This window comes from Halogeometricum sp. CBA1124 (assembly GCF_009741955.1).
In the GTDB taxonomy this organism is placed as follows: Archaea; Halobacteriota; Halobacteria; order Halobacteriales; family Haloferacaceae; genus Halogeometricum; species Halogeometricum rufum.
This window is the reverse complement of sequence record NZ_WPCD01000003.1, coordinates 1-57,671: the sequence shown is the minus strand read 5'-3', so window position 1 is coordinate 57,671 and position 57,671 is coordinate 1. Positions and strand designations below refer to the sequence as shown.

The following is a 57,671-nucleotide window of genomic DNA, read 5'->3' as shown; positions in this document are numbered from 1 at the left end:
GCGAATGATATCTCCTATTGGGGGCCTATTTCAGTAAGCATCTTAGCGATTTTGATCGGCGGGCCCTTTGTTCCGTGACCTGTGCAGAGACGCAATGAAAAAAGTGCGGACTCACTGAGAATATTCATCGAACTAACCGAAGAAACCCAGCAGAGATGGAGCCACATCAGTTTAATACCCTATGTGATTCATAAACCAGACAGTACGTGATGCGGTAATGTCGAACGAAAGTGAGAATACGACTTCCCAAGATTCGGATATTACGGAGATAGCGGCTAGTACGAAGCGGACAGCGGCAGCTGCCCGTGGTTACACATTTCAGGATTTTGTAGCGGGAGCTTGTATTCTATCCGTCTTTTTTGAGGAGTCGGAAGCGGTAACTATTGAATGGCAACTTGAGGATGGAGACAAGTTCGACGATGTAATTCTTGAACGAGATGACGAGGTTGTCTGTATCCAAGTCAAAAATGGGATTGACTATACTTTGTCTTCGAGCGATCTCACGGGTTCAAGTTCCCGAGGATTGGGGATAGAGAACCTGGTTGAGTCAGCAGAGTCTCGGCTTGATTCAGGAGATGGCTCACGTTTTGTAGTATTGACCTCATTCAACCGGGAACCAGGATCAGGGGTCGAGTTTACAGAAGAATCCAGGTCTCTATCTTTGCTGGACGAGGTCAAGTTCCCTGCTAAAAAATTAGCAGATGGACAAGGCGTAGTTACGGATGATACCGAGGTCGAATTCATACTGGGAGCGCCAGGAATTGATGTTGAAGGAGATGGAGTAATAGAATCGATCCAGCGGACTGACTTCTTTGAGCAAATTTTAGGGAGTGTTGCACCTCGTTTAGAGCTTCGAGAGAACCCTGAAATCGATGATCCGCGTACCCTGACTGAGAGAGCGGTTAACTTGGCGAGGTGGGCCAGAAATCAACCGGTTCTACGGTTAGATCGAGAAGAGATTATCCACCGTTTAGAGCTGAGTCCGTCGCCTATTTTTTCTCAAAAATTCCCTGTTGAAGACGGGTTTATTCGGCCTCAGTGGATTACTGAGGTGGAACAAGCCTTTGACAATCCTGTTGACCGAGTTTTAGTGGAGGGCAAGCCTGGGAGTGGGAAGTCTACCGGTATTGAGTTGCTTCATCAGAGTTGGGGAGAACCGAATAATCAGCGAACATTACGTTTCTATCTTTACGTGCCGGAGGATGCGGACTCGTTGGAGAAGAAGAGAAGTGACCCTGCTTGGTTCCGTCATCAACTTGCAGCCCAAATTCATGCCACGTTTCCAGAAGCATTCAACGACGATGTCTCAGTACCTGTATGGACAGGGATTGACGATTTACAGAGATACATCGACATTGTCGCTGAGTGGGCGGAGGAGGATGATGAGCGTGTTCTGATTATCGTTGATGGCTTGGATCATGCTCTTCGGCAGTTTGGTGGGACAACGGCTACAGAACCTGCTGAAGGAACTGTATTAGAGGAGATTGGGAAGCTGGAATTCCCGGACCCATTAGGTCTTTTAATGGTGAGTCGTCCTCTGTCCCCGGAAACGCGTGCGACTTTGAACGTAGATACTCAAATTGATGTACCTCCGTGGACTCCTGAGGAGATCCAGGAGTATCTGAAGAGAAATGAAGTGTCGCCTGGTGGTGGACTTATTGGCGAGATGGAGGATGTTTCAGGCGGCCTTCCGGTGATTCTCGCTCATCTCGTCCGTAAGGCAGAATTGCATGAAGAGGATGTTCAGGCTGGTATAGAATCTGCTTTGGAGGAGGCGTCTCATGTGGATGGAGAGCTTGAGCAGTATTATAAAACAATCTGGGAGCCTTTGGAGCCATATGAGCGTGATGCGACGACCCTGGTTGCGTTAAATCCGACAGGCTTGCATGAGGGTATAGTTGATGCAGTGGTTGACTTGCCGTATGTTCAGGAGAGCATCTCGCTTGATGAGGCTCCCCTTGCCCATATTTTAGATCCCTTGCCGGATGGCCGGTTCCGTATTTTCCATGACAGCTTCCGGGCGTTTACAGAGGGTCAACTTGATGAAGAGGAAATTGAGAATGGACATGAGCGATTATACTACTACCTGTTCAACCAGTCTACGTTCTTCCCTACGAATTTAGAGAGCCTTCGATACCACGCGGAGAAGGGACCAGGTCGTAGTGCTCTCAAAGAGTTAGCCGACCTGGATTATGTCCTTGGCTGGTGGCAAGACGGCGTCCACCTTGATTTGATGTCTGAGACTTTGGAGCTGGCATTTGATGCCGCGTTACAGGATGGAGACTATACGACGGCAGTTGACTGCATCGTTCTCGGAGGCGTATCCCGGAACATGCTTGAAACTTATATAGATGATCGCTTGCGGCTTACTTATTATATTTCTCGCGGTGATCGTGAGAAGGCTCTTCGTTTGGTTAACCAGGTCCGGGATTTTGATGGTGGTAGTGAGGAGGCGCTTCAAGCTATGCAGGTCATATCACAGGCCTGGGAAGATGAGTTGGATAAGGACTGGCTTGCGTCCTGGGAGGAAGATTACCGAAGTGTTGATCAGCCCAGTTGGGACCCGAATGCGTACTTCGAGGTTGCAGCGAAGGTTTTAGAACAGGATCAATTTTGGGAGTTGTCGGCAGATATTGTACGCAAGGACACAGAAGAACACTTCCCCCGAGAGGTGCTTGCTGCTGTTGAAAAGAACCTTGGTCTCCTTGATGTTCAGCCTGACCCACCGGATTGGCTGTTTGAAAATCCGGGATTAGCACTGGAAGCGTGTGAGAGCTTAGTCGATGATCTGCCGGAGTCTTGGCACGAAGGTCTTCGAGAGAATGCACCAGACTGTTCTTCTCTATCTTTAGCAGCTCTACACACGCTACTCAAATGTGGAAGACCTGAGGACGAAATTTCCCAGAGGATAGATGGTCTGGAGTTGAGTGAACCTATTGATGAGCCGGGTGATGGAGGGGCCGAGTTCTATGATGTCTACTATACGGGTTCAATACTTGCCGGCTTAGGAAAGTCCCCAGATGAGCTGATTGATACTGTTGAGGATATGTCCACAGAGCAGGTGCGGATTCAGAAGTTGATGGCTTTGATGGGCGCTACATCGACACGAGCTTCACCAACCGAAACTGAACGCTGGGTTGATGCGACCCTGGAGTATTTACAGGAGATTCTTGAGGATGGTTCTATCGAGGATGTGAGAACCCAGTATATGGATAGCTGGAGGTATAGCCAGGCGGTCTCATCAGTGTTCGATACATTCAACGAGGTGGTTGATCAAGGATCGGAGGGTCTGAGCAGGCAAGTTCTACAGATAGCAGATAATCTTGATTCTGAAGACCGGTTGGTGAAGCAGATTTCCCGAACCTTGGATGAAACTCGGGGAGACCTGTTTCCTGATGAAGCACTGCCTGAGGGTTTTGAACAGCGTTACGAGGAAATTCTGAAACGTCCTCCGGAGGAAATGCCGCCATCTGAAGAGATTATGGATTTGGCTGTCAGAGCAGCCAGAGCTGGCTATGATGAGCACGCTGAGAAATACGCTAAAAAAGCGGTAGACCACTGCTTCAGATACGGATACCGGAAGGATATGTTTCTCAGTGATCTTTGGAACGGGCTTGAAGATATTGCTGATGGCGACTGGGATCGTCACCTCGGTACCGCTATACAGTTAGTCAACTGGGCGAATCTGCTTCATGAGCTGACGGACGGAAAGGAGACACACCACTTCGAGGGGAAGTTCTTGAAGTCTCTTCTCAATGACGGAGCTATTGATTATCACACTGCGGAGGAGCGTGCCAGGCATAATACGACGATACGTAAGTTGTGGGACTGGCGTTTACGGAATACAGAGGGTTTGACAGCCGATGAATTAGAGAGTATGGTTTACGTCAAGGAAACCAAGATTCGCAGCAGTCAGCATTCGAATAGGTCGCTTCCATTCTTCTCTAAGGCTGCTGAGGTTGCAGATGAATTTGGCTGGGATCATGTGGTTGTGAAGGCACTTTATGCATTGAATCGAGGAGACTATGTTCGAGATGGAATTAGTGATGAAGAGGAACAGCATCTTCGGGACTTAGCCTCTAAGCATGGCGTAGAGATTCCAGAAGATCTTGATGAGAGTGATGGCTCTGGAGATTACGAGGAACAGGATGAGGAAGAGATTGATGAAGATGACACGGTTCGTCTACTATTGTCTGAGCATTCGGAAGAAGACCCCCTCGAACCCGGCGATTTTGATGAGTTAACAACGGATGAACTACTGACGGCAGGCGATCTGCTTGAAGAACGGGGGATTGGTTCAATGAGGTATGATCCAACTGCGACTGCACCGATTGCTCGTGTGCTTACGGAGCGGGATGAAACCGAGAGGGCAGTTCGTCTGTTGGAGAACGTGATTGCGGAACGTGATTTAATGCATTGGTGGCTTGGTGGAGGTCGTACTCGTTTCGTGGTATTGGCGGATGTCCTGGTCGATTTATGTGGTGAGGATGCCTTGGAACATGTCCTGACTGCTTGGCGCAGAGGACGTCTTGATACGATGGATTATCAAGGTGTTTTCCCGCAGTTAGTCTGGATTGTAAAAAGAACAGAAGGCCAAATAGCCGCTGAGGAACTGTTCTCCCATACAATAGACTGGATGAGACGGCTTTCATGGCCATATGAAGACAGAGTTCAGAAATGGGGTACTCTTGAACCGGCCTCATATCGAGATGTATGAGACCGTTTGGATCGGGTGAGAAAACGAGAATCTTCCGGTTACTGGTTCCGGATGGCTTTGAAGTAGTTCACGACTGGGCCACCGAGTCCGAAGACTGCAAGCCCGGTCAGCAGGTTTCTCAATCCGGCTAAGCCGAAAATATCCCCGATCAGGAGGTCAAGGAGGATGGAGAAGTCTAGTATCAGAGCAAGATCGACTGCTCCGATCAAGGCAGTAATGCCGAGTACGCGGAGAACATCAGCTGCTGGGACGACTCCGTAGTAGTGGCCGACGGTTAGAGCTGCTACGAGAAGGAACAGGAGCGGTGATACTTCGTCGATACCTCGTGAAATAAGGGTGCCTTTGTCTCCCCGGTAGTATCCGACGGCGAACTTCCCTGTTTGCCAGAGATCGCCAAGTAGACTCCCCGACATCTCTTCTTGTCTTACCAGCAGGATTTCACGTAATCTTGTATAAGCTTTGGGCTGTAAGTGGTCGGAGTCCTTCGGTTCTAACGCTGTTTGCTGGGCGTTTATGACACTGGATGAGCGAGTACGATTCACCAATGCCGTACATCGAGGATCTCGACGATCTACAGTGGTACCGGGAACACTTCGGTGATATCTGGCAGTCAGCCACTCTCACGTTCTCAAGTGTCGAAGTCGACGGAGTGCAAATCCCGAATGGAGAACTCGAGTTTTCCCGAGAACCTGGCGAGGAGAGTACGGAAGTCCTGTACTGTGAGGGAGCTCTTTCGATCTACAAGGTTACCTCCACCTCTCCCTTCGATCTGCTGGAGCAGATAATCAACGGGGAGATTCCCACGGACGAGGGAACAGCTGAGATCGAAAGCGAGCTCCGCCGACATAACCCCAGCAATTATTTCCAAGATGGTGTGCGGGAGGGCCGTGTCCGAGAAACCCGTCCCCGGATGGAGGTCAACGCAGCTGTCAGTATCGACATCCCAGAGGACATTGAGGACGGGTATTCCGAGGTAATCGACGAGTTAGATGATCAGTTGATGCAAGCAGAAGAACCGTACTATGATCTTGGACGCTGCGAAGGCTACTACTTCGACTACATCTTCCGGTCGGACCGTGAAAGTCCGGCTATCCTGTTGTTCGCTGATTCAGGGATGGAGTTCAGCATCGATGACTCAGATACGCTTGAGGTTGTTTCCCCTACAAGCCTGTTCGAGGACTTATTCGTCAGTGTGCTTCCTCAGAAGCCGCACGACGAACACAAGGGTTGGCAAATTGAGTTCGATGAGGAACAGTTGGAGTCGATGGAAGATGGCCGGTCACGGTACACCGAGGAGCTGGACTTAGAGGATATCGATGAGCTCTACGCGGTCCTGTATCTTGAGGATGAGATGGTCAATATGGTCGAACACAACACGGGCGATGTAGTCCCAGAGAACCCTCGCTACGAGATTATGCAGGCGTTCGACCAAGACAACAACTTAGAGGGATATCTGGAGGGACACAACGCCGATTACTTCGAGGTAGCGGTGGTGAACGCCTTGAGTACGGCAGGCTGGCTTGTCCAGTGGTACGGGGATGATTCGTTCGTTATCCCCAGTTTCTCCGAAGACGTCCCTGGGGCACCCTACCAAGAGATCGACGTAATCGCTTACCATCCTGAGAACACACAGATCCTCTTCATCGAGTGTACTAACCAAGATATCTCTTCGAAAGAGCAAATCCTGGATCGGACTGAAGCAATCAGCTCCGTGCTCGACGACTATCTCATCCCCACGGACATCGGATTGATCGAGCCTTTGCAAACGGTTCCCTGTGTCGCAACACCTCAGACACCAGAGGAACTCAATGACGAGGTAGTAGAGGAGTTCAAGGAGAAAGGCATCAAGATTCTGGACAGCAAACGACTGAAAGCGATCTATGCAGCGAGTCAGGATACGACGGATACGGTGGACGCAGACACCCAGTTCATAGAGGTCATCTAATTATCTCTCCAGTGTTCTGCGAGGCGTAGGTCTGGTTATTTCACTTTCACTTTGGTGACCGAGCGCTAATAGGTCTCGATATGGAACTGATAAGTATAGATGACAACCCGAAGATCTGTCTTGAAAGGTCTCGGCTGCGCGGCTACTCTATCTCTCACCGGTGCTGGGTCTGCGGTTGCCTCAACACAGTCCGGTAGTTTCAGGCAGTCCGTCAGGCATTTCGAGGAGGAGTTGAAGGACCGGGGGTTCACGAAGTTTGAGTCGTTGCAAGATTCGGGGAGTTCCCCTGACGAGGAAGGTGAGTACACTACCCGGGTTTACCACAAAGAGGAGGTTACAGAGGAGATAAGGGAGGAATCTGAAGGGGAGGTGGAACGACCGGGGGCTGTTTTCTTTGAACAGGAATTGACCGGTGACTGGGAAGGTTCCTGGACGATCGATGCATCACTGGGGAAGGTATCGAGTGAAACGGATTACGAGCTGAGCAACACGAACAACATCGATATGAGTTTATTCAAAATCAACGTCCCTATTCTCAGTCCTAGAGTGGACGCAGACTATACTAAGAAGAACACTACAGTAGAGAACCAGACGGTGAAAGGAGGTAGTAGTGAGTCAGAGAATTTGGTCCCGGCTCACGCAATCGGCCATATCGTAAGTTCGTATGAAAGTTTGCTGCTAGAGTTGGGGTGTAACGATCTTCGATACTCAGGTGGACTATGGCAGGATATGAGAGCGGGAAAGAAGTGGGGAAAGACGTTCGTTGCTCACGATGATGAAATTGACTACTCAAAAAGTGGAGTAGCTATGGCTCACCGCACCTATAACGCGGAATGGGATGGTGCAGAGAAGTCTTTAACAGAGGGAGTTGACGACGACGTGTTCAACAGTCATACTGATATCCGTGGATACCTCTCGATAGAGAGTCAGGGCGGAAATCAGCACTTAGCTGTCGGTGGGTTCTACATTAATGAGGACCAAGTCGATTTCAGCACTGGTCCCCTTTCGTCACCTGAGGTTGAAGTTGACGGGGAATCGCTTCACGAAGATATGATCAATTTAATGCGTTCCCGAGAGCTCAGTGATTGAGTTATTGATTCTTGAGCGGGTCAGCTATGTCGGTCTGAACTATCGTCTTGAAAGAATGCTTTCTGTCCATTCCCATCGTAAACCTCTGTCGTGTCTCTTGTCAGTGACCGGGTTTCCAGTGAACGGTTAAGGTGGATTTTGCCCTTCCAGTATCGGACTTCGGTCCTGTATTGAGTTTATAAACCCTCAATGGGTGAGGGGCTCGCTGTACTGGCGAGTTCCCGAATCACGGTGAGAATGATGGCAACTAGAGACATCTACGAAACTGGCTTCGACGAAGACGTCCGAACGGAATCGAGTGCGAACCAGTGTCCCGAGTGCGACGGACGGGTCACCACGAACGCGGTCGAAACAGTCTGCGAGGACTGTGGGCTGGTCATCGACGAACAGCGTATCGATCACGGGCCGGAGTGGCGTACGTACGACGACGAGGAGCACGAGCGAACGGGTGCTCCACTCACTGCGGCCCGCCACGATCGCGGCCTGTCGACAGAGATCGGTCGCGGTACCGACGCGAAGGGGAACGAGATCTCTGGGCAGAAGCGACGGCGACTCGCACGGATGCGCCGTGAGCAGACCCGGGGGCGCTGGCGGTCGAAAGCGGAACGGAATCTCGCACACGGGTTGGGCGAAGTGCGTCGGTTGGCGAGTGCGCTCGAGCTCTCCGATTCGGTCCGCGACCAGGCGTGTCAGCTCTTCCGAAGCGCCCAGAACGAGGATCTGCTTCGTGGCAGATCCATCGAGGCCATTGCCGCGGCCAGCGTCTACGGAGCCTGCCGGTGCAACGGCCTCTCGCGGTTAGTGGACGACGTCAGCGAGATGGCCCGCGTGGCGGAGTCACGGGTCACGAACGCGTACAAAACGCTGAACGAAGAGCTGGGCCTCCCCGCTGAGCCCGTCTCCCCCAGTATGTTCGTGCCGCGCCTCGCCTCGGACCTCGAGTGTCCGGACGAAATCCGACAGCGGGCCCGGACCCTCGCGGAACAGGCCGAGGAGCACGGCCTCACGACGGGCGTCCATCCGGCCGGGTTCGCCGCGGCCTGCCTCTACAAGGCCGGTCGCGAGGAGGGCCGATGGTTGACGCAATCCGAGGCCGCGGACGTGGCGAACGCCTCGAAGGCGACTGTTCGGGCACACCGGGATACGTTGGAGGAACAGGTCGCCTGAGACAGATCACTGTCTCTCCGTCTGTACTGCACATCGGTCTATCCACGCTACGATTTAAACACGAAGACGAGCCATGTTCTCTGTAGACTACTCTATGAACGGTCGTTACTCCGACTTTGAGGAACTGCGGCCAACCGGCGAGGCGTCCCACATTCCGGACACGAGGCTGGACGAGGGGTGTGAGGGTGCCCCCCAGCGGCAACGCGTCGCGACGAGCGCTGGTGGCTATCCTGATGCGCCGACGGCCGCCGATGGCGAGTGCAAGTCGTGTGGGGCGTCAGTCCCAGACGACCAGACGAAATGCCGGTTCTGTCTCACTAACCATCTCGGGAGTGACGCCACTAGCACGAACGAGACAGCGTCGATGACGTGCCTCGGCATCGTCCACCTGGTCGTCGAGTCGACCACGTTCTACGGCGCCGTCGCGAAGGGCGGCGCCGCGGCGAACCTTCTCTCCGCTAACGAGGCGGAGCCGGCCGTCGACGACTACACACTCATCTACGATCTCGACGAGGCGCCGGCGCGCCAGCTGGCCGAGCAATGGCCCTCACTCCCCGACGCGTTACAGGTGTCGTCAGAGGAGGGAGAGCGGCTTCTCAGTGTCGCCCGTGACCGGACTGGGTGGCACGGGCAGGAAGCGTCGGAGGATCCGGAGCAGGGCCCGACACGGCTCTACGACCAGCGTGGGGACGGCATCCGCGACGCGTCGCGTCTCGACGCGGTCCTCGACGACGCCGACGACGCGGTGTGGCTGGTTCCAGCGATAGCGCTGACCGAATCTACTGGCGAAGCTGGGGCTGATCGGCAAGAGTCGTCGGTACCGACGACGCAGGAACTCGACTGTCAAACCTGTGAACGGGCGACCGACCATCGGTTCAAGACCCACGAGTCGGTCCCGGATGAGGCGTGGACCGGACAACCGATCTGGGAGTGTCGGGTGTGTGGCTCGGCTCGCTACGGACCCAGTCTCGAGTAGCGCCAGTGCTGGGCGTCGATTAACCAACACCCTGCGAGTAGCGTCGAGGTTCGTTGGTTAAGGCAGCGAGCTCCTGCAACCCCGACGCCAGTCTCGATAGGGAGTCTTTCCGCGCCGGCGAGCGGTGAGGCGCTTCCGATGGAGCAAGAGTTCAAACAGGGCTACCGGATGCATCGTATACTCAGCAATCTCAACCGACTCGACGTCGACCGATTGGACGACGCGGATCGAGAGCGAGTCGAGACCGCGAGAGATCTCCTGGAGGAGGTGAGCCTTCTCACGCGGCCGGGCGACGGAGCCGGGGCGGACGCCCATGCAGATTCCTAACTGGAGTCGCCGGCCACGCCCAGGGAGGCACCTCTCGCGTCGGTTTATCGCCCCCGACAGGGGTGCGGGGGCGACCCCGTGAAGTCCAGACATGGCGACACTCCAAGCTGCGACAACGTCGACCGGCGCGATCGTATCGGATCCGCAGGCAGTCCGCGAACTCTGTGAGAGCTACTGCTTCGGGACGCTCGACTGGGAGGTGACCGAAGACGGAGAGCTCACCATCTGGGGGTACGACGACTTCGAGGTGTACGAGGCGCGGGAAAACGGCCTCCCGGACTACGAGGGCGGGATCGTGACCCACGAGTTCCTGCGAGAACTCGCCGACCACCTCGAAGCCAACGAAGAGTTCGATATCCAGACGGCGGGGTTCACCAAGTGCCGCTTCCCAGTCCTGGCCAAGCGGTACGTCGTTCGCGACGGCGAAGTCCTCCACGCGGACCTCAGTTCCCCCGACCCGATCGACGAGTAGCGTTGTTCGTCCCCCGGGAGGGGTGCGGGGCGATCCAGTCGCAGTCGCCCCGTGAGGTGATTGCTCGATGGGACACCGCGCACTCGTTGCGTACGAACGCACAGACGGACAGTACACGCTCCACTACAGCCATTGGGGCGCAGCGAACCTGAAGCTCAAGCACCGAATCTCGGCTGAGTCGCCGTTCGGTGGCGACGACACCGACTCCAAGTGGGCGAAACAGCTCCTCGCAGAGCTTGCCGATGGCCTCGAGGCAGAAGCCGTCGACGGCTACCTCGCTGGCGAGGATCGACCGTCGACGGTCGTCGAACCGAAGCCTCGTGCCACCGGGCTCACCCTCGACGAGATCGTCGCTGACCATCTCGACTACCTCCACCACGAGGCGTTCTTCGTGGTGTCGACGACGTTCGAGGTGACCGCCTATCGGACGCTGTGGTTCGGGCTCCAGTACGACTCGGAGACGGTCGAACAGGGAGAGACAGTCGGGAACGGCGCGCTCGCGACGGTGCGCTGGTACGACGGCGAGCCGGTCGGCGACGGCCACCTGCAGGGCCAGTTCGCGGCCCTCAAAGACGTCGTCGGCGATATGCTCGACAAGGGCGTCTTCACGCGTCGACGGCGAGACAGTACCTGAAACGGAAGCTGGCCGAGCGAGTTGGAGACCGGCAGGAGCTGCTCATTCCGACCGGAGAGTCACCCTTCGAGAAGGCGAGTCTGAACCACTCCTAGGTCGATCTGCTTCGTGGCAACTGCTGTTTTTCAGGGTCGGAATGGGTGAGCCCCGCCGTAGGCTCGTGATTCGATGACTTCAGAGGACGACCCGTTTCACGACTGCGAGTTGGATCCCGAAGCGATCCTCGGAACACACACCTTCGAAGACGTCCTGTTCACCGACGAGACAGAAACCCCGGTGAACGTTCTCACCGGCGAGACACCGGCACATTCGCAAGCAACCATCGAGGAAGCGAAGGAGTTCGCTGCGAGTATCGACACGGAGACGCCCCAAATCGCGCTCCCCGCATCCGTCGAGTCGCAGGTCGAAACCCAGAGCAAGCCCTACACGGCGGCCGCATTCTTCCACTTCAAGGCAACTGGCTCGCTCGCACGCCACCGTGCTTACCACGCCGCCTACGAGTCAAACGCGTTCGCGGTCGACTTCGAGGCAGACTACGAATCGGGCGACCTGACTATCACTGTCGAACGAGCGGACGAGGCCTGAGAATCCGCGGTCACGAGCAGGTTTTTCGAGCGCCGGCGATGGGTGCCGGCGCAGCTGGAGCGAGCAACGACCCCCGGTGCGTCGGCGTTTCGAGGTGTTCGAGATGCATATGGTGATTTACGCACTGGTAGAGGCATCGACGCACGACGACGCGCTGTCCACCGGAAAGTCGGTGTTCGACCGCCTGGTCGGCGCGGACCCACACGCCGGCGCCGTCTTCGATTACTACGTGACCTTCGACGAGGAGGACACGTCCGTTGCGGGGAAGTCGCGATGGGGAGAGTTGCCGACTGTAGCCCCCATCGACTCCGATGACGGCGAAGACCTGCTCGAGCGTGGCTGGGAGGCGACGAAGGAGGAATTCGAGCGTAATCTCGATCGGGTGAAAGAGGCCATCGAGGAGCTCTCCGACGAGGAGATCATGCGCGACGAGGACCTCGCCCGGCACGCCTTCCACCAGGTCGGTGCGTACGACGGCCCGACGATCTTCCTGTACACCGAACACGGAACCGGCATTCGCCACCGTGGACAACTGGACCGACTCCTCGAGGAGAGTGAAGAGCTCTGGATCGTACCCGCTGACGTCCACTTCTGATAATGCCTCCCATCACCAATTGGCGACGCGAGAGCCGCTCGCCGACACTCGCGTATCGGAACACCGAGACCGGTGCGCGAGCCGTGCTGCATCGTGCGCCGGACTCCTACCGGTACAAGTGGCGCGGGGTGATTCTCGTCGACGGCTACCCGGTCTGGTCGCGGGGATACGAGACGAAGGATGCGACATCGTTCCGTGACGAGCTCCGGGAGCGGCCCGCACCGGACCTCAACTGCCCGGAGTGTCCGAACGACAACGTTCGCGTCGGCGAGAAGGCGGCAGACGGGGCGAAAGTCCAGCGGTGGTATGACTGCCCCGATTGTGGGTACGAAGCCCCCTCACGCATCGTCTACGGCGCCGAACGGTGAGTGAGTTAGCGGTGGGCGCTGTTTTTCGGCCGGGCACGATGTGGTGGCCCGGTACGACCGGGTGAGTCAACCAATGAGTCTCGAAGTACTTGACCGACACAGTGAGGCACTGTTCGAGTTCCTCTGGTGTCCCGTCTGCGGGCAGGAGGTCTTCACTCACATCCCCTTCGAAGGGGTGTTCTGCAAGAACTGCAACACCCAGGTCGAACTCCAAGAATCCCGAGAGACGCGCGGCTACGAGGAGGCCGTGCTCGCCTGCTTCGATTCTACCACGACCTGGAACCTCCACGTCGACGAGAAACTGCGCCGCGACCTGCCTGATGGGTCGGCGCGCGTGAAGATCCTCGGCGCACCGGGCGCCTACGAGGTCGACTGGTGGAGTCCAGAACCGGATGAGGACTGGGAGCCTGTCGAGCGCGGCGAGTTCGACGACGTCGAAGAACCATCAGAGGTGTCGCACCTAGCGTAGAGCACGCGTTAGGGTGGTGAATTTACGCCCGACACACGTCGCAGTCTCCACATCCACGAGGGGTTCGCTCGCTGAAGTAGAGGCGGCGCCATCGAGCAAACTGATCCGCATACGTGTCCTTGCTGTACGGGAATTGGTACAGATTGACCCCGTCCGGCAGGTCTGTGATTTCGGGCGCGTCTACGCCGGGGAATCCGTTACGAAACACGAGATCTTCTGTTTTGGACACCAGCTCAGGAGCAACTGTGGATGGGTCCGAGGCCTTCAAGAAATAGAGTGATGGGATGAACTCTTTCGGGTCGAAGAATCCGTTTGCGTGAAGAATCCACCCACAGAGCCACAGATACGCCTTCTCACTCGAGAAGAAGACTCCGTAGTGGTTGTCCGATTGCCGGCGTTTGTACACGAACACAGGGAGACCATAGCTGAAGCCGACCCGCGTTGGCTCTGCGTGGATATAGCAGTCCTCACGGTCGATGTAGTGGACCAGCGGAGCTTGACACAGCTTGCCCGGGTGCTCACCAGTACCGATCTGCTCCCACAGCTCCGAGACGGAAGCCACGTCGGCGCTCTCATCCTCGAGAGTTGTATCATCGATTGCACGATGGACGGGCGCAGCAGACTGAATCTCCTCGGGGAGATCGTCGCTGGACAGCTCCGCCGTCTCTCGGTCAGGGAGTGTCCGATAGAAGTGTTTATAGAAGCCCTCACGACGCCGCTTGTCGGCGAGCGTTTCGCACCGGGCGCAGTCCTCAATGAACATCGCTGGCACCACCCGGTCTGGATTCTCGGCGGCTTCCTCGTACAGACTACGCTGCCGTTCGGCCCGCCTGGCAATCTCATCCGGATCGGGGAGCGGTGAGCTCCTCTCGGACTCCGATGACATACGCATACCTTTGGGCTGGAACAGTATCAGTTTCCGAGCAAGGACCCCGCCCGACTGCCATCTTGCGAATTTCGGAATCCATTTTTAACCGGGTTTAAGTTGTCCAGTGACAGCCATTCGGCGAGATTCCAGCGACTCCACTCGATTCAGGAGAAGTTGTTTCTGCGCCGGCGATGGGTGCCGGCGCACACGCGCCGGCGGTGATCGATGTCGACACGAAGTTAACTCCGATTCATCCAACGGAGCGAGCCCGCAGACGAACAGTCCGATACCGACCGCATCGCACAAATCTACCGCCACTCGGATGGCTATCCCGACAGCGTCCTCCGTGACCTTGTCCAGCTGAAGGAGTTGCTCGACGAGACAGGAACAGAGCGCGGGCCTGCATACGCCGCTGCCCAGTTCCTGTTCCTCGACACGCTCTCGACGATGACCCTCTACGTGGACGAAGGGCGTGATCGGAGCATCCACGCTGACCAACCCTCGGATCTCCTCGACCCGGACAATATAGAGCACCTCGACCAGCCGATGTTCCTGCTCGGACACGGCGTCGAGAACCCAGCCGACGGCATCCACGGCGACGAAGAGTACCTCTACGTCGTTGAACTCCCGACCCGGAATCCGTTCGAGGAGCCGTCCGAGTGGACCGTCAAAGTGAGTGGTCATTCCGCGTTCCCCCGGTGGGATGGTCCGACCGAGGACGCCTTCGAGCGGGCCAGCTGGCAGTTCCACGGCCCGCTTGAGCCCGCGCTCGAAGAGCTGGTCGCTGAGCCGGCGTGAACGCTTAGCCCGCTCAGATGATGCCGCCGATGACGAGTAGGCCGACGACGACCAGCAGCGCCGCGACAACGCTTCCCCCGGCCAGCCACTTGTTCTCCATCGCCTTCTCGTGAAGCGGCATCTCGGCGTACTCCTCGCGGAACGCTTCGAGGTTCTCCTCGTCGTAGAAGTACTTCGTCTTCAACGCGAACCGTTCCGTCCTCGCACAGCCCGTACAGATCGGCTCGCCTTCCAGCCGCTCCGTTTTGATGTGGCTGGAGCAGGCGATGGCCCCGCAGTTCGGACAGTAGGTGTACGTCTCGTCGCCGCCGCTCGTGTCACAATGGACGCAGCGGTGGATGCCGTCCTCGGCGGTCACTCGTGACGGGCCTGCCGCGTAGTACTCGTAGGGATAGGTGTACGCTTGGATGTCGGTCGTGTGCCGAACCTCGGGGAGGTATATGGGCTCAATCGACTGCACGGAGATGTCCGAGCGGTTCGGCTCGCAGGTCTTGTTGTACGTGACGTTGTTGTCGCCCGTGTAGGTCACCGTCGTCGTGTGGTGCTGCTGGAGCCGCTCGACGGCCCATTGCTTGTACTCCGTTTGGGTCTGCCCGAACCGTCGCTCCTCGACGTCATCGAACACCTCCGCGAACTGCTCGGTATCGAGGTCGACCGTCGCGTGAAGGTTCTCGGTGACCAGTGTCCCGACGTCCTCATCGACGACCTGCGGCTGCCCGCGTTCAGCGTGTGCGACGAATCGGGTCCGGTCGTTGATCCGGTGGATGACGCCCACCGACGTCTCGAAGACCGCGTTCGTGTCCGCGGTGACCGCGACCACCGGGCGGAACGTCACCGATGAGTGTGGTTCTGGGAGATCGGCGGCTTCGATGTTCTCGATCTCGCGGAACGCCTCCACGACGGCCGCGTCGACGTCGGCGGTCGGGTCGTACGGGCGTAGGGTCTCGTCGCAGAGAATCTCGATGCGGCCGTTGTAGAGGTCGAGGCCGATCTCGTCGGCGACCTCCCGGAGATCCTCGCCGTCGAGCAGTTCGATTGGGTGTGGGTCGTCGTTCTGCTGGAGGCGGTCGGCGTACTCCTGAGCAGGGTTCGTGAACCGGCCGGTCGTGACGACCATTCCGCGTTTGGGACCGTCGAAGTCGAACGTCGCGATCGCCGAGTGGAGCTTCTGGACGACCGGCCGCCCGACCGTCCCCGTGTGTTTGCACTCGACGATGATCGCACGCCGCCTGCCGTCGACGACCTCCTCCATGATGACGTCGCGACCCTCGTCAGCCGTGCGGTCGGCCTGGCGGACGTTCTCATAGCCGAGGTTCCGGAACACGTCCTCCATCACGTCCTCGAACTCGAACCCCGAGAGATCGTCCAGTACAGCCATCCTCAATTATGTGGATAGTACGTTGCAACTGCCAAATACGTTGCCGAACGCTACGCCGTCCTGTTTGTTGAACCCCTGAGAGGGGTGCGGGGGTCACCGAACCGCCCGCGAGCAACGAATGAACGGGAATGTACCTGTAGCAAGTTCGGACTCGGTTCCAGAAGCATCGCCCGGTCAGTCTCACCGAGACACAGTCGAATACGTCGGCTTCCGCGTCGACGCCCAAGCCGTCGTTCTGAACCTCTCGGAGCATCGGCGACTCTCCCTCGAGCGCAGTCTGGACCTCGTCAACCACAGTCCAAGCGGGTTCGAGTGGGGGTACAGTGGTAGCGGGCCCGCCCAGCTCGCGTGCGCGCTCCTCCTCGACTACTACGACGATGAGCAGTTCGCCCGTGAGCACTACATCGCGTTCCGGAATCAGGTGGTCTCACAGCTGGAGTGCGACGGTGCCGCGGCGTGCTGGCACCTCACCGGCGAGGAGATCGACATCGCGATGGCGACCCTTACCGACGACGTCGTCGCCCTCGCCGACGGTGGACTGCCGTCACCGACGCTCCCCAAGAACTGGCGAGCCGTCTCCCGCCCTGATCGAAGAGTGTTCCAGCGCGCTGATCGCGACCACTACATCGTACTCGGGGATGGAAGCGACGAGTGGCTGGTCGTGCTCTGCAGCAAGGTGACCGAGCATATCCAGCCCCGCTCGCACATCGGGTGGTTACCGAGGAGGCTGACGTAGAACGGGTGATCCAGGAACTCGCAGAGGAGAGCAACAACCTCATCGAGCCCCAGAGGGGGAGCACTGATGGAGACGCTTCGACTGGCGCGAGCCACCCACCAGCTCGTCGAACGTGGTGTCGAGGCGCTCGAGAAAATCGGGCGTGAAATAGAGCGGTACAACGACCGACAGGAGCGCACCGACGGAGACAGCTGAGGATGTGAGGACACTCTCCAGGTCGAATGGGAGTTCGTGAGTGTTGTTTTTGCGCCCGGGAGAGGGGCGCAGGGCGCGAGACGATGCAGTCGCACGTCGACGAGGATTCCTGAAGTGAGGTGACTGAGATGAAAGATCCAGAGTCCAGAACCATCTTCGCTGGCGTCGATGGACGTACCGACACCGAACTACCCGAGTGGTACCGAGAGCGGCATGGAGATGCAGAACCCGTGACCTTCGCCGAGGCGGTTCGTGATCTTCCGCAGGCCGTCGAGACGACCGTGGCGTACCAGAATCCGTACACCGACGAGTGGGTCGAAACGGAGCGGTTCAACGCGCTTGTCGAGCCGAGTCGAGCTCGGGAGCAGGCCCGAAATGAGGATGCGGAGACGGACCCCTTGTTCCACGTTCCCACTGACAGCTACTCGATCATCAACCCTGTCGACGTGTACGGGCCACTGGAGGAGGTCCTCCGCGAGGAGACCATCGACGGGACGCCGCTGGGCGAGGTGATGTTCGGCCAGATTCGACGCTACCGGGGCGGTGGCGAGGTCCACATGGACATCATGTTCGATGGCCTCGAGGTGCGCCTCCCCGGTCGGTCGGACCCGATTACGATGGGCGTCACGTCGGGCTACGACTTCTTCGGCGAGCACGCCGTCTACGTGGAGGGGTTCGCCCAGGATGGCTACTGCTCGAACACGATGCGCTCGCTCACCGACAAGGAGGTCATCAAACACGTCGGCGACGTACGGAACTTCCGCACCTGGTGGGAGGAACTCCTCGCACAGGTCGAACTCGTCGCCGACGACCTCTTCGAGTTCATCCGAGACGCTCAGGATATCGACCTCGACTTCTCGGAGCTCCCGTTCACCGTCACGGAGTTCTACACCCTGCTGGGCTTCCCGGACTACCTGGCCGAGCGTGCCGCCGGCGATGCAGAAGCCAATGCGGCGTCCCCCTTCGAGATCGATATGTGGACGCTGCATTCCGGCGCGACGTACGCTCTCACCCACTTCTTCCAGGGGAAAGAGGGGGCATCCCTCGATCAATACGTTCGGATCGCCAACGACATTCTGTTCAACCCGGAAGGTACAATCGAGCGCGTCGAGCAGGCGTACGAGCAGCAGCTAGAGGCGGACGGTGACGACGGGTCACAGTCCTCGCTGGCCGGCGAACGAGCGCTGGCGAGCATCGAGCGCGTCAGCGACGACCTGCAGGAGAAAGTCGAGCAGTTCGAAGAACGCGAGGACGCGCTGCGTGAGCGGTTCCAAGAGGCGATGGGCTAAGAGCAGTCGGAGAGAAAATTCGCCAGGCGTGCTCCCGTTCTAGCGGCTGGAATCCACTGCTGACAGTATTAAGTGAGTAGGGGCGTACCCAGAGACCATGTCTATTGAGCATAATCCGACTCTCGACGCGCGAGAGCCACAGCAGGGGGATATAGAGACTTTTGAAGAGTTGGAGCGTGGTGACTCGGTCAAATTCTTTGAATGGCCCGTCGAGCCGTTGACCGTGATCGGCTGGGAAGAAGACGATAATGTCGGGAAGCGAGTACGAGTTGAAGCAGAAGGCGGCGAGTCGTTTCTCTACCAGGTAGACGGCCATCTCTGGCATTACGTCCCTGAGGACGAGTTCGCCGGCGAGAATAACCCATACCCTGTTCAGAACCTCGTTTTGCTCGAATCCTCGGAAGCCTGATTGGGCTTCGAGACAGCTCGAATCCTGTCGTGAAGGCCTCTATTTTGATGGTCTCATTCTCAGTGGGTGCACCTTCCCAAGATCTACTGCTTCAATTCTCTGCTGTTGCTCGTGCCCTCAATAGGTGGAGGCATCCGTTATGGGTACTTCTACAGACGACTCAGAGGCGTCAGACGAATTTCCGCCTGAAAAGCGGCTTGAGGCACCGAACACGCGCCTGATCAAGGCAGGGATCGCGACGATTCCGGATATGGAAACCCTCCAGGAGTGTGTTGCCTACGAGAACGCCCACCAGAATCGAACGCAGATTCTGCGCCGGCTCAAGTGGAAGGCTGAAGAGCTGCGTGGGGGCGAAGAGTAAGCTCTGTTCTTAACCAACATATTCGGTGTGAGTTCTCCATTTGTTGGTTAACAGACTGTGCCTCGGTTTTTCGGGCCCCTGAATGGGTGCGGGGCAGCCAGCAGCGGCCTCGCGAACCCAATCATGTCCCTCGAGCTGAGCTCCAGCGCCAGCACTGACATTCAAATACCAAGCGGGGACCAAACTGAGTGATTCACTCACATTCAAATTATGGGCAAGAAACTGTACCCAGACGAAGACCTTCTCAACCGCCTCCAAGAGTTCGCTGCGGAACTCGGGCGTCCCCCGTCGCAGGATGAAATGAACGACTCGGGGCCTCATGCTGCACGGACCTACGCAACCCGGTTCGGATCGTGGAATGAGGCACTCAAGACTGCTGGCCTGAAGACAGGTACAAACGAACCCGACGGGCGACCACCAACCCCAGAAGAGAATCTCCTTGCGGACCTCAAAACGGTTGCCGAAGGTGTCGGTGAGGCCCCATCAGAGCGAATCTACAGACAGCACGGCGAGTATTCGGTGAAAACATACTGCAAGCGATTCGGCGGGTGGAATTCGGCGCTACAGGCGGCTGGTCTTGAACCGAGCGTTGAAATCAATCTCTCTGAAGAGACGCTTATTACTGCCCTACAGGAGTTTGCTGAGGATCTGGGTAGAGCACCGACATCGGATGAGATGGACCAAGATGGCCCATACACAGCGGCTCCATACAAGCGAGTATTCGGAACGTGGAATCAAGCTCTTGAGCAAGCCGGTCTGGGAATCCACTCTACGTGGGGTGTGAGCGAGGAAGATCTGATAGCTGAACTCAAGAGACTCAACGAAGAGTTGGGACACGTTCCCCGTAAGGGTGAGATGCGAGATCAGGGAAAATGGAGCGGATCGATCTACCAGAAGCGGTTCAGTTCCTGGAACGAAGCCCTGACAGCCGCTGGCTTCGAGCCGAACGATCGGTGGCGAATTCCGCGGGAGGATTTGTTGACCGAATTGCGAGACCTCGCAGAAGAGTTGGGGCACCCGCCGACAACGAGTGAGATGCTTGAACACGGGGAGTTCACCACCCAGCCGTATCAGCGCGTATTCGGTACGTGGCGAACAGCATTGCAGGCGGCTGATCCGGACTATCTAGAGAACTATCGCCAATCAGATACCGACACGATTCCGTTTGGTTCGGACTGGCCACAGATTCGCGAAAAGATCGTCGCCCGTGACAACGACTCTTGTCTCCGGTGTGGGATGGACCGCGAAACACACCGAGACCAATTCGGGCGTGATCTCCATGTGCATCATCGGATTCCACGACGACGGTTCTACAACGATCCAAATCGGTCAGTCGACGATGCAGATATTCCGAGTAATCTACTGACACTCTGTATTCCGTGTCATCGGCGTCTCGAACGAATGCCAGTTCAGCCAGTAGTTGAGTGATTTGACGAACACAGATTCGGGCCAGTCGCTCGTGAGATTATTAGTAACTGACAGCAGTCGCGTGCTGAATACAACGCGCGAGTCGGTCAGTCGAATCTGCTGTTTCAGACAGGGCAAAGGGTTATGCATCCACCAATAGTAGTATTATTAACATGAGCACTGACAGACGGCAAATCGTCACCGAGGAACTGTGGAGGAGTGTTGTCTGGTTCGCCATCGGTCTGTTTGGATGGTCACTTATCATCACGTCCTCAGAGATGATCGAAGCATCGGCACTCACCGCGATCGGACTGCCGATACTCACGGCGGCACTACTGTTCGGGATAATGGTGGGGATTCGGCTTCTGACCGGGCTAGAGCTCAAAGCGAACACTGAGGGGAGTCAACTTCTATGGCTGATTACGGGCAGCGTCCTCGGTGGATTCCTCGTTCTCTACGATGTGCTGGTAAACGGGCGCGACCCCGCAATTTTCCTCGGATATGGTGTTGCAGTCGTTCTCGGTTTGGTACTCTGGCGCGTCGCTCGGAAACGGCAATCTACAGCGTAATAATCGCACGGCTGGTGGATTGATGATTCAGATCGAAATGGCTGAAGCAAATGGGTCACCTATGCTGAACTCAGCCTCTGTATACAGCAGGGTTGTTAAAATATGTCAAATATAGATTATATAACTATGACCTGCTTCAGATTTATCGCCGGCGAGCAGAGCGTCTACATCCCGCCGGTGTGACTTCGAGACCTGTTTTTCGTGCCCCCAGAAAGGGCGAGGGCTCCTTCGAGAGCCCTCAGAGGTGACTTCCAGTGAGTCAACAACAGCGTCCTGACAACGTCTCGATCGACGAGATCCCGGTCGATATCGACAACACGCAATCAGCGGAGGTCGATTCCGCCGACGTCCCCGACGAAATCGAATCGATCACCCGTGGGCTCGCCGGTGAGCAGCCGCCGACGAATCCCATAGTGGTTCTCAAGGCGGCCCGGTGGTGGTACATTCACGGCAAGGGCGGGACGGATCCCGCCTTCCAGTGGGCCATCGAGTGGGCGCGTCATCTTGCGACGGACACGCCCAGCGATGTGGAACGGTTCGACGAGTTCCTCGAGTACCTCGTCACGGTCGGCTTTGCAGACGAACGCCACGAGCTCCGCTGACCGACAGAGCGGTTTTTGTTCGCCCCAGAGGGGTGCGGCGCGGTCTGAACAGACGCAGTCGCCGTGAACTCGATTCGGTGAACACGATGTCCACGACCAGAGACTCGTCGGTCTCCTTCGATCAGACCGACACGCGATCCGACGAGATGAACAGCACTATGGAACAGTGGATCGACGAACTCGTCGCTGGCGTCGACGACGCGCAGGCCAGCGAAGAGTTCCAGGAGTGGCTCGACGTCCAGAGTCGCTTCCACGACTACTCCTACCGGAATACGCTCCTCATCAAGCGCCAGTATCCAGAAGCGAGCCGGGTGGCGGGCTACCGGACGTGGCAGGAGGAGTTCGACCGCCACGTCACGGAGGGGGAGTCGGCCATCTGGATCTGGGCGCCGATCATCACCAAGCAGTGTCCAGAGTGCGAGAACTCGCCAAGCTACCACGAGGACAGTGACTGTGAGTACGACGAGACGCCACCCGAGGAGTGGTCCGAGGGCCTGGTGGGGTTCAAGCCTGCGCCGGTGTTCGACGTCTCTCAAACCGAGGGCGAACCGCTTCCCGACCTGGACACGGAAGCAACCGGGGACGCCGGCGACCTCGTCGACCAGTTGACTGCCGCCGCTGACGACCTCGGCGTGACGGTGCGAATCGTTCCAGCCGAGGAGTGGACCCACGGCGAGGCGAAGGGCATCTGCGAGCAGCTGAGTCTCATCGATATGCAGCCGCGTGTCGAGGTTCGTGATCGGGAGAACGATGCCGACCTTGCGCGGACGCTGATTCACGAGTACGCACACGCCCAGCTCCACTTCGACGTCGACGACGACACCGAGCGGGCGAAACGTGAAGTCGAGGCCGAAGCCGTCGCGTACGTCGTCGGACGCTACTGCGGACTCGACACTAGCGGGTCAGCTTTCTACCTCGCTGCGTGGGAGTCAGACGATCCCGAAGTCGTTCGCGAGCGCCTCGGACGGATTAGTCGAACGGCAGAGGAGCTCATCGACGTGCTCGAAGAGCCGCCTGCTCCCTAAATCGGTTAACCAACAAATTGCCCGAATCTCCCTCTTTCGTTGGTTAAGTTTTTCTGCGCCCGCAGAGGGGTGGAGGCGCATTCTGACCTCCGCGAACCATGACTGACGACTATCTCACAACGGTCCTCGATGAAGCCGAGCACGTCGCCGAGCAGCACGATCAGGTCGCCCGAACGACAGACAACCAAGCCCACGAATACCTCCGATACGCCGTCCTCCGAGTGCTCGAAGGCGAGTCGGCACACCTCCCAGCAGACTGGACGCCAATCGACGGCGTGACCGTCGGCTACGGGAGCGACGACGCGATGTACGACAGCTGGGGCTCCAGCGAAGACTGGTGGGAGACCGTCCCGCCGCAAGAAGCGTGTACCCGCTTTCGGGTGTTCTTCCCGGACGACCACCAGACGGTTCCCCGTGACATCGTCGACGTGATGACCGCGATCGGTGCCTGGCGCGTCTGGACTGGGAGCGCAGCCGCCTGTGGCTCCTACGACCATCGCGAGCGCCGCGAGGTCCACTACCTCTGGCCGGAAGGCCATCCGGTTGAGGAAGTGCTCCACGAGCGGCTCAGTGGCCCTGCGGTAGCCGTCGCTCCCGACGGTGGCCGAACGGGCGACGTTCGCGACCGACTGGTCGTCGACGAGAACACACAGTCGCAGAATGAACTCGAGCCCCGCACGAGGCGTGCCGTCGCCGAAGCGATGGACGTCTCACTCCTCTCGAAAGGTGGCCGCTACGAGGTGCAGTCCGCGTCCGGCAACAGGTACGAAGTCGACGTCATCGACGAATCGTGTACCTGTCCCGACTGGCAGCAGCGCTCACCCGAAGGCGGCTGCAAGCACCTGCGGCGCGTCGATCACGAGATCAAACGGGGCCGTGTACCCCGACCAGACGGCCGCCTTCCCTCTCCGTAGGGTAACGATTGAGCTACTCCACGGGACGGACTGAGTCGCCATCCCGACTGACCCGGTCGAACGTTGAGAGATACGCGAGCCGGTCGTGAACGTCGTCGATATCAAGCTCCAGTTCCGCGGCCAGTTCGTCGACGGTCATCGGCTCGTCGAGTGCTTGGAGGACTTCGAGCCCTCGGTAGTACCTGTTCGTGAGTTCCTGAACGCGGGCCTCGATCGGCGTGGTCACCCCGTACCGCTCCTCGAGTTCGACCAAGGCCTCATTCGCGAACGTGGCGAACTGATCGTCCCCCAGGCGTTCGATCTGGGCTTCGAGCTCATCCCGGACGACGTCGTAATCGAGGCCGGCCTGTACGAGCATATTCATGTCCTCGATGTCGTCGTCGCGGCCTGCGATCGCCTTGAACAGGAAGATATCCTCGTTGCTGACCAGCCGGACCGTCAGTCGATCCGTGTCGAGGAACGGCTCGCTGCGCTCTTGCATCCCGTCGGTGAGCACGAGCTTGTTCGCGACCTGCTGGTTGAAGATGTCGAGGCGACACCCATCGTCGTTCTCGACGCAGCTCGTCGCCCCCAGCGCCCGGTAATCTGGATCCAGCGATTGAACCTCCGCATACCCGAGGTCCATCAGGACGGCCCACAGCTGGCCGTATGCGTCGCCGTCCGGGACGACCAGGTCGATATCTTTCGTCGCCCCCTTGAGGTCGCGCAGCGACATCGCGCCACCACCGATCAGGTAGACCGTGAGTGGTGCTGAGAGGCCATCCGCGATTCGCTGGAATTCGTTCTCGATGTACTCACGTCCGAATGTTGGTCTCATGATGATAGTGGCACCTCGTAGTCAGCAGCCAGCTCCTGGAACTCGTCCCATTCCGGGAGCCGGGCATCGTCGACCTCGCCGTGCGTCTCGAGGTAGCGCAGCAAGGCGTCGATTTCGTCTTCGAGGCCATACTTCGCCGCCTGCTCTCGGAGGTCCGCCTCGTCGACGTCGACGTGGCTGAGGAGAAGGAGACAGTACGATCGGTGGCGGCTGCCGTCGTCGATCAACAGCGTGTGACAACACAGCTCCGCCGGCGAGACGGCGTCGATCTCCTCGGAGTAGACGTAGTATCGATGGCCGGTGAGCAGGAACTGGAGGTCGAAGGCCGCGAATCGAGCGAGGCCGGTTTCGTGGAACGCCTCCGCGTCGATCTCCGTCTCGGTCTGGGCGAGGAATTCGTCGTAGTCCTCCCAGAGAATCGTGCCTTCGGGGCGACGGCTTCGAGGCGGTGGCGATGCAGATGGTGTGCGAGTTCCCGGGCGAACTCGTGGAGGCGGTCGAAGTCAGCGTTGAAGTCATATCGGCCGTCGGCCGTCCCGACGAGCCCGCGGTCGCGAAATCGCTTGAGGACGCGGTTGACCGTGTTGCGGTAGTTGTCGCTCCGGTCGGCGATCTCGGAGACGGTTCGCGGCTGGTCGATGTAGTACAGCACCTCGAGTGTCTTCCCGGTCAGCAGCTCGGGGAACTCGATGTGGGAGTGCTGGCGGACGAGGTCCCGATAGAGTTCGACGGCGCGAGCATCCGACGGGACGACTCGCTTTCGACGGCCGTCGCGTTCCGTGTAGACGAGCCCCTTCTCGACGAGGTCGCCGACGGCACGGGAGAGATAACTCTCGCTGTGGTCGAGCTTCGTCGCGAGGTCGGAGATCGTGTCGCCGCGGTCGACCGTAGCGAGGACCTCGAGTTCGATGCGCCGGAGCACGGTGTAACATAGTACGAAACTTGTATATAAAGGAGTTTCGAGTAGTGTTACAGACCGAGAGGGACAAGAGCTTGCCCCCCATCATCTTAACCAACAAAACTATGGGTGGAGAGTCCGTGTTGGTTAACACGGAGAGAGTCGATGTCCTACGAACCACCGTCTCCACCGGCGAACCTCCCAACGGAGATCGTCAACACGCTCAACGAATCCACATCGGAGCATCTTCGGGACGTTGCCAGCTACGCCGAAGCGTTGGCCGAATACAAGGAGCGTGAGGCTCGTCTCGAGGAGGAAGCGGACAACGCCGACGTCGAGGAGCGCCCGGATGACCTCCCAGACGACGTGCCGGCGAAGGCGACGATCACGATCAAGGAGATCAACGACAACCGCTACTACTACTGGCAGTGGCGGGAAGGCGATTCGGTGACGTCGAAGTACAAAGGGCCGGTGAATCCCGACGAGTAGACGAGATGGAACTGTAGCCTGATGTTCGTTTCAACGTGATTCGGAGCGTAGCAGATGACACCCCCCAGAGTGTGAATGGGATCGGTTTACCCGACACCCCTCGGTGTGAATGGGCTACCAACCGCCACTCTCTAACGAGTCTTCACGCCGAGAGAAGACAGAGCAACACGCGGATAGATTACGCCTCGTTTACCCCCACACCCCTCAGTGTGAATGGTCCACCACCCAGGGTACCGCGATTAAGAAGCCCTTAACAGCAGAAGTCCTCACGCCGTAGGGAGGGTTCTCGCCTCAGTGGCGAACCTTCGGCTTCGGCACAAGACCTCGCCTTCCAAGATACATCTACTCGGAGAGCTGTTTCGACTGAGGTGTAATAAAGATAACTACAGCTGCGGTGCGGTGCAGTAGCGGGTCGGGTCAGCTACCGTGGCAGAACGTGTAAGCCGCTCTCTGTGGCGTACTAGGTTCTTCAGACGGACGAGCCTGCTTCTTCAACTCCTCCTCTCTCTACAACCGTCGTATCCTATGGGGGACCATTCACACCGAGGGGTGGGGGTGTCACCATCCCATCAACGTCTGGAGTTCCGGCGTCGAGTTGATCAGTCCAGTTCGTGTACTCTCAACGTCTCCTTGGAGCGAATACGACCTGAACTTCCCCTGATCTCCGCCTTCCTTCTTTTTCGATTCGAGAACTCCTGTCGTCACGTGCTTATTCAGAAGCTCAAGCGCACGATTGTACCCCTTGGGCTCTACTTCGACGTCCCGTGCTACTGTTTGGTAAACCTCGTGAATCTCTGACGTCCGGAACCATTCTTTCTCCGGGTTATTCCGGTCAAGACGCGTGAGTGCAAACAGGAGTAATTTCCCGGACAGCGGAGTCCCTTTCACCATCTCCATAAAGAGTTCAACTTCGACGAGTTCGTCAGCTTCGAGAACGTGATTCGCGGTCACGATCTCCTCGCCTTCTTCGTCGGCGATCTCGCCCGCATTCCGGAACAATCGGACTGCGCGTCGAGCGTCACCGTGTTCTTCAGCTGCGAGTTCAGCGGTGGTTGGAATCACCTCGTCATCGAGGACACCGTCATAAAATGCATCCCGTCGATTTTCCAGGATTGCAATGAGCTGGTCTTCTTCGTACGGTGTGAACGTTCGGTGTTCTGGCTGGAGAGTCGATTGGACCCGTGACTCGATTTCTCCTTTGAATTCGATGTCGTTCGAAATCCCGATTGTAAGGACTGGGAAGTCAACGTCGTCTTTTGATTGTGTCCGTGATAGCGTGTAGAGGACTTCGTTGACCTCTCCGTGCTTGTCGATCTCATCGATGATGACGACGAGACCGCCAGAGAACTCCCTCTGAACAACGGGCCACAATTTCTGGTCGCGATAATGTTCGGCTGAGAGGCCCTGATAGGGGACATCAAGCGGGTTCTCTGCTTTCGCGTTCACCTGCTCTGCGATCTTTCGGAAGGTAGAGGTATACGTGGAGATGGGGTCCGGATTAATGTACGCAGTAACGATCGGGGAGTCCGTTCCTTCAGTTGCTGCTTCAAGTCGCTCGCAGACGTGTCTAGCAACTAGTGTCTTCCCCGTCCCGGTTTCGCCCCATTCGAGGACGTTATCCGGGACGCTATTTGTCCGCATCTTCCGGAGATTCTTGGCCAAGAACGTGATATGGTCGTCTCGTCCGACGATTCGATTGGCGTCAGGAACGTTATCGATCTCAAGCAACCATGGTTTCTCAAATATATCCGATTCGTCTTCGCTATCCCCTTCGTCGACATTTAGTATCTCGTCGACGGTTGTTTGCGTGGAATCATTGTTTGGCATAAGCGGACCAATTCGCCCCATTCACATATAGGTTGTCCACCCTCGGTGTGATTGATTTGCCTCCATTCACACTCCGGGGGGTCTTGCTCAATGGAACACCCCCCGGAGTGTGAATGGGTTCGACCTCGTCGCCCACTTGTGATTTTGCTCACCTCAAGTGACATCTGACTCCACTCAGCCGTTCCGGACCGCTGTGAACTCCGTCAACTCCACCTCCCGTGTCTCCGCCATCCTCCGTCGAATGTCCGTACGATTCCACCCAAGCGGCAACAGCACGCTCTCGACAGCTCGGACCAGCTGCGTCTCGTAGTACGAGGCGTCGTAGGTCTCGATCACTTCGTGAGCGAGGGCGACCCGGTCTCGCGACGATTTCTCGTCGTCGACGACCACGTACTCGATATCCTGGCCCGGGTGGACTACCAGATCCTGCGCGCGAGCCCGTTTCAACGCCGCCACGTTCTGGGTATTCTGTGAGTAGCCTTCCAGCGGCTTGGAGACACGATTCCGCTCGACGAGCCGCTCCACTGCTACGTTGCCCGCCTGCAGTTCGTCGATCGCTCGCTCGAGACATCCGAGCACCGCGTCCGGTGACCGCGTGGCATCGAGCCGTTCGAGACAGTCCCGCTGAACATCCTCGATGAACGGCGGGGTCGAGCGCTGCCGGGCTTCGATGCCTCTGATCTTGAAATCGTCGTCGCCGGCGACCTTCCCGAAGTACTTCGTCAGCGCGCCGGCGTCGCTCTCGCGCTGCGGCACGAACGCCACCCAGTCGTAGTGAGCTTCGTGTTCCAGCCGAATTTCGACGCGCTCCGTGATCTCCGTCGCGAGCGTCTCGAGGTTCTCGCGGTCATCGTCGTCGACGTCGGGGTCCGGGGTCACCCAGATGGAGTCGACGATCCCGTGGACGACGCGCCAGCCCCCGGCTTCCAGCCGCTGTTTCGCCGTCAGCAGAATCTCCCGAGCGAACGCGTTGATCGCCTCGTGGCACTCGATGCGGCCGAACTTCGCGTTGCTGAACCCCTGGTAGCCGAAGCAAGCGACGAGGATCCACTTCAGGGCTCCCGACCGCCCCTCGAGTTCTGCCAGGCGATCCTCGTCGGGGTCGTCCCGTTCCTTCTCGCGACGGATGGCCGCCTTGATCTCATCGCGAGCATCGATGATCGGCTGGAGGACGTCGACGAGATAGCCTCGATCATCGCAGATCGAGTATCCGAGCCCAGGAACGTCGCCACGGTCGCTGTGGCAGTCACACCGGATGACGTCCGGCGAGACGTTCCGGGTACAGATGATGTTCGGATACAGACTTGAAAAGTCGAGTTCGTGGACGTTCTCGTGGAGTCCGACCTCGGGCGCGAAGATGAAGCCGCCGCGGTCGGCATCGTGGAGCGTCCCCATCGGCTTGTAAAACTCGTGGCGCCAGGAGTTCCACGGGACGAGGACGCCGCGGTCGTGAGCCTCGCAGATTTGGATCGCTGTGAGCACATTCCCGATCGACGCCCACGCGAGTTCCTGGACGGGCTTTTTCGAGCGCGACACGAGGTCGAGGACGCCGTCAAGGTTCGTCTCCCCGTAAAAGAACGTGTTCGACTCATCGATGATCGCCCGGCCGGGCACGTTGTACCGCGCCGGCGAGTGACCGACGCGACCGTAGCTCGAATACGTCGACCGACTCGCGAGCTGTTGGTAGTCGATGTCCGGCCACCGACTCAGCGAGAAGTCGTCACGCCGGCGGCCGTCTCCATCTCGTACAGCGTCGGGACAATCTCGCTCGTCGAGCAGACCAAGACATCTGGATCGTGTGTTTCGAGCGCCCCCTGGACGGCGGTCAGGATATCCGTCGACGAGCCGGTGACGGTGTCGCCGGCAACGGACAGCTCCCCATAGACATCGTTGCTCGTTTCGGTCACCGGGACGCTGAGCCGGAGTGTTGACAGCTCGCTCGCCGGCGTCGGATCGACGCCGGTCTCCAGACAGTACCGGAACTCTCGCGAGAAGTCGACGTTGAAACAGGCGAGATCCCCGACTGGATAGGCCGACAGCTGGCGTGCCTGCCGGGCGAGTGAGGTGACGCGGTCGATGTGGGCGACGTCGACGGCGAGAACGGCCTCCTCGTCTCGTCGAAAGCCGGGGCGTCGCGCAACCATCTCGGTCGCGACGACATCCGGGTGCTGGTCGTACACCGATTGGAGTGTCGTGAGGTCGATGTCGGACGCTGGGTCGCGAGCGGCGACGTAGAAGCGTGGGGTGTAGTCATCGCGCTCGGTCGCGACGGCGCCGTCGGCGGTTGCCTCCCACTCCAGGACGCGGCCGTCGTCCAGAAAGTCGATACTGAACGGCATCGTCACGGGTCCGCGTCCGGTGGGGCACTCTCCTGGTCATCGCTTGTTGCGACCGCGGCTTCGAGTTCCTCGAGGCGCTCTTCGTGATCGTCGAGGCGCCCCTCCTGTTCAAGATCGATGCTGAGCAGCGCCGGCAGCAGCGGGTTTTGGTGGTTCAACAGCCCGCTCGCGTCGGCGTGCTCGCGGGCGTACTCGAACAGCCGGTCGAAGCGCGGCTGGTCGCGATGCCGCAGTGCCCGGCGGAACTCCGCCCACCGCTCTTCGATGGCCCGGAGCGCATCCCGGTACGTCGGGTTTGTGCGCCCCATCGCTATCGGCCTCCTGTCCCGGTCGCGGTCCACGCATCGAGCAAGGGGTCCGCAGTGGCCGCCACCGTCTCACCGTCAGCGGTGACGCCTGTCCCGACACCCTCCGGAGTCGGCGTCGACGGCGTCGACGTTGTCGGTTCCACGCCGACCTGCGTGGCGCGTGCCGCGAGCAGCTGCCGCCAGTACGCGAACGTCGTCTGGTAGTACGCGCCGTCGTCGACGGGATAGACGAGCGTCTCGAAGTCTTTGCCGACGACCCGTGGCCCCATCCGAGTCTGCTCGCACTCCAGGTGGTGGTCGGCGACCGTCGCGACTGACTCGGTGAATTCGTTTCGTTCGTTTCGCGTAACGAGCACCGGGATGTCGTACCCCTCGGCGTAGGTTGCCAACCGAGCGAGAGTTCGAGCCTGGAGGGTTTTCGCGTGGGTTTCACCGAGAGTATCGTCGGCGCGGTACTGTGCGTCGACGGCTGGCGCGACGATGAGGGCGGGCGTGTGGGGCGACGTGTCCTCGTCACGATCTAGTGCCCGTCGACCGGCCGCCTCTGAATCGGCAGTGGATTTCCGGATCGACTTGTTCACTGCCGTTGGGAGATCACAGACGGCGCCGTAGTGCTGATAGGCGGTAAATCCGCGTGCCACGTGGATTCGGTTGAGCAACCGTTGACTGGGCGCGATCTGGGCCAGTGTCGTCGTTGTCGCGTGTCCGTTTGCGTCGACCCAAAAGGCGGACCCGTCGTTGAGGAGGAGGTGGTCGAGCACGAGCGACTGCAGGATCGGGACGCCGCGGCCTCCCTCGACATCGAACAGCGTGATGCCGTCGTCGAGCTGTGGCAGCAGCATCTCGTCCGTAGCCGGATCAGCTTGGTCAGCAAGGGACCGATTGCGGTCAGCGCCCCGTGTCGGCTGGTCCACCGCCAATCGGTTCGATGTTGAGTGTTCTCCCATACCCGATTAGTTGTCTACGTTCCCGATAAGCCGCGGCGTGGTGCTTCCGTGTTTCAGGGAATGGCTGAGAGGTATGTAGAACCGGACCCAGGCAGCTGATTTCTGCTATTATCCGACCGTTTCCGAGAACGTTTCCAGAGTGGGAGGCGGACAGTATCGTCGGATTAACCAACGGTTCGGGTACCCTCGGCCCAATTGTTGGTTAAGGATATTCTCCGCCTCCAGTACAAGTTCACGAAAACTTCCTCGCAAATCAGTATACGAGCCTACGATCTGATGTGATCGACGATTGTTTTCAGTGCGGTCACATCGTCGTTATTGTACTGTTTGAGCTGATCCCAGTCTGGCTCTTCGCCGTCGAGGAGATATCGTGTGTACTTGCTCCCGACGACAAATCCATCGACGGTCGGGTCTTGATATTCAAAGCCGAGCGCGCTTGCTACGACGTCCAATTTATGCCGATTGAAGGGGCCGAAGAGTTCCTGTTGTGCGGTTATCCCGAGGTCGTGTGCCCGCTCCAGATGATTGATCCCTTCAGGGATGCCGTGTTCCTCGAATCTTCGACTAAGACACTGTTCGTCGAAGTAGTTCCCTCCGTAGTAGATGATTGGCTCAGAGCATGATTATCAAGGTACTCAGACAGCTCCTGAAGGAGTGCTGACTCGTCGTCCGGATCGAAGAATTGTCGGTATGCATCGTTCTGGTAACTGTAGGTGCCGACCAGCCAGATCCGATCCTGCTGAAGATCCGTCTCTATGTCCAAGAGGAGAGGCTCCGTATCGTGAAGGTCGTCGAAGGCGGACTCGTTTAGAATCACGACCTCATCGTTTTCGAACGCCTGTCGATGAGCAATCCACCGGTCCACGTGCCATGACGAGGCTCCAGGGAGGGCTTCGAGTTCGGAACGCCGTTCTTCGGTAATCTCATCTGGGCTAGTGATTCCTAACTCACTGAACTGTTCCACTCGGTTTCTCCCGACCTGGACGAGATCAGTCAGCCGGCTCCCTAGCAGATGGCGAGTGTCGTAGAACTCGTACTCGATAGACTCGTTCGAGGCGTCGATGGTGATGAGTGCGTACCTTCCAGGGTCGTCTACTCCGTCGTGGGACGCAATGTTGATCACCGTGCCGTACTCGAGGGTTTCAGCTCTGCCTCCGAATTGATGGCAATGACCGCAGACGGTGACTGGGGGCTGGATGTCGTCTATGAAGCTCCTGACGGCCTTCGACCCGATATGTTGTTGCCCGAATCGCTTCCCGATATCGAGAATGCCGAAGGGAGGTGTGTGAGTGACAAGAATCGGAGTTCTGTCTTCACAAACGGTGCGTTGTTCGGAAAGGTGTCGTTGGACGTCGTCCTCGGTATAGGTGATGAGACCAGGTCCCTGGGTTGATCCCTCCTGGCCGATGAACACGAGATCCTCGTAGGTGTATGGAGTCCTGTGGAGGTCGGTGGTAAATTCCGAATCGAATTGCGGACCGGTTGACTGGGGGAGGTCGTCGTTTCCTCGGACATAGAGTGATTGTTGGTGCTTCGTGAGGCGAGCAAGTTCTGCAAGATGATCTGTGTCAGTATTGGCGTTTTTTGAAACGTGAGAGGTCATCGCCGGCATACAGTAGTAGATCTGGAGTTGGTTCTATAGTTTCGAGAATGGTGTAGAGATCGTCAATAGGTTGAGAGCGCCAGTCAGATACGGCGAGAATGTGGGTCATTTTGTTTGAGCGTAGTTAGTGTAGCCTCTTCTATCGTTTGTTTAGGTGTACCGTTTGTCATTAGCAGATTCTCTGTCCCGTTGTCGTTAACCAACAACTCGGGGTCATCGGGACAATCTGTTGGTTAACATCGAGATTCCTGTGCGATTACGTTGAAGATGCTTCCCTCCGAACTCCTCGGTATGTGTGGCCGGAACTCGCTCTTTATCGACCAAGCAGACCTCGAGGCTCGCTTCGATGCCGGGGTCGTCGCGGACGGCGGGTACACACCCCGGTACAACATCGCGCCTGGTGAGGACCTACACATCATCACCAACGAGGCTCCAGACGAGATCGACGCCTACCATTGGGGGTTGATTCCGTTCTGGGCGGACGAGCCCGAGGAGGCCATAATCAACGCTCGCTCCGAGACTGCGACGAGAAACGCGTCTTCGAGCAGGCGTGGGAATCGCGCCCCTGCCTCGCTCCCTCATCGGGCTTCTACGAGTGGAAAGCACCAACCGGCGGGGCCAAACAGCCCTACCGGATTTACCGCGAGGACGACCCCGCGTTCGCGATGGCCGGGCTCTGGGACGTCTGGGAGGGTGAGGACGAGACGATCTCGTGCGTCACGATTCTCACGACGGAGCCGAACGACCTGATGAACCCCATCCACGACCGGATGCCGGTTGTCCTTCCACAGGACGCGGAATCTGACTGGCTCGCCGCAGATCCGGACACTCGCAAGGCACTGTGTCAGCCGTATCCGAAGGACGATCTGGACGCCTACGAGATCTCCACGCGCGTCAACAACCCCGGAAATGACGATCCACAGGTCATCAACCCGCTGGACCACGAGCAATCGGGCCTCGGCGAGTTCAGTTCCTGATAGACGGGGCCACGGTCACTGCATCGGCGACGCCGCTGCCGAATCGACGAGCGAGTATTCCTGATCCCGACTCGTCCCCTCCGCTTCGAGGAACTGTCGTTAGAAGAATTCGTGCCTGAGTCTTCAGCCGTATCTTCGCCCATAGAATAGGATCGTTTGCTGTGTCAAAAGGATCACCTCGCTAATAGAGTGATTGGATTTATTCAAGCCAGGACAGGTTGCACGGTCGTTGAGTCAATCCATTTCAGCACCCTCTCTGTTCGGAGACACTCTTGGATGCGGCAGAACAATCATCAACCCGGAAATATACTTTATGAGCATCATGGACTCTGATGCCGATATCTACGAGGTATTCAGAAGCGACGAAAGCTGCAAAGAGAAGCTGCAGCAACTGAGGAATATTGTCGACAGCGGGACGATCGATCGCCACTTCTACACCAAGATTATCGAAGGATGCGGAGAAGAGGAACCCCAGCTGGCATTCGAACGATTGGATGACTTGATCCGGAACCGGGAGATACTCGTGAGGGATCTAGACTCTGCTCTACGAGCTGCCGGAAAACCGGACCGTGACCTTGCACAACATTATATGAACAAGTGGCTTAACGAGGAGGAATACTCGACTGGCTACGTTTCCAGCTACATTCCTCACGTCTACTGGAATCACACAGATCTGCTTCAACAAGAACTGCAGAAGTGGTACAGTGATTCGCCGCTGATCTTTGAGAAAGCTGTAGAACGAACTCTCGAAGCATACTACCAGTCAAGGAAAACAGATGAAAACCTGGACGGACGGGGCAGCGAACTACTATCGACCCTGAAGGATACCGCAGCGAGCGAAGACATTGACCCAGAGCAGGCACTGAAATCCGTTTCTAAGGACAACGACTTACTGCGAGCTGATAACATTCTCATGGATCTTCAGAACCTGCCTTCCAACCTCGATTCATACGGCCTTGGAATTGATTACGACCAAGTCCGGGGTAACGCCGATGACTATCCCTTCCTGATCGATGTCTTGGGCGAGGACTGGATTGATGATCTTCAGTCACAAGGGACTCACAGTCTTGCCCGCTTCCTCTCACACGATATCCCCCGGGAAGATGTGTACCCGTTTTCGAGAGCCGACCACGATTTCGATATCAAGACACGGAACGATCTGGAATCGATCCACTTCTTATCGTACCTGGATCACTGCTGTGAGTCACTCTACGACAACCACGACCCGATAGAATCTCTTGGAGACGATCTTATCAACCGGCAGCAGTATGAGGACACGGTCACTGAGATACAGACGACAAACGCACTTCGACGAGAGTTCATCGACGGTGACGTGGTTATTGAGGAATCAGTTGCTGGAAGAAAGCCGGATCTGAAAGTCGATCTCGACGATGACACTATCTGGGTGGAGGTCACCCATACCCGACGAACCACAGAAGCACGGCTTAACAGCGTCTTCTCAGCCACCGGCGGAATAGCAAGCAATGTTCGAACGAAGGTAACTGAGAAAACCAGAGGCCAGATAACAGATATCAAAGAGGAGGAACCGGACGACTTGACAATGCTCGTGTTGAAGAACGAGTTTTCAGCTATCGACAATCACCATGTCCGGGAGTACGCTGAAGGCGGCCATATCATGGTTCTCGAAGAAGGGAAGGACAATCCGGCTTTGGTGCGTGGTAAACCGGTCGCGGTCCAGGATACAGAACAGTTTAGCGGTAACAACATCGAGCATCTCGATCTCTTGGCTAATTTCGAGCTTTCAGGAGGTCTGAACTCTCCGTACATCGAGGGACAGGTGTTCTGCTTTAATCCTGATATAGATGAGAACTTGTTGAAACGTCTTGGCGAGGCATTCAATGCTGGAGACAGGGTATTTACCTCCGAGCTTACTACCGGTGACGAAGAATTAGACGACGGAGAGTAACTTCGACGCCGCTCAACCGTATCTGGACAAGATAGTCAGGTTCGCAGCAAGTAAGCCGAGGAGGATGACCAGTGCGTCAACCCACCCAGACCGCTCTGAAGTGAATCGGGCCAGTCCGAATCGGGAGTACCAGAACTGGATTGGATACTTGGTGAAGAAAATAAAGAAGAGGAAGATCAAGTTGAGCGCAGTAGATCCGAAGACCCAGACGATCAAGAGCCAGACCAAAGCGTAACCAGATGCACCTACCGCGAAAAGTTTGATAAGCGGGGGTGAAGCCTTCGAATCAACACGGTGTTCCAGCCAGGCCAGTTCTGCGGGGATGTTCTCACTGTTCGAGAAGGTTACAAAGAGGCCGGCTTGGTCCAGAAACCAGTCATCAAGGCCTTCAGTCAAGCCGAATAACTCTGCTTCTTCTGCACGCTTCGAGGTATTGTGGCTTAGGAGGGCGATGTATAGGCTTGCGTCTTTGGTCACCTTCTCGTGGAAACCGAAGACGCCGAGAACGAACAACGGAATTAGCGGGGAAGCGATTAACACTGGAGAGATTGGCATAGAGAATTGGTCGGTGAGAACTGCACCTGCCTCCAAGAAGATGTGGACCGTTGCTACGAGGGTGATCGCTTGGATGAACGGCATCGACCATCGAAGTACTGGTTTAGAAGATGCGTGCTGGTTTGAGACCGCCATCTTCCTGAGCAAGGTAAGTCCGCTTAAGGAGATTACTAAGGCCTTCAGCAGGCTATATCCAAAATCGTTGATGGGAACGCTGAGAACGATTGTGACTACGAGGGCGGTAAATGCGATTTCGAAGTCTACCTGGTCGCTGCGCTCGCTCCCGAAGATAGTAACAGGGTCTATTTTCTCCATAATGGCTTCCTCGAAGGGCGTTTTGATTCAGTCAAGTTACTCAGCGAGTGGAGGAGATGGCTGGTCAATGGCTGTATATTCCCGATCTCGGCTGGACCCGTCCGCCTCTAGGAGGTTGTATTGAGTCATCTTTGACAGATATGCCCGAATGGTTCGCTTGGTCCGCGGATCATCGACGTCCTCGGTATAGCGCTCGTGAATCTCGCTCGGCCCGACCGGGCTGTGCTCGCGAACGATGTCGTAAACGACGCGTTGGTGCGGCGTGAGCGAGTCGAGACTCTTCTGCTTAATCTGCGCCCGGGCATCCTCGGCGGCATCCAGGAGAATGTTGTCGGTGATGCGCTCGTGGTTCTCGCGATCGGCCTTGCCGGCGGCCGTTCGAAGGATGCCGATTGCGAGGCGGGCGTCGCCGGCGGCCGCGTCGGCGATCCGATAGAGCTGGTCGTCGGTGATGACGTCCTCGTCGAGGCCCCACTTCGCCCGCGCACTCAGAATGTCGTACAGCTGCTCGTCGTGGTACTTGTCCATCCGGACGTGTTCGCTGGAGCGCAGCCGGCTCACGAGGCGATCGTCGACGCGGCTGAACAGCTCCTCTTCTTGTTCGCGATGCAGATGATCGCGAACTGCGGGAGACTGTGAAGGTCGTAGATGACGCTGGGGTCTTCGAGCTGGTCGACCTCGTCAAGGATGACGACGGTGCGCGGGCCGTTATGCTGCTGGAGGCGGTCGACGAGTTCGTCGTGGGGCGTCGACTGCCGGTGGATGTCGATGGTCGCGCCGAGATCGTCGAGAATTTGGTAGAGCGTGCGGAACCGGGTGTAGTTTCGCCAGCAGTTGACGTAGATGGCCTCGACGTCGAGGACCTCTTCTCGAAGTCGTTCCGTGACGAACTTCGAGATGCACGTCTTCCCCGTTCCGCTGGGTCCGGTGACGATAGCTGTGTCGGCTGGTTCGCCGTTCGTGATGGGCTCGAGAACGCTAGAGAGGTGGTTGACCTCGGCGTCGCGATGCTCAACTTCCCGAGGGACGAATCCGGCGCGGAGAACGCGAGCATCGCGGATCATCTGTTACTGTTCGACCTGTTTCCCGTCTAGTCATAAAAGCGTGACCGGGTTGTTTCCGGAAAGGCATACATTATCCCTGCTTGATCGCTGTTTTGATAGCTTCTAAGAGCGCTTGGGCTCATTAACAGGTCTCTCCATAGGGATGTTCTCGGAAAGAGGCATTCCTAGATAATCAGCGTTCACAACTTGTCTGATCTACGGGTTGTGAGGTTCCTCGATAATCTTTGGTTCGAGCGTACTAACGCAGAAATATGAGTCCATTCTGGTGATCTCGTTCTGTTTTTCATGCGCCTGATTGGGTGAGGCGCAAGTTGCCTCAGGCAAACGATGAAAGGTCCAATATCAGTACCAGACTCTGTATCGGATCTCAAACTAACCCGGGAGCGAAGCCGAAACGAGATCAACGATTTCCTCGAGTCGGATATGGTAGACCACAAATTGGGAGGTATCCCTGGATGGAAGGCTGCGTTCGGAGCTCGTCATAAATCTAATCTAATTGCAGTCTGTGTTCTCGGTCGTCCAGTAGCCCGAATGGTCGACGAAGACAAAGAAATCTCAATTACACGGTACGGATCGCGACCCGAAAGGCCATCAAACACTGGTTCTTGGCTAATCGCTCGCGCCCGAAAGTGGGCGTTCTTAGAGGGCTATCAACGGATTTCTGCTCACGCTGGAGTAGCAGGTAACAAGGGGACGATTTATTCTGCGGCAGGTTTCAAACTAGTTCGGGAAGAGAAAGCTCAAGGGGATAGTTGGCAGTCGCGCGAAGGCCGGTCCTCAGTTGATGATTTTGTTCGTCGCAAGTGGATTTATCGATTGCGTGATTGAATTGTGATATAATCCGATTTGCTTTGTATGCAGTAGATGAGGTATAAGACGACCTAATTCGCACTTTACTACTTAGTTTGGTTCTGGCTCTTCACCCGTGACGGTTTGTCCGTCTGTACACCGGTGAAGGTACGAACATTGGCTACATTTCTGGACTGTTGGATTTGTCTTGTAGGATTCGATGTCCCTCATACTCGTCCAGAAGGCCCTATCATTCGTAATCCGTTCTCGGATCTGTCTCATGTCTTCCGTGGTCGGCACCATTCGGTCGAACTCCCCACTTCCAGTATGGGCTAATTGGACCCGAATCCGACTGAGTTCGGGTTCATACGCTTCGTGAGCATAGAGTGCATATGCTTGCATCTGTATTGTAGGGTTACTAAACCGGTCATACGCGCCTGTCTTCCAGTCAGTAACGACAAAGTCTCCCTCTGGGTTTCGCGTACAGAGATCTGGCTGGACGGTGACGGGTTCTTCGGAGACTTCGAACGTTTGGCGCGTTTCGTGGGCGATATACTGGTGGTCCTCAAGGTGGGGCCAAATCACCCGGAAGAACTGCCTGATGTGATTACGGGCTGTACGAACTAATGACCGCGTGAAGGAATCGCTATCGAAGGATTCCCCATCCGTAATGTCAATCCGATCAGCAATCGTCTCAGAATTCGCTTCGACATACCTCTCAAGTTCGTCTTTCGCATATTCAGTTGCAGTCTGAAGATGGATGTTCTCACTCCGAGCCCATCGTGCAACCTGCCCCGCGAGAGATTCGTGTACGATAGTTCCCAGATAGGCCCCTGGCGACGGTGTATACTCACTATAGTCCTCGGTAGACTCGGTCTGTTGGTATCGATAAAAGAACCGCCGGGGGCACTCTTCGAACAGCTGTGCTGCCGACGCCGACCAGTTTACGTGTGCAAACTGTTCTGACCCATCCATTCCGCTATTGGAGTTGATCGACGATTGAGTGAGCCACCTCTGGCAACCGTTGGGACAACTCGTAGTCTGAGTAGTCCTCGTCGTACGTCGCCGACGTCGGGGCACGTGACCGCCGCAGACTCGAACGAATACCAAATGTCATCGTCGTCCCGTCAATCTCGATTTCCCATTTATCGTCGTCAATCGCCCTGAGTGCAACATCTTCCTCCTTCAACTCCAAGGCACGTTCGAGCTGCTTTATCAGGCTCTGTGTCTTATCAGGACGAAGCGTTGGTGGAGTCCCCGTCTGTGCGTAATCGAGCAAGGCCAGCCCTTCGTGGCGATTCAACGAGTCGTGGAGATGGCGGTTCTGATACCGGCGCAGACAGTTGTGACACGCCGTATCGCATGAGCAACTCTCGAGGATTGAACGGGCTTCTGCACACACGGCGTCGAATTCCTCCCAGACGCGCGATGAGAAGCCAGCACCGCCAGCGGTTGTGTCGAAGAGGAAGACCTCGATAACGCCCCGTGCGTCGATGTCGGCGTGCTCTGCCGAACGAGTACGGAATCCACCTTCGAGTTCGTCATCTTCGATACCCAGCGCACGAGATGCACCCATGACTAATGCTTCAGCTAACGACTGTCCTGGTGTCTCGAACCATGCTTCGGATGGAACAAACTCCATCTCATCACCTAACGGGATTTGGAGGACGGTCAAATCACTGGGGAAGCGGTGGCTGAAACTCGTCGTGACTGTTGAGCCGGTACACTGATCATCCCAGTCATATTCTCCAACAAATCGGAGATCCTTGGGGTATGGACGGGCGTGTGGGTTCGAGAGCGGACCTTCGCGGCTAACGGCCCCACAATCGGTGCAGACCTCGAATCCATCCTCATCAGCCCCAAAGTTAGCGACAAGAAGCTGTTCGTCATTCATCTTCCCCACTATCGAATGGCCAATGGATCTCTCCTCTGCCATCTCGCTAGCGTTCTCACTCTCGTGAGAAGTCGACGTCAGCGGGTATTTAGGCTGTGTCGCGTAGGCGCGGTTCTCGTTGTAGTCCGATCCTTTCTCAGCTGCACCTGTCTCATCGACTTTCGGTGCAAATGCCTCCGGGGTGTACATTTGAAGGGAACTGACGGTCGCTCCCTCACAGACTGGACATTCCATATCCCTGGCTGCCAGACTCTCATTATGCTCGTCAAAGACCGTCTTGCAGACGTCACACCAGTTCAACCAATCGAGGTCTCCCCAGTCTTCGCCAGCTACTCGGTTCTTCGGGTTGTCTGGGAATTTGACATAGACACCGTAGGCTCGTAGGTCTTCTTGTCAACGACGATCTCTCGGCCTGGTACGTACGTTGAGAGAGCCTGTTTCAGATCCCGAGACATCTGGTACTTGTTCTTCGGCTGTGACGACCCGGGCTCATTTTCGCGCACGACGAAGTCGGCCACATCAGTCGGGAACGAGAACGTCGGAAGGAGGGCTGCATCGAGAAGGACGGAAAGTAAATCGTCGTCTTCCGTGGATTGCTCTTCCCATTCTGTCTTGGCTTGTAGCTCCTGGAGTTCGCTTAGGAACTCTGTAGCGGCGTCGCGGACTAATGCGACCTCCCAGTCGGATGAACGTCCCTCTCCTAGTGCATCTGGAAGGAGGGCCCCCAATTGCTCGAGCGTCGACGATGAATCGGCGAAGATCTCTTCGTCCAGCCAGTCTTCGAACGCGGCGAGGGTTTGGTCCCCTTCTCCTTCAAAGAACTCGGCTGTACCTTTGAGCGAGCGGAATACGGCAGCTTCCGTCTCGACGGCCGATGGATCGAAGAACCGAGCAAGCAGCGAGGCGTTGATGTGCCGCCGGGCGATCTTTTCGTTGCCGGCGTAGATGACCGGTGCGTTCCCCTCGCTCGTTATCATCTCCTCAGGATTCTCGAAGTAGTGTGACTCGTGAGGGGAGTTGTCCGCGAAGGTGACGATCGTCGAGAGCCCAGCTCCGCGACGTCCTGCCCGACCAGCACGTTGCTCATAATTCTCTGGTCCTGGCGGGACCGTCCGCATGGCCACGCCAGTGAGACTCCCGATGTCAATCCCGACTTCCATAGTAGTCGTACAGCTTAACACGTCGATTGGCTGATCGGCCTCGGAGTCCCCGACAAGGATGTCCTGGAAGAGCAGTTCGTACTCTTCGGAGCGTGCGAATGCCTCGGAGTTGTCCTTTGCACTCAGTTGTGCGGAGTGCTCTTCTGAACGCAGCGTGAGCGGGTCCCGTTCGCCATGGAGCACTTCGCGTGGCGGGTTCCGAAGGAAGTTCTTCCGTGCCTGGAGATGGATGTCATCGTCACTAACCGGACTCAGAGTTCCGCGACACCCATCGTAGGGACACGAATCATTGAGAGACACTACCGAGAACCGGCGACATCCTTCACACCGGTACCAATCGTCGTCGAGTCGGAGATCGATTGTCGTTGCTTTTGGATTGACGAAGTAATTTCCGTGGGAGGCCCCAAACAACACAGGCTCTGTCGTCATCAACGCCCGTCTCAGACTATTCCACGCCTCTTCCGGCACTTCGTCGTCGAGTGATTCTACAACATATTCAGGGATTATCTCGCTGTGGGGGAGCCCCGTATCGTCCGGGTCAATCCAATTTTGGTAGGGATAGGAGTTCGAACGTCGTCTGGCTTCAATGCTTGAATCAAATGCCCGTTCCTCGCAGGCATGACGAAGCGCCTCGATGAGGATGCTCTTGAGTTGGTCTGTCTCAATTTCAGGGACGGCCTCATCGATTTTCTCAAACACTTCCTCGGACGGCGCAATGTACCCGACGAGAGCGCCGGTGATGGAGTACTGTTCATCGCCCAACGATCGGAGGAGAAGTTCCTCATACTGGCGGGGACGCTCCGACAACGCATTGCGTGCGGCTGGCACCTCCGGAATATCGTCGATGGACTCAAGGTAGTACTCATCAACAATATCAGACAGGTTCCCACGAATATCCTCGAAGTGGGAGCGTGAACCCTTATACACGACACCCGACTGATTCGTGTATTGGTCGCTGTCGTCGAAAAATACGATGTTGTTTTTCGCACAGTAGACTGCGAACTCGGCGAACAACCGATCCATCGTGATTTCACCGTCTGCGGATCCAATAATGTCGGTTAAGACCTCGCGGAACGAGTCGGATTCAACGTTCGATTGGAGATCGCGAGCTAAGCGAGCTGCCTTCTGTCGACCGTCAGAGAAGCACAGTACCTTACGCCCCTCGTTGGGGAACTTCTCTTTGAGTGGGTCGGTCGGCTGGATACCGAACATCGAGCGGACGCTGTGCGCGAATGGCTCCTCACCTTTGGTGACCAGATCTTCGACCTTCGTGTCACCATTCGGACGGCGTCGTTCTTTGATTCCGCACGCCGGACATTGAGTCCAGCTCCATGCACCGTCCTCGTCCGGCGGCTCTTCAGTCGGGACCTGAACCTCGATATGAGTGGTCGGTCCTTCGTCGTCCACATGCCGATCATCAACAAGATGGCCGGAGGCAATCGAGAGATTTCGTGAGGTCGTCGTCTCGGCGAGCGAGCGTCCGTGTTCGTGGTCTGGATTCGGGTCATCTCGAGGTTCCTCAACTAAGAGATGAAGCTCGTCCAAGTCCTCGCTGCTCTCAGGATCTGACCACAGGAACGTCGGCCCGCGGTCGTCGTCAGAGCGTCGATAGGCACGCAGATATGCTGCTCCACAGGTGCGGTGGCTAATCAGTTCGAAGACGCGACTGCCACAGGACTCACAGGTCGTGTGCGGATTACTGTAGATGCGCCCGAGGAGGTTCTCCCCCTCTGTTACCCGGCGGCCGCTGCATTCAGGATTGACACACGCATACTGGGCGGGGAGCCCTTTGAGGAACATGTGCAGGCGCGTCGGAAGCAACGCCTGATCCTCTCCCTGGCGGGCCTCGGTACAAAGATACAGAAGATTACCCGTCGCCTCACGAGCCAGTTCCTGATCGATATCCTCGAACAACTCTTTGGCAAGGGCCGATAGGCGCAGCGGCTCTTCACGAAGATATTCGTGTGCTAATCTGAAGAGTGGGTCATCGACTAACTGGTCAGCGAGGTACGAACGGACCGATTCTACGTCATCACTTTCAAGAGGATCCCAGCCTCGTTCGCTCGCAACGTTGCGAATCTTCGATGGATCATCGAGTTGGTAGCCAACCCGCTCTAGGAGTTGTGCCGTGCGTTTCTCGCTCGGTTCTCCACCTTCGTACTCCACCTGCTCACCGGTGATTACTGAGAAATCGTCCGGATCTCCGGTTGTGAGCTGGGCCGCAAATTCTGGGGCTGCTTCCTCTACGTTTTCGCCCATCGTCGCACTCGTGAGGATGAAGCGCACACGTTCGCGAGATATCCCGAGTTTCTGGAGCAAGCGGCTCAACAAGAGTGCGACCTCTGCTCCTTGGGCGCCTCGGTAGAGGTGAGCTTCGTCGAGGACGATATTCAGCTCGTTCTCTTCGTCCTCGGCCAGCCATTCACGGGTATCCTCAAAGAGGGGTTGTTCGATTGGCCGGAGTAGCATGTACTCCAGCATCGAGTAGTTCGTAATCAGGAGATCAGGCGTCCCGCCATGGGGATTGCTTCCATCGCGAGTGTGCATCTCTTGACGCGTGAAGAGTTCCGTGTCGCCGGGTTGGGTACGAAAGTTTGTTTCTTTTGGTCTGTTATTATTATTCAAGAATCCTTCCAGATTCTTGGCCGGAATACGGCCTTTCTCTGCGAGTTGTTTGTAGAGGTCTGGCTGCTCTTCCTCTAACTCAACGTACCTTTTGATGACCGGCCTGACCAAATTATCGTTTTTGCTGGTGTCATACTCCCCGTGATAGGGTGTACGACTCGTATACATCCCAAACTGAACCCGCCGACCCATATAGTCCTCAAGCGTATCTGCTCCGTCCTCATCACCGAAGAGTAGGCGCATTCGCGAGAGTTGATCCGCGACGAGAGCGTTCATTGGATAGAGAACTAATGTCCGTATCCCACGTTTGTCGGCTGTTTCGCCTCGCGCTGCTTCTTGTGCGAGTTGACCCAGAATTGAGTAGAGGAAAATCTCGGTTTTCCCGGATCCTGTTCCAGTGGATACGATAAGGTCGTCCTCGTCGTTAAAGAACGATTGGAGAGCGTCGGCCTGGTGTTTATACGGCGGATCGAAGATATCGAGATCGTCGCTTTCGAGATCTTTCAGCAAATCGACGACTTCGCTCGGCAAGCCCAACTCTCTGAGGGAATCCCCAGAAACATAGGTCGGTGTAGCCTCGACCCACGGTTCGGTGGCCGTCTCTCCCTCGTCCATCAGGGCACGACGCTCCTTGAGAAGCCGCGGATGATGGAGGTGGTAACGTGATTCGATGTACTGTTGAAGGTCGTTCTCGAGCTCTTCCGAGACTTCTTTGATTGATTTCATGTTATGTGTTGTCGATGATGGTCACGGGCAGTTCGTCAAAAGACCTCTCGCACTGAATTAGCATCGGTGTCCGAAATTCGCCATTGAAGCTGATACGACGATGTTTCAAGCCACTCTGCTCCGACTGCGTACAGCCAACGCATCTGTGCCCGCGGCGGTGCAAAGTCACAACTCAATAAGACCTCCTCCTCATACCCGGTGAGTTCAACAGTCTGTGGGTCCTCAGCCATTGAGTCAAGGATTAGGCACGCATGCTTGCGGTATTTCGGCGAAACAGTGACGGCCCTGGTTTTGCCGTCGCCCGATTGAACCTTCAACTGGTAGGTATCGGCACCGTATTCGACTGGAACTCGCCACAAGCTGATCGCAGTTCCGTCTGCCTCTTCAATGACGAGCGGCTCACCGTCTACGGTAAATCCATAGTACTGTCCAGTGTATGGTGCCCAATCCTCCTCCGGTTCCCACGACTCCTGCGGTCGCTGTTCGATGTACTCACGTAGTGTGGCTGGCGTCGTAATCGGCGCCTCGTCCAGACCGATGTATTCGTCTTTAGATTGAACGGGGATTTCTCTCGAACGCAATTCTTCTTCACTGGTGTCAGTAAGAATCCGCGTCAACCCTCGGAATTCGATATCAAAACCGGACTCTATGAATAGACGACTTGGATCTCCTGAAACGAGCACGGCCTCAGATTCGGAGATCATTACAGCTCGCGTCGGTGCTGGAGCATAGTACCCCTGTGAGAGTTGTATCACATCACCGAGGAACGTGATTGTGGGGCCGGTACGCTCTGTTAATGCTGCCCGAAACCACCCGACATCATCGGATACTTCATCGGCACCAGCGACCGGCTGTCCGAGAACAGCTGCCAGCTTATGAACAACCCAGTGGCGGATTGCGGTGATGTGTGCTTGTGGATACTGTTGGCCACCCGATTCAGCTTTCTCCGCAAGACCGAGTCGGATTGCCTCACCAGCTATGGCGTCTCGGATACCGATCTCAGTTGATGGTAGTTGGTCGCCACTCACGCCAGTAAACCGCATAGCAAACGCACGAAATGGTTCTTGGCCGAACCCCGCTTGCTGAAGTTGCTGCATCCGAGTATCGTGCCCTGGATCTTCGATATCACCCACCGAATCATATACTTTTGTCACTTTGCCAACTCCGCGGTCTCGGTGAAATCTAATGAGTTCCCCTTCGATTTTTTGTCCGATTCGGGCTTTCTCTCCAGAAAAGTAGACAGGCAACCCGTCCACATACGCGATGAGACTACTGCCGTCGGTGTCATCTATCGTTGCCGTGAATGACTCGCCCTTTTTGATAGGGAGTTTGTCCCAGCGTTCACGAAGAATATTGAAGCGGATCCTGTAGCGTTTCCCACGTGCTCTTGCGTTCAGGATCTCTGCATATCCCGGTTCGCGTCCTACAACGTGCACTAAGTCGCCTTCATCTGCTTGTACTGGTCCGAGTTCGACGACTTCACCACCGGCAACGGCGAGTCCGAGGCCATACTCATCGATCTTATCCACCTCAATGTAGGTTTGTTCGCCCTCTTGTGGAGGTTGGTCAGGAAGAAGGCCGCTTACATGGCGTCGAATGTGGTCTTTGTAATCGTCCGCGAGGACTTCCTCGGTCAGGCAAAGTGCGAAATGAATCGATGTTCCAGCTACTGAATCTGCCCCAAGGTACCGCAATCGAACCGAACGACCGGGTTGGCACGTCACCGGGCCGATATTAATTCCTTCTCCTTCGTATTTGACAGTACAAGTTCTCCGTTTTCTCCGTTTCGTAATCTTGTCTACTTCCGCTGTAAACTCGTCACCGGGTTCCAGATTCATTGTTCCCCCTGCGGAAAGCAGATCGATACAGCCCCAATGCCATTGAACCGGATTTTGAGGTCATTACAGCCGCTCTCTACCCAGTGGACGATCTCCGAGATAATGTCACTGATTGCTGTTACGTCTCGGCTGATTGTCGGACCGAGCGATGCGCCTTCAGCAAATGTAGCGATCACTTCCAACTCGAGATCTTCTGGCCCGACATATTCGAGGTTGGTATGTAATAAATGTGGATTGAAACCAACGGGCATACGCTTCGAAGTCGGGCCTTCGATAGGTGAGAGAAATTCACGGTGTTCCTCATCTTGGATTTCGATACCAATTCGCCGTGATCCTGGCTCGGAAGTGTCTATGATCGTCGATTCTTCGGAGGGATGGAGGTGGATCAGACGATGTCGATCGGAGTTCCGTTGGTGGATACTCACGCGGCGCGATCCATCAGAGGGAACCTCAGTTGTGTAGTAACGAGGATTTCCCGGCCCCGTCCGGTCGATTTCGACTGTCTCGTTTGCACTTTTGGGGATGGAAACAACCTCGAATATTGGGTCGACTTCCTCGGAGGGAGTAACTCCGACGAGAACTGGTTCCTCAGGTGGTGCGTATATGGGTGCCTCAACGGTTGGATTTGTGTGTGCGGGTAATACAACGTCAGCATCGAAGCCGTAGTTCTCTGTACTAAGGCCTCCCCCATAGCGGTCAAGAAAAGGCTCCGTCTTTTCAGAGGCCCGGAACCCGACTAAGGATACATCTGCGAAGTCGTAGACGTCAACGAACGATACTTCGGATTTTGGAGGGTTCTTTGAGACCAGATATACCCACATATCCTTGCGCACTTGTTGATCCGAGTTATATCGCTGCGCCCGAGTTTCATCACCAACAAAGAGATCGCCGTGTTGGAGACCTGAAGTGGTCCAAGTGCCGGTGATGCTTCCGAGGGTATCTGGACCTGAGATTTGAAGTTCGTAACTATCCGCTGTTGGGTCAAGATCAAGCGTGACCTCTGCCTCCGATGGGTGGAAGTTACTCGGTACAGGAGGATGTGTGATTCCTGTTGCCTCGATATCGACGCTTTCTAAGAGTGTGTCGACGTCCTCATCTTTTTGGATTTGATCCCAATCGAGTGATGGAACGATGCCAAATAATTCGATACCCCCGTCATGGCGTTGCCCGAGATAGGTTCGAATTGACCGCTCACGCTCACCCTCTTCGATGTCCGAAGTACGGAGATCCTCGATCATCTTTTCAACACCCTCGTCGCTGGACAGTGAACAGGAAATGTCCTCCAGAACGCCTTGCTTATGAGCGAAGTACTGGCGCTGAGTCCCAATACGAGGGGTTAGGAATTCACCACATTCTGGGCACCGGTAGTAGTCTGACTTACGTTGGGCCTCTTCTATTGGAGTTTTCGTTCCCTCCGGGTCGAGTCCGAAGGGGATAGAAAGTTTACTCACGAATGGATCGGAGCCCTCCGGTGTAAGTCCTGATAGTTCCCTTACGCATGTGTTATCAAACCTGAGGGACAGATAGAATAAATCTATTGAAGAAACACGAACATATAATTTCTCAAATAATAGCGGTAGGCCCCCTTAGGTAGTTTAGGGGTGTGGACTGATCTGAGTCGATACTCTTTTGAATTTCAGCAGAGAACGATTCGCTACATCAACCAGATTACTATGGGTGCGAATTCTGAACGAGAAGTAGATTTTTCGCCTAATCTCCCGGACCAGTACCAACGTCGATTTCAGGCTCTGACCGATGAACTGATCGAATTTCAGGAGGACCTCGACAGGGAAGTCGCCATCAAGGACGAGATCCGCTATGTCGAGAACGAAATTGAGGATGAAGTAACTGAAGGCCAGATTCGATATCTCGCAGCGCTAGAGGTTCTCTTAGATCTCATTGAGATCAACTATGACATTCGAAAAAAACTCCGAACTACACGTAGTTCGGCCGGATCCTGATCGCTACAAAGACGACCCAGAGGAGTTCAAGAAACAGGAACGCGCTATCCTTCAGAAAGAACGACGGGCGCAGTTTCGAGAGGAAAGCGTCCGTGAGTTCGTCCGGAAAATGGAGCGAGACACCCGCGTAAACACGAACGGCGGGCGAAGTGTTCTTGAACTAATAACCGATGGGGAAGAACTCTACCAAGACTTAGCACCGCTTCAGAACCAGAATCAAGAGGAAATCGCCGAAGATCTAGAAGACGTTGTCCAACCCTACATACAGAAAGTAGAGACGGGGGAGAAATGTGATCACTCCGAGTTGGACTTGATGGATATCTGGCGGTATTTCCGCTACACTTGGCTGACACCATACAACACGGTCCCTGGGAGAAATATCAACTTCCTTATTAGAAACGCAGCGAAGCCGAAAGACCCGGTGATGGGGATTGCGACACTGGCAAGCCCCATGATGAACCTATCAGTCAGAGATAACTATATCGGCTGGACCATTGACGCGGTCGAAAATAAACTCCAGCGAAAGAAACGGGTTCACGAATACGAGGAGCAGCTGCCAGAGGAGAAGCGGACGCCGGACAAGAAAACTCGGACAGTCACCAATACAGAATGGCTTGAGTCCGAGGAAGAACACGAAGAGAGGGTCGGCGAGTTCTGCTCCGATATACGAGAAGCTCTAGAGGACGCCATTAATGACGCAATATCCAACATTCGATACGACGACTTTGCCGAGGAACACCCTGAACTTTCTGAGGAAAGTTTCGTTAACCCCGACGAACGGGTTATCGAGATTCTTGAGGAGATAGAAGAGGAAGCTGAGCAGACCATCGAAAATGGCGAGGACGAGAACCCGGAGAAGATGGAGTCATGGGAGGAAAGAAGTGAGACAGCCCTGTTCCGGAAAAAACGGGCTCGAGCACTTCAGAAGCTTCTCCGTGACCGAAAATACTTCCAAGAACACAGCGATGGGGACGACGTCGAGTTTGTCAAAACAGGGTTGAATAACGATTCTGGGCGGCGAGCTATCAAAACCGCCCTGAAGGAGATCAAAAAGGAGCGGGTCGGTGCCGGGATGATGAACATCATGGTCTGTGGCGCTATCCCCCCCTACAACCGTATTCTCGGCGGGAAGCTTGTGGCGATGGCCTTGACGGGTCCCAAGGTCATCGACATGTACCAAGACAAATACGGCGACTACCAGAGCGAAATCGCCAGCTCGATGAAAGGCGAAGCAGTGAGTAAACGGAATGAACTGGTTTTCCTCGACACCACTGGCCTGTTCGAGATTGGAAGTGCCCAGTACGACCGTATCCGGGTTCCAACCGAAAACGGCGAGATCGAATACGACCAGATCGGGTACACTGAAGGGTACGGTTCAATCCAGTTCGGTCCCGAAACACGAAAACGGATTAGTCAGGTCACACAGTTAGAGGAAGGTCGCAAGGTGGTCCGAGGTCGGTTCGGAGAAGGTGTCTCTCCTCGCATCCGGAAAATCCGCCGTGGCCTGAAGAACTGCGGTTTAGAGACGGATCTCTTGAAACACGAGTCTAGACGGATTGTGTACGGAATCGATCTGGCGGAGAACTCCCAAGACTATCTACTGGGAATCGACGACAACCCGGAATACTACTGGAAGTTCGACGACCCTCAGAAGGAGCAGGAGTCAATCTACCAGTACTGGATTGATCGGTGGGCAAGCATGAGAGCGCAGAAACAAGACGTCTTAGAGAATATTAGGGAGTTTGACAAGCAAGAATTCAAATTGAGCAGCGAGATCGATTTCGACAAACGGCAAGCCAGTCTCAGTGAGTTCATTATAAGCAACAGTTAACATGACGGGAACATTCGGTCACCAATATCAACGATAAATATGGGAGTTGAAGCATCGACACTGAATCTACGATTCCTTTCACAACTGGCACAGGGAGGCTTCGCTGAACAGCTCACCGACGAGCAACGCAGAGAAATACACATAACAACCCGTCTGGATGGTGAGGAATACCTGCAGGACGCACTAGAAGATGGGAAGCAGGTCATTCTCACTGGGAACCCTGGAGACGGTAAAACCCAGTACATCCTGCAGATGAAGCCTGAGTACCCGGAACCGGACTATTTCTATCTCTCTGACGCCTCCGAGTACGACGACTATACTGTCCTACTTGATAAATGGAAAGACGCCCTCGACGACGACCGACCTGGTATTCTCGCTATCAATGACGGCCCTCTTTACGAGATGACTACCCAACACGCCGACGACTATCCCTTCCTGGAAAAAAGTTCGGAGCCAGTTCCAAAACCAGATCATCTACGACGAAGATCAAGCTGACAACGCTGACTTCGACTCTATCGTCGTCATCGATCTCAACAACAGAAACATTCTCACCCGAAAGGTCATCGGCCAAGCCATCGAGAATCTGACTTCGAATAAGTTCCTCAAAGAGAACAATGGCGACGACATCGACGGACACATCGCTTACAATATGGATAAGATGAGGAATGACCGTGTCCGAGAAAATATAATCCGTCTCCTACAGTCCGTGGGCCATTTGGACGCCCACGTCACCGTTCGTGACCTCCTGAACTTTCTCGCCTACTGTATTACTGGTGCCAAAGAAGAGAGCATCACCGAGTTTGACGAAGATCTGAAATACTACAACCTCGCCTTCAGTGGCAGCGGGAAGATCTTCACCCTCCTGAACGAATACTTCCATCCCCGTGACCTCACTCATCCATTCATCGACAGCAAACTTTGGGCTGACGCTGAAGAAGAGGTTTCACGGAGAGACGAAGAAGACTCAGAGGACGAAGTCGACCAACGATTCATCGAGAAAAAACGTCAGTTCTACTTTGAGGATGTAGCCATCAAAGACTACGACGCTCGCGACCTCTATCACGAGACCAACTACTCCTTCCATAACCAGCGGAACAGGGATCGTTCGGATGAAAGCGTGAAAGAGGACGTCATAGAGATGATTAACAGCTATTTCATGCCGGATTCTTCCAAGGGCTCCGACCTCCGCGTCTGGCTCTCCCACAACTATCGATCTAAAAGCTCCCTATCCCTTATCTCCCGGACAGAAATTCCCAAGCGCGAGTTGAACCGCCGAGTCCCGCAGCTCCATCCCGAAATCAGCGATGCAATGGACTACAACCACGACCACCACGTTCTCGAATACGAAGGACGTGACTCAACAGTCAGGCTACGGATTGATCCAGACCTATCAGAGACACTCGGTGCCCTGAACGGCAACATACCTTACATCCTACGTGGAAGGGAAGAAGAACAGCAGTTGCTCGAATTTATGGAAGAAATCGAGTACAGGGAAAGCCACGATGAGGATTACGGCACCGTCCATATCATGGACACGGAAACTGGGGAACTCGAGATCCTGACAGTCAACGATGACCGGTACCAGATGGAGCGGAGGTGAACACCGATGCCAATGAGACTTAACGACGTAAACTCCGACGCATCGGAAGCCGCATTCGGATTCAAAGCAACCTCCGCCTCTCTAAAACCGGTGCATCTCTCCCAGGTCGTCTTCAGTAACGTTCTGGGATCTACTCACCAGTCGGAGGACCTGTTCAAATTCGTCGAGAAACCTGGGAAAACCCCCTCCAGCGACTTGGATGAGAAATACCACGGCCTGTTCGAGTCCTCCCGCGATCTCAGTGATGAACAAATGGACAATCTTCGGTACAGGATGCGGAAGGTCTTGGACAACGACAACGCCCTCTACGCAAGTAGTCCACGACACTCTGCAATGACCTCTATGAGCGACTGGTTCGTCGCCTACCGCCGAATCGGTGTAACACCGTCACAGTTCATCTACACCGTACTGGACGAATCTGACAGTGACATCAACCAGAAGCTGACCGACCAGCTTCAGGATCACCACGACGCTATCTCTCTCCTCTTCCGGCCACTGGCCAAAGATGGAGAGAAAGGCAACGTCACGGTCTCACCCTGGGAAGAACCCGTCCTCGGAGACGCATTCGGGGACGGGAAGATTGCGGATGAGTTCGTCGAAGGCTTCGAAACTCTGTCGAAGCACCTGAAGGACTCCAACGGCGACTACGACCTGAACTACGCCCGTGACCTTCGCCGCACCATCAAATTCGGCGGGTTCCTGCTCTACGTCTACATGGCCAACCGGCATAATGAGATCCGGGATGACGGGGGCAAAGACGAACCTGTCCCAATAGTGCTGAACTACACCGGAAACAGGAACAACCCGGTAGCCGACGCCAGCCTTGAATCATTCCGTGTCGTCGGGTCGGAAATCCAGTTAGCCACTAGGCTTGGTGTCAAGCACGTCCTTGACCTGCAGGGCTACAAAGACTACAGCGAGGAAGACGTCCTCCGAGAGCTCGAGAACCACAATTTCTTGGAACTGAACCGGAATAAGGAGGACAAGATCGAGCAGGACTACGAAAAATTCGAGCAGGTATTCCGAGCCTCGCGAGACCCCGAGAAGGATACCACCTTCCACAGGCTGGTGGATGCTGTAAGCAACGTCATCCACGACTTCTCGAACCGGTTCGACACATACACACCGCAGTCCACAGCCCAGACCTTCGCCTGGCGTGCCGGGATCCTCAAACCACGAGGAAACCGGGCGAACAAACGTAGGTATCGGCCCGATCCCGAGATGCTGGAACCCGTCCTACTCTCCGTAATCGAACCAGGCACGAGTATGTCTCTCCAAGATCTCTCAGAAGAACTCCGGGAACGGTACGGAATCATCGTGGGCGGAACCGAACAGGACCGTAGCCACCTGGCGGAGTGGGACATCCGCCTCGGTGCCAGCGCATCCGAAAGTGATCCGTTGAACAACCAGAACTACGAGGGCTTCAAAGAAGCAGTATCAAGCCTTGGATATGCCGAGGAATACGCGGACGGCGTTACCATCGTCTCTGTCCCTGAGGAGGAAATATGAGCGAAACCACACAGACACAAGACAGCTCATTCGAGAGCAACGAGGATCTGATCGGCAAAGCAATCGCTAACGAGACAGTCGACCAGCTGACCGAGGAAAACATCGGAGTAATAATCGAATCGCCACCCCGATTCGACGCTGAGGAGTTCGTCGATATTCTCTGTAGTAACGCACGGTACGATGTCGGCCTTGCTATGGTCAGCATCGATGAAGCAGACATCGACGATCTCCAGTCACGGACAGAGGACTCCTCCGTCAGACTCACAGACAAAGTTAGTGTCGCCGTCAACTGGCGGAATGGGACCGACACCGGATTCGAATGGGACGGACGCATCGAACCAGAGAAACTGGTGATTCTGGTTCGGGGAGACCACGCCCGCCTGAATTCGATGAAAGATTTCGAGGGTATGGTCGACTTGCCTCTGGCAGAAATCACGCGAGAAATCACCGATCAGATGCAGGCCCAGAAACAGTTCACCAACAGTCCTCCAGCCCAAGCTATCTGGGAAACCCTTGGCTCCGACCTCTACGACAGGTTCGAAATCCCTGCAGTTGCTGACTATGCAACGTCGACGCTCAAAGAATCAGAACAAGGTTCACTCGACGCCCTCGGAACCGAACTCTATAGACTGCGGCTGTTCAATGATCCGGGGCTTAACAACCCCGATGAAATCCCTGACAGGCTTTCCGACAACCTGGATCTCGTGCTGCGGGTATCCCATATGTCGAATAGGGATCGACGCCGGCTCACTAACAGTGTCACCAAAGTCGACGACAGCGAAAGGGAAGAACGGGAACAATCCGTAGCCAAGCTTCGAAGGTTCGAACGAACAGGTGACTCGGAGATCCTCGCCGACCTGACGTACAATGAGGTCAACGAGATATTCTCCACCTCCGGCCAGTCCAGCCAGCGACGTTCAACCACCAGCACTCGGAGAGACGTCGAATCCGCTAGCGTGGAGGCAGTCTTCGACGACAATAACGAGGAACTGGAACGGCTTTCAGAAGAGTTCGATGACCAATACCGAGAAGCCGTCGAGGAAGAAGAAAACCGGGTCGACATGGAGTTCACCGGAGATGAGCAGTTGGCCTTTGACGTCAACGACGACCTCTACTACTTTATTGAGCACTTCGTCACCGAGGACTCCTTCGGTGGTATCATCCACAACCCAGAGGACAGGCAAAGCGCGATCAAGAACTTCCAGGCTCTGAGAACCGAGAAGTTCCAGCCACGAGGCGAAGACAGCAGCTTCGAAAAACTCCGTAGAGTGGCTGAGAACAGCGGCAAGTTCGAGGACTTAGTTGCATCCATCGACCGATACGTAACAGCCCGTAGCGAACTCGTCGACGCCCTACCAGGACTATTATCCGCACCGCTTATCCGGCTTCTCGGAGACGATGACCTGCTCGAATTCGCAGAAAATTACATAGAGGCCTACCGTGAGGTCCAGGACAAACTGGACAAGAAGTACCGGGAGATTCAGGACGTTAGCTCCGAAGGCTCCTCCAAGCTTCTCTCCGATTTCCTCCTATTCGACACCGTCATTCTCGAATACGAAGACGATAGAGAACTCGTCCTCTCCCCACTCCACCCGCTCCACCTCTGGAAGTACTCCGAACTGGCGCGGGAGATGAAGGACGAAAAAGAGTCGCTGACCGAGGAAGAACGCAACTTCCTCATCAACAGCGTCGAAGAACAGCCACACGTCCTCCGCAGCATCCACGTCGGCGGGAACTACAGACTGGCGGATGAGACCTATCTCGTACAATCCGCGGAGCTCGACAGGCTGCCTGTCTATACCCGAATCGAGAATGCTGCAGAAGGAACGAACTCCAAGTTCTACGACTACGTCCTCGACAAGTTCACGTCAGCATACCCACCGTCTCAACGCCACCTCAAGATCAGCGTCATCGATCCTCTAGATCCTGTGGACCTTCTCTCTGACATCGCTGACTTAGCGGAGAAAGAAGAAATCCAAGGCGCAACAGTGGAGTTCGCCTTCATCGAGGACGAAGAGAAACCTGTCCTCAACGGCACTGCCTCACCAAGCGTCTCCGAGGATATCACTAATCTGTTCGGCCCAGACAACGACTCTGGGGAGTTCGAGATCGTTACAACCGAACATCCCAGCTATGACTCATACGCCGAGGGCCTGAAAGGCGACCCACAGCACTTCATCCTGATTAACGACCAGAGCAACTTCAGCATCCAGACCTTTGAGCGTGATGCTGAGACCACAATCCACCCGCTGTACGTCCCGAAAGAGTTCGACTACGACCTGCTTGAGGACAAAATCAATATCTCGCCGTCGAAGGAAGGAGTCCTCTTCTCCGAGTACCAGGACCTGATCAACCAGCTGTATAATCAGCGGCAGGCCATCCACAATGCTGAGGTCAACGAACTCAACGTCGAAAAGGAGACTATCGACGACCTCCTCGACTCCGCGATCTGGGTCTCCATCTCCTCACCGCCTATGAACGGAAACCCATTCTGGAAGGACAACCTAATTTCCAGAGAACGACGCGGCGAACGCGACTTCGCCACGTACTCAGAGGATATCGACTACTTCCGACGGGTTCTCCGCCGGATTATCACCGAATACCGTCTCGCGCCTGACGACACCGACTTGGAGGATATCGCGGAGAGAATCGCTGACCTACAACAAAGCGGCCTTCTCCGTCTCATCACCCGGGAAACCCTCGGCAGCGGAAAATCCAGAAACACGAAGGGCCTGCTGGGCTCGATTATCGCTGTCCAGTGGCTGCAACAGACGCTGGCAGATCCCAAGCTGATCTTCTCCATCGACAACCCGCGTACTCGGGAATGGCTGAATCTGGGGGACAGCGAAAGCCGGGCCGACATCCTTACTGTCCAGTTCGACGATGATGGCGGCCTTATCCTCGACATCATCGAAATCAAGACTCTGGAAGAAACTAGCGGCGCCTACACCGTCAAAGACGAAGATGGCACCAAGGTCGTGGAAGGAAACGCTGTCGACCAAGTCTTCGAGACGACAGACACAATCCGTGGCCTGTTCACAGGCGACAAAAACCTCACCACGTCGCCCCGGAAAGAGGCTCTCCGCGAACAACTGTACTACGAATTGACCTCCGCAGAAGGGATGGAGGGTAAGCAGGAGTGGGCAGACCGGATTAACGACGTATTCAACGGTGATGCCCAAATCGAGATCAACCCGAGGATCGTATCGGTCGAAGTCACCAGCGAAGCCACTTCGGACGAACGGATTGACGGCGTAACTCCGAACGCCCAGTCCATCAGGGTTGACAAGCTTCCCCGACAATCAATCAAGCGGCTGATTGTCAGCGGCATCGAGGACCGGGAAGACCAACGGCCGGAAGAGGATGCCGAAGAGGAAGCTGTCGCAGAAGAGGAAACGGACGAAATCGACGAAAGCGAGACGGAAGTCGACGGAGAGGAAACCGGTGGGGAAGAGGAAGACACCGTCGGCGACGACGAAAAGACAGACGTCAATACTGAATCTGCTGACCGGTTCGGCGATCCCGAAGAATACACTGACTTGGTAGAAACCCTGAAACGGGTTCTCAACGAGTTCAAGATCAACATCCGGAACATCGATCCCGACGATATCGATGTCGGACCAAACGTGGTACGCTTCAAGATCCGTCTGGCACCAGGCGAGAAACAGAGTTCCCTGGAGCAACGGACAGAGGACATCGCCCGGGAAATGGCGTTCGAGAAAGAACCGATCGTCCAGCGACTGCCTGGAACAGAGTACGTAGCTCTGGACGTCCCCC

General features: G+C 56.1%; 45 protein-coding genes and 6 pseudogenes (1 of these 51 running past the window's edge). 33 read left to right on the top strand and 18 right to left on the bottom strand.

The features are described 5' to 3' along the window. Together GJ632_RS00940 and GJ632_RS00935 are read left to right on the top strand one after the other, a co-directional pair. On the top strand, positions 1-8 hold the end of the coding sequence (locus tag GJ632_RS00940) for a hypothetical protein (protein ID WP_191451674.1). It extends 1,528 nt beyond the left edge of the window; 8 of the gene's 1,536 nt are visible here — the last part of the coding sequence; the start codon falls outside the window, past its left edge; it ends in the stop codon at positions 6-8. Between the two features lie 209 nt (positions 9-217). Continuing rightward, positions 218-4,717, top strand: coding sequence for an NACHT domain-containing protein (locus GJ632_RS00935; RefSeq protein WP_191451671.1), 4,500 nt, complete (start codon positions 218-220; stop codon positions 4,715-4,717). Between the two features lie 38 nt (positions 4,718-4,755). Here GJ632_RS00935 and GJ632_RS00930 read toward each other — a convergent pair whose 3' ends face one another. Then, on the bottom strand, positions 4,756-5,130 hold the full coding sequence (locus tag GJ632_RS00930; protein WP_191451669.1) for a hypothetical protein: 375 nt from the start codon (positions 5,128-5,130) through the stop codon (positions 4,756-4,758). A gap of 110 nt (positions 5,131-5,240) precedes the next feature. Between GJ632_RS00930 and GJ632_RS00925 the strand changes: the two genes are divergently transcribed. The 11 genes and pseudogenes from GJ632_RS00925 (at position 5,241) to GJ632_RS00875 (ending at position 13,344) form a co-directional block, all read left to right on the top strand. After that, positions 5,241-6,662 (top strand): hypothetical protein, encoded by a 1,422-nt coding sequence (locus GJ632_RS00925; protein ID WP_191451667.1) that lies wholly within the window; start codon positions 5,241-5,243, stop codon positions 6,660-6,662. A gap of 99 nt (positions 6,663-6,761) precedes the next feature. Continuing rightward, the gene (locus GJ632_RS00920) at positions 6,762-7,751 is read left to right on the top strand and encodes a hypothetical protein (protein WP_191451665.1); all 990 of its coding nucleotides are present in this window, start codon (positions 6,762-6,764) and stop codon (positions 7,749-7,751) included. Between the two features lie 240 nt (positions 7,752-7,991). After that, the gene (locus tag GJ632_RS00915) at positions 7,992-8,918 is read left to right on the top strand and encodes a transcription initiation factor IIB family protein (RefSeq protein WP_191451690.1); all 927 of its coding nucleotides are present in this window, start codon (positions 7,992-7,994) and stop codon (positions 8,916-8,918) included. Between the two features lie 94 nt (positions 8,919-9,012). Continuing rightward, the gene (locus GJ632_RS00910) at positions 9,013-9,894 is read left to right on the top strand and encodes a hypothetical protein (protein ID WP_191451688.1); all 882 of its coding nucleotides are present in this window, start codon (positions 9,013-9,015) and stop codon (positions 9,892-9,894) included. 138 nt (positions 9,895-10,032) lie between these two features. Continuing rightward, positions 10,033-10,221, top strand: a complete 189-nt coding sequence (locus GJ632_RS00905; RefSeq protein WP_049908471.1) for a hypothetical protein — start codon at positions 10,033-10,035, stop codon at positions 10,219-10,221. Positions 10,222-10,312: 91 nt separating this feature from the next. Continuing rightward, entirely contained in the window at positions 10,313-10,693 is a 381-nt protein-coding gene (locus tag GJ632_RS00900; protein ID WP_191451663.1) for a hypothetical protein, read from the top strand. Between the two features lie 67 nt (positions 10,694-10,760). Further along, a pseudogene (locus tag GJ632_RS00895) lies at positions 10,761-11,422 on the top strand (DUF6735 family protein). A 73-nt stretch (positions 11,423-11,495) separates the two neighbouring features. Beyond that, the gene (locus tag GJ632_RS00890) at positions 11,496-11,912 is read left to right on the top strand and encodes a hypothetical protein (RefSeq protein ID WP_191451661.1); all 417 of its coding nucleotides are present in this window, start codon (positions 11,496-11,498) and stop codon (positions 11,910-11,912) included. Between the two features lie 103 nt (positions 11,913-12,015). Further along, a complete protein-coding gene (locus tag GJ632_RS00885) occupies positions 12,016-12,507 on the top strand; it encodes a hypothetical protein (protein WP_191451686.1) in 492 nt (163 codons plus the stop codon). A 2-nt stretch (positions 12,508-12,509) separates the two neighbouring features. Further along, positions 12,510-12,875, top strand: coding sequence for a hypothetical protein (locus tag GJ632_RS00880; RefSeq protein WP_191451659.1), 366 nt, complete (start codon positions 12,510-12,512; stop codon positions 12,873-12,875). A 73-nt stretch (positions 12,876-12,948) separates the two neighbouring features. Next, on the top strand, positions 12,949-13,344 hold the full coding sequence (locus GJ632_RS00875; RefSeq protein ID WP_191451657.1) for a hypothetical protein: 396 nt from the start codon (positions 12,949-12,951) through the stop codon (positions 13,342-13,344). Positions 13,345-13,366: 22 nt separating this feature from the next. On the opposite strand, the gene GJ632_RS00870 is transcribed toward GJ632_RS00875, so the two are convergent. Next, the gene (locus GJ632_RS00870) at positions 13,367-14,230 is read right to left on the bottom strand and encodes a hypothetical protein (RefSeq protein ID WP_231751228.1); all 864 of its coding nucleotides are present in this window, start codon (positions 14,228-14,230) and stop codon (positions 13,367-13,369) included. A gap of 234 nt (positions 14,231-14,464) precedes the next feature. On the opposite strand from GJ632_RS00870, the gene GJ632_RS00865 reads away from it, so the two are divergent. Next, positions 14,465-15,010 (top strand): hypothetical protein, encoded by a 546-nt coding sequence (locus GJ632_RS00865; RefSeq protein ID WP_343160946.1) that lies wholly within the window; start codon positions 14,465-14,467, stop codon positions 15,008-15,010. 13 nt (positions 15,011-15,023) lie between these two features. Here GJ632_RS00865 and GJ632_RS00860 read toward each other — a convergent pair whose 3' ends face one another. Continuing rightward, entirely contained in the window at positions 15,024-16,388 is a 1,365-nt protein-coding gene (locus GJ632_RS00860) for a restriction endonuclease (protein WP_191451653.1), read from the bottom strand. A 118-nt stretch (positions 16,389-16,506) separates the two neighbouring features. Between GJ632_RS00860 and GJ632_RS00855 the strand changes: the two are divergent. The 10 genes and pseudogenes from GJ632_RS00855 to GJ632_RS00815 all read left to right on the top strand — a co-directional run. Further along, positions 16,507-17,183 (top strand): annotated as a pseudogene (locus tag GJ632_RS00855) (DUF6166 domain-containing protein); the annotation flags it as partial. A 7-nt stretch (positions 17,184-17,190) separates the two neighbouring features. Further along, on the top strand, positions 17,191-17,319 hold the full coding sequence (locus tag GJ632_RS24525) for a hypothetical protein (RefSeq protein WP_255473492.1): 129 nt from the start codon (positions 17,191-17,193) through the stop codon (positions 17,317-17,319). Positions 17,320-17,447: 128 nt separating this feature from the next. Then, positions 17,448-18,608 (top strand): hypothetical protein, encoded by a 1,161-nt coding sequence (locus GJ632_RS00850; RefSeq protein WP_191451651.1) that lies wholly within the window; start codon positions 17,448-17,450, stop codon positions 18,606-18,608. A 97-nt stretch (positions 18,609-18,705) separates the two neighbouring features. Then, positions 18,706-19,017 (top strand): hypothetical protein, encoded by a 312-nt coding sequence (locus tag GJ632_RS00845; protein ID WP_054584773.1) that lies wholly within the window; start codon positions 18,706-18,708, stop codon positions 19,015-19,017. Between the two features lie 139 nt (positions 19,018-19,156). Beyond that, positions 19,157-19,378, top strand: a complete 222-nt coding sequence (locus GJ632_RS00840) for a hypothetical protein (RefSeq protein WP_191451684.1) — start codon at positions 19,157-19,159, stop codon at positions 19,376-19,378. A gap of 210 nt (positions 19,379-19,588) precedes the next feature. Continuing rightward, the gene (locus GJ632_RS00835) at positions 19,589-20,806 is read left to right on the top strand and encodes a homing endonuclease associated repeat-containing protein (protein WP_191451649.1); all 1,218 of its coding nucleotides are present in this window, start codon (positions 19,589-19,591) and stop codon (positions 20,804-20,806) included. A 152-nt stretch (positions 20,807-20,958) separates the two neighbouring features. Further along, complete coding sequence (locus tag GJ632_RS00830) at positions 20,959-21,354, top strand: hypothetical protein (RefSeq protein WP_191451647.1); 396 nt, start codon at positions 20,959-20,961, stop codon at positions 21,352-21,354. A 254-nt stretch (positions 21,355-21,608) separates the two neighbouring features. Further along, complete coding sequence (locus GJ632_RS00825) at positions 21,609-21,956, top strand: hypothetical protein (protein ID WP_115821801.1); 348 nt, start codon at positions 21,609-21,611, stop codon at positions 21,954-21,956. 86 nt (positions 21,957-22,042) lie between these two features. Beyond that, positions 22,043-22,981, top strand: a complete 939-nt coding sequence (locus GJ632_RS00820) for an ArdC-like ssDNA-binding domain-containing protein (protein ID WP_191451646.1) — start codon at positions 22,043-22,045, stop codon at positions 22,979-22,981. A 98-nt stretch (positions 22,982-23,079) separates the two neighbouring features. Further along, positions 23,080-23,895, top strand: coding sequence for a hypothetical protein (locus tag GJ632_RS00815; RefSeq protein WP_191451644.1), 816 nt, complete (start codon positions 23,080-23,082; stop codon positions 23,893-23,895). Between the two features lie 13 nt (positions 23,896-23,908). Here the strand turns inward: GJ632_RS00815 and GJ632_RS00810 are convergent, their stop codons facing one another. Together GJ632_RS00810 and GJ632_RS00805 are read right to left on the bottom strand one after the other, a co-directional pair. After that, positions 23,909-24,712: a DUF6036 family nucleotidyltransferase gene (locus GJ632_RS00810; protein ID WP_191451642.1), complete on the bottom strand. Its 804-nt coding sequence runs from the start codon at positions 24,710-24,712 to the stop codon at positions 23,909-23,911. Beyond that, a pseudogene (locus GJ632_RS00805) lies at positions 24,709-25,634 on the bottom strand (MarR family transcriptional regulator). Before GJ632_RS00805 ends, GJ632_RS00810 begins: the two are co-directional and overlap by 4 nt. A 141-nt stretch (positions 25,635-25,775) precedes the next feature. Between GJ632_RS00805 and GJ632_RS00800 the strand changes: the two are divergent. After that, on the top strand, positions 25,776-26,099 hold the full coding sequence (locus GJ632_RS00800; RefSeq protein WP_191451640.1) for a hypothetical protein: 324 nt from the start codon (positions 25,776-25,778) through the stop codon (positions 26,097-26,099). A gap of 558 nt (positions 26,100-26,657) precedes the next feature. Here GJ632_RS00800 and GJ632_RS00795 read toward each other — a convergent pair. The 6 genes and pseudogenes from GJ632_RS00795 to GJ632_RS00770 form a co-directional block, all read right to left on the bottom strand. After that, positions 26,658-27,926 (bottom strand): orc1/cdc6 family replication initiation protein, encoded by a 1,269-nt coding sequence (locus GJ632_RS00795; protein WP_191451638.1) that lies wholly within the window; start codon positions 27,924-27,926, stop codon positions 26,658-26,660. A gap of 174 nt (positions 27,927-28,100) precedes the next feature. Then, positions 28,101-30,265 (bottom strand): annotated as a pseudogene (locus tag GJ632_RS00790) (type B DNA-directed DNA polymerase). 2 nt (positions 30,266-30,267) lie between these two features. Further along, positions 30,268-30,573, bottom strand: a complete 306-nt coding sequence (locus GJ632_RS00785; RefSeq protein WP_191451682.1) for a hypothetical protein — start codon at positions 30,571-30,573, stop codon at positions 30,268-30,270. A gap of 2 nt (positions 30,574-30,575) precedes the next feature. Further along, positions 30,576-31,415 (bottom strand): hypothetical protein, encoded by an 840-nt coding sequence (locus GJ632_RS00780; protein WP_191451636.1) that lies wholly within the window; start codon positions 31,413-31,415, stop codon positions 30,576-30,578. A 371-nt stretch (positions 31,416-31,786) separates the two neighbouring features. Continuing rightward, complete coding sequence (locus tag GJ632_RS22750) at positions 31,787-32,125, bottom strand: ribonuclease H-like domain-containing protein (RefSeq protein ID WP_343160944.1); 339 nt, start codon at positions 32,123-32,125, stop codon at positions 31,787-31,789. After that, positions 32,014-33,132 carry a hypothetical protein gene (locus GJ632_RS00770; protein WP_231751225.1) on the bottom strand — a complete coding sequence of 373 codons (1,119 nt, stop codon included), beginning with the start codon at positions 33,130-33,132 and terminating at the stop codon, positions 32,014-32,016. Before GJ632_RS00770 ends, GJ632_RS22750 begins: the two co-directional genes overlap by 112 nt. Before the next feature lie 282 nt (positions 33,133-33,414). Here GJ632_RS00770 and GJ632_RS00765 point away from each other — a divergent pair. Both GJ632_RS00765 and GJ632_RS00760 read left to right on the top strand, forming a co-directional pair. After that, positions 33,415-34,100 (top strand): annotated as a pseudogene (locus tag GJ632_RS00765) (SOS response-associated peptidase). A gap of 322 nt (positions 34,101-34,422) precedes the next feature. Beyond that, complete coding sequence (locus tag GJ632_RS00760) at positions 34,423-36,027, top strand: hypothetical protein (RefSeq protein ID WP_197427778.1); 1,605 nt, start codon at positions 34,423-34,425, stop codon at positions 36,025-36,027. A 12-nt stretch (positions 36,028-36,039) separates the two neighbouring features. Here the strand turns inward: GJ632_RS00760 and GJ632_RS00755 are convergent, their stop codons facing one another. Together GJ632_RS00755 and GJ632_RS00750 are read right to left on the bottom strand one after the other, a co-directional pair. Beyond that, positions 36,040-36,897, bottom strand: coding sequence for a hypothetical protein (locus tag GJ632_RS00755; protein WP_191451632.1), 858 nt, complete (start codon positions 36,895-36,897; stop codon positions 36,040-36,042). Between the two features lie 36 nt (positions 36,898-36,933). After that, positions 36,934-37,961, bottom strand: a pseudogene (locus GJ632_RS00750) (Cdc6/Cdc18 family protein). A gap of 327 nt (positions 37,962-38,288) precedes the next feature. Between GJ632_RS00750 and GJ632_RS25690 the strand changes: the two are divergent. Further along, the gene (locus tag GJ632_RS25690; protein WP_394351767.1) at positions 38,289-38,789 is read left to right on the top strand and encodes an XF1762 family protein; all 501 of its coding nucleotides are present in this window, start codon (positions 38,289-38,291) and stop codon (positions 38,787-38,789) included. A 72-nt stretch (positions 38,790-38,861) separates the two neighbouring features. Here GJ632_RS25690 and GJ632_RS25685 read toward each other — a convergent pair whose 3' ends face one another. From GJ632_RS25685 to GJ632_RS00725, 5 genes are all read right to left on the bottom strand, one after another. Continuing rightward, positions 38,862-39,725 carry a PD-(D/E)XK nuclease family protein gene (locus GJ632_RS25685; protein ID WP_191451630.1) on the bottom strand — a complete coding sequence of 288 codons (864 nt, stop codon included), beginning with the start codon at positions 39,723-39,725 and terminating at the stop codon, positions 38,862-38,864. 4 nt (positions 39,726-39,729) lie between these two features. Next, positions 39,730-40,833 carry a DUF1998 domain-containing protein gene (locus GJ632_RS00740; RefSeq protein ID WP_197427776.1) on the bottom strand — a complete coding sequence of 368 codons (1,104 nt, stop codon included), beginning with the start codon at positions 40,831-40,833 and terminating at the stop codon, positions 39,730-39,732. Positions 40,834-40,973: 140 nt separating this feature from the next. Continuing rightward, a complete protein-coding gene (locus GJ632_RS00735) occupies positions 40,974-45,155 on the bottom strand; it encodes a DEAD/DEAH box helicase (protein ID WP_191451627.1) in 4,182 nt (1,393 codons plus the stop codon). A 35-nt stretch (positions 45,156-45,190) separates the two neighbouring features. Next, on the bottom strand, positions 45,191-46,684 hold the full coding sequence (locus tag GJ632_RS00730; protein ID WP_191451625.1) for a hypothetical protein: 1,494 nt from the start codon (positions 46,682-46,684) through the stop codon (positions 45,191-45,193). Positions 46,685-46,989: 305 nt separating this feature from the next. Continuing rightward, the gene (locus GJ632_RS00725; RefSeq protein WP_191451624.1) at positions 46,990-48,444 is read right to left on the bottom strand and encodes a hypothetical protein; all 1,455 of its coding nucleotides are present in this window, start codon (positions 48,442-48,444) and stop codon (positions 46,990-46,992) included. A gap of 460 nt (positions 48,445-48,904) precedes the next feature. Between GJ632_RS00725 and GJ632_RS00720 the strand changes: the two genes are divergently transcribed. The 5 genes from GJ632_RS00720 to GJ632_RS00700 all read left to right on the top strand — a co-directional run. Next, positions 48,905-50,785, top strand: a complete 1,881-nt coding sequence (locus GJ632_RS00720) for a Druantia anti-phage system protein DruA (RefSeq protein ID WP_191451622.1) — start codon at positions 48,905-48,907, stop codon at positions 50,783-50,785. Between the two features lie 39 nt (positions 50,786-50,824). Then, complete coding sequence (locus GJ632_RS00715) at positions 50,825-51,280, top strand: hypothetical protein (protein ID WP_191451620.1); 456 nt, start codon at positions 50,825-50,827, stop codon at positions 51,278-51,280. A gap of 220 nt (positions 51,281-51,500) precedes the next feature. Beyond that, positions 51,501-52,385 carry a hypothetical protein gene (locus GJ632_RS00710; RefSeq protein ID WP_191451618.1) on the top strand — a complete coding sequence of 295 codons (885 nt, stop codon included), beginning with the start codon at positions 51,501-51,503 and terminating at the stop codon, positions 52,383-52,385. Positions 52,386-52,391: 6 nt separating this feature from the next. Then, positions 52,392-53,894 (top strand): hypothetical protein, encoded by a 1,503-nt coding sequence (locus tag GJ632_RS00705; RefSeq protein WP_191451616.1) that lies wholly within the window; start codon positions 52,392-52,394, stop codon positions 53,892-53,894. Then, the coding region (locus tag GJ632_RS00700; protein ID WP_197427775.1) for a DNA translocase FtsK at positions 53,891-57,671 on the top strand (3,781 nt) is incomplete at its 3' end. The genes GJ632_RS00705 and GJ632_RS00700, both read left to right, overlap by 4 nt.

Excerpts from the sequence above, each read along its gene's own strand:
- GJ632_RS00935 (WP_191451671.1), top strand. The coding sequence starts at position 218 with ATGTCGAACGAAAGTGAGAATACGACTTCCCAAGATTCGGATATTACG.
- GJ632_RS00930 (WP_191451669.1), bottom strand. The coding sequence starts at position 5,130 with ATGTCGGGGAGTCTACTTGGCGATCTCTGGCAAACAGGGAAGTTCGCC.
- GJ632_RS00925 (WP_191451667.1), top strand. The coding sequence starts at position 5,241 with ATGAGCGAGTACGATTCACCAATGCCGTACATCGAGGATCTCGACGAT.
- GJ632_RS00920 (WP_191451665.1), top strand. The coding sequence starts at position 6,762 with ATGACAACCCGAAGATCTGTCTTGAAAGGTCTCGGCTGCGCGGCTACT.
- GJ632_RS00915 (WP_191451690.1), top strand. The coding sequence starts at position 7,992 with ATGGCAACTAGAGACATCTACGAAACTGGCTTCGACGAAGACGTCCGA.
- GJ632_RS00910 (WP_191451688.1), top strand. The coding sequence starts at position 9,013 with ATGAACGGTCGTTACTCCGACTTTGAGGAACTGCGGCCAACCGGCGAG.
- GJ632_RS00905 (WP_049908471.1), top strand. The coding sequence starts at position 10,033 with ATGGAGCAAGAGTTCAAACAGGGCTACCGGATGCATCGTATACTCAGC.
- GJ632_RS00900 (WP_191451663.1), top strand. The coding sequence starts at position 10,313 with ATGGCGACACTCCAAGCTGCGACAACGTCGACCGGCGCGATCGTATCG.
- GJ632_RS00890 (WP_191451661.1), top strand. The coding sequence starts at position 11,496 with ATGACTTCAGAGGACGACCCGTTTCACGACTGCGAGTTGGATCCCGAA.
- GJ632_RS00885 (WP_191451686.1), top strand. The coding sequence starts at position 12,016 with ATGCATATGGTGATTTACGCACTGGTAGAGGCATCGACGCACGACGAC.
- GJ632_RS00880 (WP_191451659.1), top strand. The coding sequence starts at position 12,510 with ATGCCTCCCATCACCAATTGGCGACGCGAGAGCCGCTCGCCGACACTC.
- GJ632_RS00875 (WP_191451657.1), top strand. The coding sequence starts at position 12,949 with ATGAGTCTCGAAGTACTTGACCGACACAGTGAGGCACTGTTCGAGTTC.
- GJ632_RS00870 (WP_231751228.1), bottom strand. The coding sequence starts at position 14,230 with ATGTCATCGGAGTCCGAGAGGAGCTCACCGCTCCCCGATCCGGATGAG.
- GJ632_RS00860 (WP_191451653.1), bottom strand. The coding sequence starts at position 16,388 with ATGGCTGTACTGGACGATCTCTCGGGGTTCGAGTTCGAGGACGTGATG.
- GJ632_RS24525 (WP_255473492.1), top strand. The coding sequence starts at position 17,191 with ATGGAGACGCTTCGACTGGCGCGAGCCACCCACCAGCTCGTCGAACGT.
- GJ632_RS00850 (WP_191451651.1), top strand. The coding sequence starts at position 17,448 with ATGAAAGATCCAGAGTCCAGAACCATCTTCGCTGGCGTCGATGGACGT.
- GJ632_RS00845 (WP_054584773.1), top strand. The coding sequence starts at position 18,706 with ATGTCTATTGAGCATAATCCGACTCTCGACGCGCGAGAGCCACAGCAG.
- GJ632_RS00840 (WP_191451684.1), top strand. The coding sequence starts at position 19,157 with ATGGGTACTTCTACAGACGACTCAGAGGCGTCAGACGAATTTCCGCCT.
- GJ632_RS00835 (WP_191451649.1), top strand. The coding sequence starts at position 19,589 with ATGGGCAAGAAACTGTACCCAGACGAAGACCTTCTCAACCGCCTCCAA.
- GJ632_RS00830 (WP_191451647.1), top strand. The coding sequence starts at position 20,959 with ATGAGCACTGACAGACGGCAAATCGTCACCGAGGAACTGTGGAGGAGT.
- GJ632_RS00820 (WP_191451646.1), top strand. The coding sequence starts at position 22,043 with ATGTCCACGACCAGAGACTCGTCGGTCTCCTTCGATCAGACCGACACG.
- GJ632_RS00815 (WP_191451644.1), top strand. The coding sequence starts at position 23,080 with ATGACTGACGACTATCTCACAACGGTCCTCGATGAAGCCGAGCACGTC.
- GJ632_RS00810 (WP_191451642.1), bottom strand. The coding sequence starts at position 24,712 with ATGAGACCAACATTCGGACGTGAGTACATCGAGAACGAATTCCAGCGA.
- GJ632_RS00800 (WP_191451640.1), top strand. The coding sequence starts at position 25,776 with ATGTCCTACGAACCACCGTCTCCACCGGCGAACCTCCCAACGGAGATC.
- GJ632_RS00795 (WP_191451638.1), bottom strand. The coding sequence starts at position 27,926 with ATGCCAAACAATGATTCCACGCAAACAACCGTCGACGAGATACTAAAT.
- GJ632_RS00785 (WP_191451682.1), bottom strand. The coding sequence starts at position 30,573 with ATGGGGCGCACAAACCCGACGTACCGGGATGCGCTCCGGGCCATCGAA.
- GJ632_RS00780 (WP_191451636.1), bottom strand. The coding sequence starts at position 31,415 with ATGCTGCTGCCACAGCTCGACGACGGCATCACGCTGTTCGATGTCGAG.
- GJ632_RS00770 (WP_231751225.1), bottom strand. The coding sequence starts at position 33,132 with ATGCCGGCGATGACCTCTCACGTTTCAAAAAACGCCAATACTGACACA.
- GJ632_RS00760 (WP_197427778.1), top strand. The coding sequence starts at position 34,423 with ATGGACTCTGATGCCGATATCTACGAGGTATTCAGAAGCGACGAAAGC.
- GJ632_RS00755 (WP_191451632.1), bottom strand. The coding sequence starts at position 36,897 with ATGGAGAAAATAGACCCTGTTACTATCTTCGGGAGCGAGCGCAGCGAC.
- GJ632_RS25690 (WP_394351767.1), top strand. The coding sequence starts at position 38,289 with ATGAAAGGTCCAATATCAGTACCAGACTCTGTATCGGATCTCAAACTA.
- GJ632_RS25685 (WP_191451630.1), bottom strand. The coding sequence starts at position 39,725 with ATGGATGGGTCAGAACAGTTTGCACACGTAAACTGGTCGGCGTCGGCA.
- GJ632_RS00740 (WP_197427776.1), bottom strand. The coding sequence starts at position 40,833 with ATGTACACCCCGGAGGCATTTGCACCGAAAGTCGATGAGACAGGTGCA.
- GJ632_RS00735 (WP_191451627.1), bottom strand. The coding sequence starts at position 45,155 with ATGAAATCAATCAAAGAAGTCTCGGAAGAGCTCGAGAACGACCTTCAA.
- GJ632_RS00720 (WP_191451622.1), top strand. The coding sequence starts at position 48,905 with ATGACATTCGAAAAAAACTCCGAACTACACGTAGTTCGGCCGGATCCT.
- GJ632_RS00715 (WP_191451620.1), top strand. The coding sequence starts at position 50,825 with ATGGGAGTTGAAGCATCGACACTGAATCTACGATTCCTTTCACAACTG.
- GJ632_RS00705 (WP_191451616.1), top strand. The coding sequence starts at position 52,392 with ATGCCAATGAGACTTAACGACGTAAACTCCGACGCATCGGAAGCCGCA.